This window comes from Pseudomonas gingeri (genome assembly GCF_013386165.1).
In the GTDB taxonomy this organism is placed as follows: Bacteria; Pseudomonadota; Gammaproteobacteria; order Pseudomonadales; family Pseudomonadaceae; genus Aquipseudomonas; species Aquipseudomonas gingeri_C.
Genome location: NZ_JACAOS010000003.1, coordinates 1,156,110 through 1,202,368 on the forward strand (window position 1 = coordinate 1,156,110; position 46,259 = coordinate 1,202,368).

Here is a 46,259-nt window from a genome sequence, read left to right on the forward strand (position 1 = left end):
GGGCCACGTCCAGGCCGGAGACGATCCCACCACCGTGCAGCCCTTCGGTCAGGCTCAGCGCCTTGGTGTAGGCATCGCGGGTTTCACTCAGCAACTGGTTCTGCCAGTCGAGGCCGCGCAGGTGGATGTAGCTGTCCGTCAATTGGGCCTGCAGGCTCAGGCGCACCAGAGCCAGGTCGGCCTGTGACGCCTGGGCTTCACTGACACCGGCCGCGACCGTATCGCGCACGCGGCCCCAGAGGTCAACCTCATAGTCGACCTCGACCCCCAGCGTCGCCGAGTCGTAGACATTCGGCGAGGTGGCCGAACGCAACGGCCGGGTGTCGGACTGACGCAAGCGTTGGCCGCTGCCGATCGCCTCGATCTTGGGAAACAACCCGGACTGGGCCTGGGCGACGTACGCCTGGGCCTGGAGATAATGCGCCAGGGCGGCGCTCAGGTCCGGGTTGCTGGTGAGCAACTGCTGCTGCATGGCATCCAGTTGCGGGTCCTTGTAGATACGCCACCAGCCTTCCCGGCTGGCCTGATCGTCGGGCGTGGCCAACGTCCACGGGCCCTGGGTATGGAATTGCCCGGGCTCGGGGGTCTTCGGGACTTTCAGCTCCGGTGCGAGCGAACAGGCGCCCAGGCCAAGGCTGGCGACCAGGTACAGGCCCGAGGGCCACAGCAGGCTGCGCTTAGCCATGGGGTTTGATCTCCACCCGCACCGCGTCGTTGTCGCCCAGGCCGTCTGGCGGTGTGTCGATCACCCGGTCGCCGGCGTCGAGGCCGCTGCCGATCTCTACCGTGTCACCAAAGTCGCGGGCGATGCTGATGGTCTTGAACAGCACATGATCGTTCTTGTCGAGGGTCGCGACCCGCATGCCGTGCTCGTCGAACACCAGGGCGCTGGCCGGCAAGCGTAGTACATCAGCCTGTACCGGCAAATCGAACTGCACACTGGTATAGCCACCCGGCAGCAGGCGACCGCCGGGATTATCCACCAGCAATTGCACCAGGGTGCTGCCGGAAGCCGCCGTCACCGCATCCGCGGTGGCGATCACCCGGGCGTTGAAGGATTCCTTGCGGTATTCGGGGACGGTGAGCCGGGCCGTGGTGCCGATGCGGATCTGTGGCGAGAAGGTCTGCGGCACTTGAACATAAACCCGCAGGCGGCTGACATCCGAGACGGCGAACAGCTCCCGTCCGGCGCTGCCACCGGCGCTGATCAGCGCACCGACGTCGGTGGAGCGCGCGGTGACCACGCCTTCGAACGGGGCGGTCAGGCGCTGGAAGCCCTTGGTCGCGACCAATTGCTCGACACTGGCCTGGGCCGATTTGACGTTGGCCAGTTTGGCCGCCAGGTCGCCGGTGCGCTCATCGACATCCTGGCGCGACACCGAATCGGACGCCAGCATCGCCTGCCAGCGCTTGGCCGTGGTTTGTGCCAGCGTCGCATTGGCCTGGGCCGAGGCCAGGTTGGCCCGGGCCTGCAGGAGTTGCTGGTCGAGTTCGGGGGTATCAATCTCGGCGAGCAATTGCCCGGCCTTGACGTGGGCACCGATATCGACTTTCCAGGACTTGAGGTAACCATTGACCCGGGCAAAAATCGATGCCCGTGAATAAGCCTCCATCCGCCCCGGCAGGTTGAGGACCGGCCCCTGGGGCTGGACGCCCGGGGTGATCAGATTGACGCTTGGCAGCGCCTGGGCGTTGGTCCAGGTTTTCAGTTCCCGTGATTCGTTGGCCCGCGCAGTGATGCCCAGGGCGACGACGGCGACCAGCAGCGCCAGCCCCACGACAAGAGCGATCAAGCCACGCCGTGAACGAGGGGTCGGGTTGGGTACGATGGTATCGATGGACATGTCAGACCCCTTGAGTCGCGATGGCAGGCAATGCGGCGCGCGCATCGCGCCCATGAACAAGACTGAAAATCAGTGGAACCAGGAACAGCGTGGCGATGGTGGCAAAACCCAGGCCGCCGATCACGGCACGGCCCAAGGGGGCGTTCTGCTCACCACCCTCCCCCAGGCCCAGGGCCATCGGCGCCATGCCGATGATCATCGCGATGGCCGTCATCAACACCGGGCGCAGGCGGGTAAAACCGGCTTCCAGGGCGGCCTTGATGGGGTCGCCGTGTTCCGCCAGGCGTTCCCGGCAGAAACTCACCACCAGGATGGCGTTGGCGGTGGCCACCCCCATGCACATGATCGCCCCGGTCAAGGCCGGCACCGACAGCGGCGTGTGGGTCACGAAGAGCATCCAGACAATCCCCGCCAGCGCCGCCGGCAAGGCGGTGATGATCACGAACGGGTCGCTCCAGGACTGGAAGTTGACCACGATCAGCAGGTAGATCAGTACCACAGCACCGAGCAAGCCGAACAGCAGGCCGCTGAAGGCCGAGTTCATGGTCTGCACCTGGCCCTGCAACTGCACTTTCGAACCGGTGGGAAGGTCGCCGGCGTGGGCCGCGATGATCTTCTGGATGTCCACGGACACCCCACCCAGGTCACGGCCCTGGATCGAGGTGAGGATCTCCACCACCGACTGGATATCCGACTGGGTCACCACCGAGTTGCTGTGGCTGCGCTCGATCGACGCCAGGGCGCCGAGGGTCTGGTCCGCCGCCGCGCCGGCATTACCGGTCAACGGCAGGTTATGCAGGGCCGCCAGGGTATCGAGGCTGTACTGCGGGGTCTGCAGGACGATCGGGTAGGAAACGCCGTTGGCGCTGTTGAGCCAGAAGGTCGGCGCCACCTGGCTGGAACCAGCGAGGTTGACCACCAGGCTGTTGGTGACGTCACGCTCGGTCAGACCCACCAATTGCGCCCGGGTGCGGTCGACATCGATCTTGAAGGTCGGCAGTTGCTGCGACTGCTGGAGACGCGCATCCACCACCCCGGGGACCCGGCGAATATCGCGCAACAGACGGCTGGCATAGGAGAAGTTGGCTGCCAGGTTGTTACCGCTGATCTGCAGGTCGATCGGCGCTGAAGAGCCGAAGTTGAGGATCTGCCCGACAATGTCCGAGGCCGGGAACGAGAACACCGCATTGGGGAACTCACGCGGCAGGGTCTCGCGCAATGTCTTGATGTACTCGGCGGTTGGCCGATGCCCTTCTTTCAGGCTGATCTGGATATCGCTGTCCTGGGAGCCCACGGTCCCGGTGTTGTTGTAGGCGGTGTTGATACCACTGATGGGCAAACCGATATTGTCCACCAGCGCGGCCAGTTGCTCGGGTTCGATCATCGTGTGGATCGACTTCTCGATCTCGGCAATCAACTGCGCGGTACTCTCGACCCGTGTGCCCACCGGGGCCCTGACGTGGAGCAGGATCTGCCCGGAATCGACCTCGGGGAAAAAGTTGCGGCCCAGGAATGGCACCAGGGCGAACGAGGCGACCACAAAGGCGAGCATCGAGATCACCACCAGGCGCCGATGCTCCAGGGCGCCCTCCAGGGCCCCGTGGTAATACCCACGAAAGGTTTCAAAAGCCGACTCGAAGCCACGCTGGAACTTCACCAGCGGATTGTTCGACGGCGCCACATGGGGCTGCCCGTCATCGCCGTGGACGTGGGGTTTGAGCAGGTAGTTGGCGAGGGTCGGGACCAGGGTCCGCGAGAGGATGAACGAGGCGATCATGGCGAAGATCACCGCTTCGGCCATCGGCACGAACAGGAAACGCGCCACGCCGTCGAGGAAGAACATCGGCACGAACACGATACAGATACACAACAGCGAGACGAACGCCGGGGTGACGATCTGCGCCGCGCCATCGAGGATCGCCGTCTCCACCGGCTTACCGTGCTCCAGGTGCCAGTTGATGTTCTCGATGGTCACCGTGGCATCGTCCACCAGGATCCCCACCGCCAGCGCGAGCCCGCCCAGGGTCATGATGTTCAGGGTTTCGCCGAGCATCGACAGGGTGGCAATCGAAGACAGGATCGCCAGGGGAATCGACACCGCGATAATCACCGTCGAGCGCCAACTGCCAAGGAACAGCAGGATCATCAGGCTGGTCAGTGCCGCGGCAATGATCCCCTCACGGGCCACCCCGCTGATCGCCGCACGGACGAACAGCGACTGGTCGCCGATCAGGTCGATATTCAGGTTCGGCGGCAGAGCCGACTTGGATTCGGCCAGCTTGTCCTTGATTCCCGCGATCACCCCCAGGGTCGAGGCCGAGCCGGTCTTGAGCACCGGGATCAGCACCGAGCGGTTGCCGTTGACGTGGACGATGTTGGTCTGCGGCGGGTTGCCGTCGCGCACCGTCGCCACGTCACGAATCAATACCGTGGTGCCGTCGGCGGTCTTGATCGGCAGGTTTTCCAGGTCGCGGAAATCCGAAGGCGCGTTGTTCAATTGCAGCATGTATTCGTAGCTGCCGATCTTTTGCGTGCCCACCGGCGTGATCACGTTCTGTGTCGCCAGGGCGGTGGCCACGTCCTGCGCCGAAAGCCCACGGGCTTGCATCCGCGCCGAATCGAGGTCGATCTGCACCTGGCGGGTTTTACCGCCGAACGGATAAGGCACGGCCGCGCCGGCCACCGAGGTGAGTAACAGGCGCACCGTATTGAGCCCCAGGTCGCCGAGTTTCTGTTCGCTGAGCCCGTTGCCCGACAATGCCAGTTGCACAATAGGCACCGTGGAGGCGCTGTAATTGAGAATCAGCGGCGGTACGGTGCCAGGCGGCAAGTTACGCAGGATCGCCTGGGACACCGAGGTCAGTTGCGCGTTCGCGGTACTGATATTGACCCCCGGCTGGAAGTACACCTTGACGATGCCGAAACCGTTCAGCGACTGCGCCTCGATATGGCGGATGTCGTTGACCGTGGTGGTCAGGACCCGCTCGAAGGGCGAGGTGATGCGACCCGCCATCTGATCCGGTGGCAGCCCGGTGTACTGCCAGATCACGGCAATCACGGGAATGCGGATTTCGGGAAAGATATCGGTCGGCGTGCGCCAGGCGGCCAGCGGCCCGACGATCATGATGAAAATAGCCAACACCAGGAAGGTGTAGGGGCGCCGTAATGCAATGCGCACAAGGCTCAGCATAGGTGTGATCCAGACAGGGGATTGAACACGGAAGAAGGTACGAGACACAGTCGAACGGGACGCTGGCGGCAGCGCCCTGCTCCTGCACCGTCCCCTCCTCAACCCGGGCAAATTGCCCTGACATCCAGGTCATAAAGAGGTATATGCCACGATATAGATTTTAGAGGTATACGCAAGTATATTTGTTGCAGGATGTGTCTTCGGGCCCGGTTTCGTCCCCAAAAGATCTTGTTCTCTATAAGGTCACGGGCATAATTAAGGGATCATTAACGGATACAACTTGCCTCAGAGAGTGATCAGCCCTTGAAATGCGTACCACCCAGTCCTGACAGCCCCCAGGCCAGCAGTTGCGCGAACGGTGCCGTACGCCGCGCATCGCGGCGCCTGGGACAAATCTATGACGAAGCGTTCGCACCCTGCGGCCTGAAGGCGACCCAGTACTCCCTGCTCTCCCATATCGCTCGTGCAGACCAGCCGAAAATGCGTGATCTGGCGCTGTCCCTGGTCATGGACCTTTCGGCCCTGGGCCATACGCTCAAGCCGCTGGTGCGCGACGGGCTGGTGCTGTTGCAGGTGGACGAACTCGACCGCCGCAGCCGCCGCGTGCTGCTGACCGAAGACGGCCGGCGCAAATACGAAGAGGCTCGCCAGGTTTCGCTGCAGATGGCGATTCGATTCGAGCAGGCCTTCGGTGAAGAAGAAACCCTGCAACTGCGCAAGACCCTGGACTTTATCGCCTCGGATGATTTCGCCCAGTCATTGCTGAGTAGCGATTGACGACCAGCAGCGTCAACCGCCATCGCGAGCCAGCGGGCTCTTGCTCCTGCGGGAATAAAGACACTCCTGGGCGATGGTCGCGCGCAACTGCGCCGCCTCCTGCTCCAGTTGCTCACACATGAAATCGACGAATACACGAATCTTGCGCGACAACTGACGGCTCGAAGGCCAGACGATATTCAGGGTGTCCGGCGGGATCAGATAGCCGTGCAGCAGGCAACGCAATGAACCGTCGGCCAGGGCCTCGCGGGCAAGAAAGTCCGGGATGACCCCCAAGCCAAAGCCCTTGATCAGCGCTCCCAGGACCATTTCCATATTGTTGCTGATCATCACCGTGCGGGTCCTTGGCTCTCGTGCACCCTCCTCGCGCAACAGCGGAAAGTCCAGCAACTTGCCATTCTTGAAGTAGCGAAACCGCACCGCCAGGTGATCGTCCAGTTCAGCCGGGGTCTGCGGCGTGCCATGTCGCTCCAGATAGGCCGGCGCGGCGCACAGCACCGGTTGCACGCCCGGCAAGCGTCGGCTCATCAGGCGCGAGTCCGGCAGATCGCCGCTGCGAATAACCACATCCACCCCTTCCTCGATCACGTCCACCAGCTTGTCGCTGAAGTCGAGGTCCAGTTCGATATCCGGATACAGCGCCATAAACGCCGTCAGTACCGACCGGAACAGCTGATAGCTGGCCGCCGGCATGCTGATCCGCAGACGCCCACGGGGGATCTCCGTGGACTGCGACACGGTTGCCTGGGCGTCGTCGAGGTCATCGAGGATCCGCCGGCAACGCTCCTGGAACACCCGGCCCTCGTCGGTCAGGCTGAGGCTGCGGGTCGAACGCTGGAACAGCCGTACGCCCAACTGCTGCTCAAGCCGGGTCACGCCCTTGCCGACGGCCGAAGCCGACAGCCCCAGCGCCCTGCCCGCCGCGACGAAACTGCCCAGCTCAGCTGTGCGGATAAAGGCCATCAAGCCACTCAGTCGATCCACTTGGCGCTCCCATTCGATCCTTTTATTCCGATATAGGCGGAATGTTTACCGCTTTTTGCCAAATTACTCGCTCTTTAAAATCCTTGCATGTTTTGACGGCCTGGACAAACCAACGAATCGCGACCGTCGTCACGCTCACCCAGGGCGGCTACCTCGCCCATTGCAAGGATCTCTCAACATGTCCATTCCACTTTTGCTTCAACAGAGGCTGATTCTGTTGGCCGTGTGCATCACGGCCATCACCATGCCCTTCAACTTCACCGCGGCAGCCGTCGCCCTGCCCGCTATCGGCCGGACCTTCGGTGGTTCACCGATGGAACTGAACTGGGTCACCAACGCGTTCATGCTGACCTTCGGCAGTTGCCTGATGCTGGCCGGCGCACTGGCTGACAACTATGGTCGCAAGAAAGTCTTCATCGGTGGCGTCAGCGCTTTTGCGCTGCTCGCCGCGGCCCTGCCGTTTGCCCCCAACCTGGCGACGTTCGACGTCCTGCGGGGGGCCCAGGGACTGGCGGCCGCTGCGGCCTTCTCCGGCGGCATGTCTGCCCTGGCGCAAGTCTTCGACGGGCCGGAACGCATCCGCGCATTCAGCTTCGTCGGCACCAGCTTTGGGATCGGCCTGGCCTTCGGCCCAGTAGCCGCCGGGGCAATGATCGCTCCCTTTGGCTGGCAGGTGATCTTCCTGCTGATCACCGTACTGGCGGCCGTCTCCCTGATATTGGCTACCCGCCATATGGAGGAGTCACGCAACCCCGAGGCGGCCGGCATCGACTGGCCCGGCGCAATCACTTTCACCTGGGCCCTGGGGATCTTCACTTTTGCCATCCTCCAAGCACCGGAAAGTGGCTGGACCGACCCCCTGGTGCTTGGGCTGTTCGCCGTTGCGCTGCTGTCCTTCAGCGCTTTCGTCATGATCGAACGACGTGTCGCCCAGCCCATGCTCGACCTGACGCTGTTCCGTTTCCCGCGCTTCGTCGGCGTGCAACTGCTGGCAGCCGCGCCGGCCTATTCCTTCGTGGTGTTGTTGATACTGCTGCCGATCCGCTTCGTCGGCATCGAGGGCATGAGCGAGATTGCGGCCGGCTGGTTGCTGGTGGCCTTATCGGCGCCGCTGTTGGTACTGCCGATTGTCGCCGGCTACCTGACCCGCTGGTTGTCGCCCTCCACCTTGTGCGGCACCGGCCTGCTGGTGTGTGCCGCCGGGCTGTTCTGGTTGAGTCATGTGCCGGTGGGCAGCACGGCGAGCGAGTTGGCCTGGCCGATGTTGGTGATCGGTGTCGGCATCAGCCTGCCCTGGGGCCTGATGGATGGCATGGCGGTCAGTGTGGTGCCCAAGGAACGCGCCGGCATGGCCACCGGCATTTTCAGCACCACCCGGGTGGCCGGTGAAGGCGTGGCCATTGCGATTGTCACTGCACTGCTGTCGGCATTCACGGCGGCCCATCTCGGTGGCGCGACAACGCCGGACATCGTCGGCGCCGCACAGCATCTGACCACCGGCGATCTGGCCGGCGCCATGCAATGGCTGCCTGGCGCTGGGCGCGCCGCCTTGGCCGAGGGCTACAGCGCCGCGTTCCGTAGCTTGCTGCTGGTGCTGACGGCGATCACCGTGCTCACCGCGGCCGTGGTGTTTCTGTTCCTCGATCGCGGCTCGGTCGAGGATGATAGCGATACCGAACTGGACGAGCCGGCGCTGGATCAGGCGGCCTGAACCCACGCGGGCGCTCAAGCGTGCCCGAGGCTGCGCAGGTAGGCGCAAAACATATCGGCCATGGCATCCGCGTAGGTTTCGATCTGCGCGGGCGTTCGCGGACTTTCGGAAAACTGCTTGCCCACCGAACTGAACGTCACCTTGATCAAATCACCGGCGATGGCGCGCGTCGCGTCTGTCGCCTCGGGCAGTACCTCGCGCATGAATACCTCGACAACCTGCTTGGCCGCCGCCCTCACCTCCTGCGCCTCGGGTGCATCGCGATAAAACGGCGCGGCGTCGTCCAGGGCTACGCGCAGCTCGGCCTCATCGCATTCGGAGCGGATAAAGGCATGGACGAGCAGGCGCAGCCGTTCCAGGGGCGGGTTGCGCGTGTCTTCAAGAATGCCGCGCAGCATCTCGGAGGTTTCCCGCCACTCATCACTCTGCAGGCGAAAGAGGATCGCCGCCTTGTTCGGGAAGTACTGATATACCGAACCGACGCTGACCCCGGCCCGTTCAGCCACCCGCGTCGTGGTAAAGCGGCGCATGCCCTCCTTCGCCAAAACCTGAATAGCCGCTTGCAGAATCGAATCCACCAGGTCATTGGAGCGGGCCTGCTTGGGGTGTTTGCGCGAGGAAATCCGCGCGCTTGGGCGATCGGTCATGGGTCGGGCTCGCAATGCGAATAGAAAATATGAAGGTTTATTCGCATTATAAACCCTCATTCAGCCCACCGGGAAACCCCATGAAAACCCTGACCCAAGCTCCCCTTGCGCCCCTGCTGGACCGTCTGTTCGCCGAGGCCGCAGAAACCTGGACGACGATCAGCGCCGTCGTCGGTGATATCTCGGCCGAAGAGCGTGAACGCCTGATGCGCAGCAAGACCGAATACGTCGAGTTCTATACGCGTCTGAAGGACTTTCCCCTGGCGGTCTCGCGGGAGACCGGAACACTGCTGTATATGCTGGCCCGCAGTTGCACGGCGCGGACGATTGTCGAATTCGGCACCTCGTTCGGCCTGTCGACCCTGCACCTCGCCGCCGCCCTGCGGGACAATGGCGGCGGCCGCCTGATCACCAGCGAGTTCGAACCCTCCAAGGTGCTGCGAGCGCAGGATAATCTGGTGGCCGGCGGGCTTGACGATCTGGTGGAAATTCGCGTGGGCGATGCCCTGCAAACCCTCAGTGTCGACCTCCCGGAGAGCATCGACCTGGTTCTGCTCGACGGCGCCAAGGCACTCTACCCCGAGATCCTCGGCCTGTTGCAGAGCCGCCTGCGGCCGGGCGCGCTGATCATCGCCGACAATGCCGACCACAGCCCCGAATACCTGGCACGGGTGCGCAACCCCGCCGCGGGCTACCTGTCCACGCCGTTTGCCGAGGATGTCGAACTGTCCATGTGGCAGGGCTGAACCCACCGGGGGCAGCCGGGCGCGCAAAGCCCGGCCTGCCTCTTGTCCCGATCGTCATCCGCTTGAACGATTCCGTGACTATGCTGGTCAAGTTCTTTCAAGCCCCATGAAACCAAAGGTGACGACGCCATGACCAAGACGTATAGCTACGCGGCCCAAAACCCCAAGGATTCACTCAAGCCTTTCACCTTCGAACGTCGCGCCCCCGGTGCCGACGATGTGCAAATCGAGATTCTCTACTGCGGCGTCTGCCACTCCGACCTGCACACCGCACGCAATGAATGGCATAACACGCTGTACCCTTCGGTACCGGGGCATGAAATCGTCGGCCGGGTCATGGCCATCGGTGCCAATGTCAGCAAATTCAAGGTCGGCGACCTGGCCGGTGTCGGCTGCATGGTCGACAGCTGCCAGCACTGTGCGTCCTGCGCCGAAGGCGAAGAGCAATACTGCGAGAAAGGCTTCACCGGCACCTACAACGGCCCGGTGTTTGGTGGTGAAAACACCTTTGGTGGTTATTCGGACAATATCGTCGTCAAGGAAAAGTTCGTCCTGCGCATCTCCCATGGCGACGCCAACCTGGCCGCGGTTGCACCCTTGCTGTGTGCCGGCATCACCACCTATTCGCCGCTGCACCACTGGAAGGTCGGCCCGGGGAAAAAGGTCGGCGTGGTCGGTCTTGGCGGCCTCGGGCACATGGCGGTAAAAATCGCCCATGCCATGGGCGCGCACGTGGTGCTGTTCACCACCTCGCCGAACAAGCGCGAAGATGGCCTGCGCCTGGGCGCCGATGAAGTCGTGGTGTCGAAGAACCCGGATGAAATGGCCAAGTTCGCCAACACCCTGGACTTTATCCTCAACACCGTGGCCGCGCCCCACAATCTGGACGCCTTCCTCGCCCTGCTCAAACGCGACGGCACCATGACCCTGGTGGGTGCTCCTGACAGCCCGCACCCTTCGCCTTCGGTGTTCAACCTGATCTTCAAGCGCCGCAGCCTCGCCGGCTCCTTGATCGGCGGTATCCAGGAAACCCAGGACATGCTGGATTTCTGTGCCAAGCACGGGCTGGTCTCGGATATCGAGATGATCGACATCCAGGATATCAACGAAGCCTATGGCCGCATGCTCAAGGGCGACGTCAAATACCGCTTCGTGATTGACATGAACAGCCTGAAGAAAGAAGCCAACGCGGCCTGATCGCCCCCTCCCTCCAGGTCCGTGGGATCGCGCCAGGCGCGCGGTCTTCACGGGCCTCGGCCCTGCGACTATCCACTCCTGAACCTGCTGAGGTACTGTAGGTCATATCCGCGTGACCCATTGGCGGCTGCAGCTTGCCGATGGCTAAGCAATACCGGGCTGAACCGCGAGGTAAAGCCCTACATTCAAGATGAGATCAGAATGCTCAAAAAAGCTATTTTTTGCCTGTCGCTCCTGGCAACGGCCAGTTCCGCCTACGCCAACGAAGCCATTGCCTACAAAGACGAGTTCGAGGGCCAATACGTTCAGTGTATTGAAGACAAACTGGACTCGGACTGCTGGAACAAGGTTTTTTCCGGGCACTTTGACAACTGGCAATTGAAAGAAAAAGATCTGATCTCCAAAAGCCAGACTGCACTGTCAACCTGGATAGGCAAGCACGACATCTACAAAGTTCATCTTTCGCCCAAGGAAACCAAAGGTGAAGTGTTTGAAAACCGGGCTTATCTGATTGAGCGTGACGACGGACAGTTGATGGGCCTGCATATCGGTTTCCGGCAGATAAAAGGTCAGTGGTACGTCTACGAACTCATGACCGACACGGATGACGCTTTCATCAGAGCCATACTGAACATGCCCAAGATCAAATAAGGCTGGAAAGACAGGACTGCGCATGACCCTGAGCTTCGTGAAGATGCATGCCCACGGCGACGATTTCGTTATTGTCGACCTGCGCGGCAAAGTCGATCCCATCACCCCTGAAGTCGCCCGTCGCCTGGGTGATCGAAATCGAGGCATCGGCTTCAATCAACTGGCGGTGGTACTGGACTGTGAAGATGCCGCGGCCCGCCTGCTGTTCTGGAACCCGGACGGTTCCAGGCTCGACACCTGCGGCAGCGCGACCCGTGGTGTGGCGGACAGGTTGATGCGTGAGGCGAACAGCACTTCAGTGGTGCTCAGGACCCAGCGCGGCTTGCTGACCTGTCTGCGCGAGTCGGATCAGCAGGTGTCGGTGGATATGGGCAAGCCGCTGCTGGGTTGGCAGGAGATCCCGCTGGCCGAAGAGATGGACAGCAATGACTTGCCTCTACCGGGAAACCCCACGGCTTGCAGCATGGGCAATCCGCATTGCACGTTTTTTGTCGAGGATCTGGCAGCCGTTGATATCGCGGCTGTCGGGCCGCTGATCGAAACCGATCCGCTCTTCCCCAAAAAGACTAATGTGCATTTCGTCCAGGTCATCGATCGCGGCCATATCCGCCTGCGGATCTGGGAGCGTGGCGGCGGCATCGCGCTGGGCTCGGGCTCCTGCTGTTGCGGGGCCGTCGTCGGCGGGATTCGCCGTGGCCTGCTGGACGACACCGTCGAGGTCGAATGTGACGGTGGAACGGTGCAGGTGAAATGGGATGGCGTCGGCGGCGTTATCCTGACCGGGTCGGTGGAACTGATCTGGTCAGGAACCATTGCCAGCCATTTTCTGGAGGGCCAGGCCCTGCTACCGACTACCGGAGCCGTGGTCTGACCCCTTCATCTGCCCAGGCGTTTCTTGACCATTCGCAGCAGGTGTTCCGCCACATCACTCACACCGTTGTTCTGGGCCACGACCTGGGCGCCTTCGAGCAGGAAGGTCAGTTCCCGGGCAGTCTCCTGCGCATCCTGTAACCGCGCCTCGCGGCAGAGGTCAGCCAGCCGCTGGAACTGGCGTTGCTTGTGCGCCTCGATCAGCTGTCGCGCCGGGTGCCCCGGGTCAGCCAGTTCGGCCAGGCTGTTGGTGAACGGACAACCCCGGTAGCCCGACTGGGTCAGATCCTGCGCAATGAATTGCGTAAAACCGAGCAACTGCCGAATCGGCTCCCCTGGGCATTGCGCCGCCAGTTCGTCCAGCACTTCGCTGTAATGCTCAGTCAACAAGCGCAACCACTCCAGCACCAGCACATCCTTGGTCTCGAAATGTCGGTACAGGGTCATCTTGGTCGAACCGGCCTGGGCGGCGATGGCGTCCACTGTCACCCGGGCGATGCCCTGTTCGGCGAACAATGCTTGTGCAGCGTCAAGGATCCGTTCACGCGGCGGCAACTGCGCAACGCGCTCAGGGCGGACAGGCTTTTCCACGGGGCAAAGGTCTCCAGGCAATTTCACATTCTGCTTGACATCAATACTACAGAGTATCGCATGATACTAACAAGTATCGTTCGATACCCATGAGTATTGATTGCCTGCTATTGGAGATAACCATGACCCCTTTTGAATACGCCGAACAGGATGCTGTCGGCCTTGCCCAGTTGCTCGACCAGCGTCAGGTCAGCCACGCCGAGGTGCGGAGCGCCGCGTTGTCGGCCATCAGCGCCGTCAATCCGCAGATCAACGCGGTGATCGAGGTCTGGGAAGATGAACCACCAGCCCTGCCGGGACCTTTTCAAGGCGTGCCGATACTGCTCAAGGACCTGGGCCTGAGCGCACGTCATCGTCGTAATGAACTGGGCAGTCGCCTGGCGCAAGGCTGCATCGCCGACGCCGACTCCGAGTTGATGACCCGCTTGCGCCACGCTGGCCTGCTGCCCCTGGGGCGCACCACGACACCGGAACTGGCCGCCAGCACCACCACCGAAAACCGTGTCGACGGCCCTACCCGCAACCCCTGGAACCTGGATCGCAGCGCGGGTGGCTCCAGTGGCGGGTCGGCGGCTGCGGTTGCCGCTGGCCTGGTGCCCGTCGCCCATGCTACGGATGGCGGTGGCTCCATTCGCGTACCTGCCGCCTCGTGCGGCCTGTTTGGTCTCAAGCCCAGCCGTGGGCGCTTGCCCATGGGCCCGGCCGTGGACGAGGTGTGGGCGGGACTGGCGGTGCACGGCGTGCTGAGCCGCACGGTGCGCGACACAGCGGCCTTGCTGGACTGCCTGCACGGACCCGCCGCAGGCGACCCCTTCCATATCGCCGCACCGCTCGGTGCCTATGGGTCTTTACTCGGCAGCGAGCCGGGTCGCCTGCGTATCGCCGTGCAACACCAGGCCTTGAACGGCCAATTGATCGCGCCGGCGGTGAGCATCGCCTTGAACCAGGTGTGCAAGGTCCTGGAAAACCTCGGCCATCAGGTCGACCCCGTGGCGGCCGATATCGGCCTGAGCTGGGAGGCCTTCGTCGAACTCAACGCACGCTTCTGGTCCAGCAACACCGCCGCCTGGATCGACGCCATTGCCAGCGCGACCGGTCGCCCTATCGACGGCAGTACCCTGGAGCCCGCCACCCTGGCACTGTACCGCATGGGGCAGGAGTTGAGCGCGACGCAACTGCTCGGCGCCATGCATGAACGCAACCTGGTCACTCGACAGATGGGCCGGCTGTTCAACGACTACGACGTGCTGCTGACACCCACCTTGCCGCAGGTCGCGCCCTTGATTGGCGACTACAACGCAGGCGAAGAAGCACTGGATGGCCGCCAGTGGATGGCGCGGGTGTTCAACCACTCGCCGTTCACCGCCGTGTTCAACGTCAGCGGCGGCCCCGCCATGTCCCTGCCCCTGGCCCATGACCCGGCAAGCGGCCTGCCCATTGGCCTGCAGTTCGGAGCGGATTACGGCCGCGAAGATCGGCTGTTGCAGTTGGCGGCACAACTGGAGCGCGAGCTGCCTTGGCAAGGCCGACGGCCGGCTGTGTGGGCGGGCAACCGCTAAGCGCCCGCACCTTGCGGCTCGCTGAGAACGACGATGGACTGGCCGCCCAAAACAAAAAAAGCACACGATGCAACGCCAGTCAGTTGGCCCCTTGTAGGAGCGAGCTTGCTCGCGATGGATCTGAGAGCGCCGCATTCACCCAGCAAACGCGGCGTTATCGTTAACGTCCATCGCGAGCAAGCTCGCTCCTACAAGAGTCGCATTCGCCTAACTGACTGGCATTACCTGAGGTGCTTATTTTGTGAGAGCTATTAACGGGTTGAAGCCACCAGATTGGCCCGCGCAGCGTGCAGTTTCTTATAGCTGTCGATCAGCCGCTGATGCCTGTCGAGTCCTTCCAGCTTCATGCTCGTAGGCGTCAGGCCATAGAACCGCACACTACCCTCAACGGAGCCAATGACGGCATCCATCCGCGGATTGCCAAACATCCGGCGGAAATTGACCTCGTAATCGCCCAGATCCAGGTCCTCGTCCAGTTGCACCTCCAGTACCACATTCAACGCCTGGTAGAACAATCCGCGCTCAACCGTGTTGTCGTTGTACTGCAGGAAGGCCTCCACCAGATCCTTCGCCTCTTCGAACTTCTTCAAGGCGACATAAATCAGCAGCTTCAACTCCAGGATCGTCAACTGACCCCAGGCGGTGTTGTCGTCAAATTCGATGCCGATCAAGGTGGTGATGTCGGTGTAATCATCCAGCTCGCTTTCTTCCAGACGCTTGACCAGCGCTTTCAGGCCCTTATTGTCCAGGCTGTGCAGGTTCAGGATATCGGCGCGGAAAAACAGGGCCTTGTTGGTGTTGTCCCAGATCAGGTCGTCCACCGGATAGATTTCCGAGTAGTCCGGCACCAGGATGCGACAGGCCGTGGCACCGATATGCTCGTACACAGCCATGTACACTTCCTTGCCCATGCCTTCGAGAATGCCGAACAAGGTGGCGGCTTCCTCGGCATTGGAGTTCTCACCCTGGCCGGAGAAATCCCACTCGACAAATTCGAAGTCCGATTTCGCACTGAAGAAACGCCACGACACCACACCGCTGGAGTCGATGAAGTGCTCGACAAAGTTGTTCGGTTCCATCACCGCGTGACCTTCAAAGGTCGGCGCAGGCAGATCGTTGAGGCCTTCGAAACTGCGGCCCTGGAGCAACTCCGTGAGGCTGCGTTCCAGCGCCACCTCAAGGCTTGGGTGCGCGCCGAACGACGCAAACACGCCACCGGTACGCGGGTTCATCAAGGTGACGCACATCACCGGGAACTCCCCGCCCAGCGACGCGTCCTTCACCAGCACCGGAAAGCCCTGCTCTTCCAGGCCCTGGATACCGGCCAGGATGCCGGGGTATTTCGCCAGCACGGCCTGGGGCACATCCGGCAGGGCCATTTCGCCTTCGAGGATTTCGCGTTTTACCGCACGTTCGAAGATTTCCGACAGGCACTGCACCTGCGCCTCGGCCAGCGTATTACCGGCGCTCATGCCGTTGCTGAGGAACAGGTTCTCGATCAGGTTGGACGGGAAATACACCACCTCGCCGTCCGACTGGCGCACGTAGGGCAGCGAGCAGATGCCGCGCTCTTCGTTGCCGGAGTTGGTGTCGTAGAGGTGCGAGCCGCGCAGCTCGCCATCGCGGTTGTAGATCGCCAGGCAGTGCTCGTCGAGAATCTCGCTTGGCAGCTCATCCTTGTCGCCAGGCTGGAACCAGCGCTCGTCCGGGTAGTGCACGAACGTCGCGTTGGCGAGGTCTTCGCCCCAGAACTGATCGTTGTAGAAAAAATTGCAGTTCAGCCGTTCGATAAACTCGCCCAGCGCCGAGGCCAGCGCGCCCTCTTTGGTCGATCCCTTGCCATTGGTAAAACACATCGGCGAATGGGCATCGCGGATATGCAGCGACCACACATTGGGAACGATATTGCGCCACGAAGCGATTTCGATCTTCATGCCCAGGCCGGCCAAAATGCCTGACATATTGGCGATGGTTTGTTCCAGCGGCAGGTCCTTGCCCGCAATGTAGGTGGCCGCGTCCGCAGCCGAACTCGGCATCAGCAACGCCTGGGCATCGGCATCCAGGTTTTCCACTTCCTCGATGACAAACTCCGGCCCCGCCTGCACCACCTTCTTGACCGTGCAACGGTCGATGGAACGCAAGATACCTTGGCGGTCTTTGGCGGAGATATCCGCCGGCAACTCGACCTGAATCTTGAAAATCTGGTTGTAGCGGTTTTCCGGATCAACAATATTATTCTGTGACAGGCGAATATTGTCAGTGGGAATATTACGAGTTTCGCAGTACAACTTTACAAAGTAAGCCGCACACAAAGCCGACGAAGCCAGGAAGTAATCGAACGGACCCGGTGCCGAACCATCGCCTTTATAGCGGATCGGTTGGTCGGCCACCACCGTGAAGTCATCGAACTTGGCTTCAAGCCGAAGGTTGTCGAGAAAATTAACCTTGATTTCCATGCGGGATTACCAGAATAAAGAGCCAAACGAATGGCCGCCATTATCCGGTTTTTCAGCCGGAAGTCTTGTGCTTTCAGCCTTCGCGGCTGACCGGTCCCAGGCTATCTGTGCGCCGCAACCCATGCTCCTGGCGGCTGCCCGGCAGCGAACCCCGTGTTTAGGCGGGTTTCAGGCCATAAAAATCCAGCGCCATGGGTGGATAAACCTCACGCCAGGCAGAAGTAGCCCCCGGGTTGCCCATATCAGCTATAGCCCAAGGGCCGCCTCCCCCGGCAAAAAATATTGATTCTCCAAGTTGGGCTGATAACATCCGACGCACATGGATTCAAGCCAGAATAGTTCAAGCAAGGAAAGACGTTCCAATGAAAACATTCAGCATTCGCAAACTCGAAAACACTGACATTGAAGCGTTACTGGCATTCGAAATCCATAACCGTGAATGGTTCGAATCTCACATTGATGCGCGTGCCGCTTCCTTCTACTCATTACAGGGCGTGGCCGAACATATCGAAGGCTATTTGTCAGACTTCGCTATCGGGGCCTGGCACCCCTTTGTTATCGAAGACTCCAGCGCGGGAATAGTCGGCCGGGCAAACTTGAAGAGCATCAACTCTCCGCTGGGAGCTGCAGAAGTCGGTTATCGGATTGATCAGCGCTTTTGCGGCCAGGGACTCGCTACGCTGGCCGTCAGGCATCTCATCCAGGAAGCCCGGGCACACTGGGGCCTTACAGAACTGTTTGCCCATGTCTACAAGAGCAATACCGGATCAAGAAAAGTGCTTGATCGCTGTGGGTTCCTGGCTGAGCAGGAGTCCTTGACGGACGAAACGAAGGACGAATGTCGATTCGTCCTTTCACTCTAGAAAGAGGCTTTGGCGTGGGCATGGCTACGTCAGCAAAACGGCCTTCGCACCCTCGAGAGATTCGTAAGCCATCGCCAGTTCGACCTGATCGAGTCGAAACTCCTTACCCATTCGGGTCCTGAACATGGGGTCGTGAATCACGCCCTCGAGGGTTTTGAGAGCCGACACGAGCCGGTCAGGATCCTTCACCGTCCGGCTCTCGAAATTACTGAACCGCTTCAAGGTCAGGTTCTTCATCATGAAGAGCACGGACGGAAGGGAAACCGGGGCGGCACCGCCCAAAAAGCCGTAGAAATAGACGGTGGAGTTCATCGGCAGGCCCGGCGCAATCCTGCTCAGCAAGTCGCCACCGACACCATCAAATACCGCCGTCGTCCCCAGTTTTGCGGACAATGCGCTGAGCGCATCGGTGAAGCCTTCATCGGTGACAATGACATGCTCCGCACCCAGGCGGCATAACGCATCACGCGCCTGCTCGGTGCGCACGAGGAAAATCACCGGCAGTTTTCTGCTACGGGCAAGGGCGGCAAACGCTTGTCCGGTTGCCGAATTCCCGGCCGTGACGATGACCCCTTTATGACCCGCTTCGGTGATTTCTTCGAGAAAGGCGTGGGCGGTCATCACGTTGACGAGCGAGCCGCAATAGTCCCGCACACAAACCTGCTCTGGCAGGATCAAACACGTCGTATAAGGTACGTGTGCCCGCTCGCTCCAAAGCCCGATACTCTCCGCAGTCCTGCCGAGCGACCGATAGATTGCCACCTGCCGGCCCTGGTATTCCACGGGGACGCCCGCGCCAACCGCAATCACCCGCCCGGCTCCCGACGCGCCCCAGACATCGTGTTTGCCCAGCGAGAGCGCGTTACCCGCGGCGGTTGGCATGCGCAGGAAGGTCTTGTCACCATGATTGATCGCCGCGGCCTCCACATCGATCAGCACATGGCCCGGAGCGGCGTCGGTTGGCGTCGGAAGGTCACGCACCTCAAGCTCACGGCCAGGGGTTACACAAATCGCTTTCATCGTTCAGTTCCTTGTTTCGGCGTTGTTGTTTACACAGCCCCTAACATAAGCACCTTCATCCATTGCCGAAACACAGTGTCGGCGCATACCATCAATTCCATTTTGGAATTGATCTGGACCCCTGTATGGATAGAGTGAGTGCGATTCGTCTGTTTGTACGTCTTGTCGAATGCGGGAGTTTTTCCGCCGTGGGGCGCGCGGAAGGGATCGGACAGCCCGCCGTCAGCAAACAGATTGGCGCGCTGGAACGGCACCTTGGCGCACAACTGGTCATGCGGACCTCACGCCAGGTGGTGATCACCGAAGCAGGACAGACCTTTTACGAGTCGGCGCGAAAACTGGTGGATGACTTCGACGCGCTCGAGTCCTCGGTAGGCGATCGCCAGAAGTCGCCGGAAGGCCTGATCAGGGTCAATACCGCACCGGCTCACGGTCGACTGTGTATTACACCGCTGCTCCCTGAGTTCTTTCGGCAGTTCCCCAACATCGCCATCGAGGTGTCGGTATCGGAACGGCATGTCGACCTGGTCGGCGACGGCATCGACCTGGCGATCCGGCATGGGCGACTCGTAGACTCCACGCTCACGGCCAGAAAGCTGTCCGAAACAGACTTCGTGCTCGTGGCCAGCCCTGCCTATCTGGCCCTGATGGGTGTGCCAACCCGGCTTGCAGACCTCGATCAGCACCGCTGCATCGTTTTTACGAAAAACCGTGACCACTATCCTTGGTCACTCAAAGTTGGGCAGGAGACCGTCTCCTATGTTCCCCACGGCGCGCTGCTGACCGGTGATGCCGAGCACATTCGCGCCGCAGTACTGAGCGGCCTTGGGATTGCCCAGGCACCGTTCTGGCTATTGGCACAAGAGATCCGCAGCGGCCAGGTCCAGGTCCTGCTGCCGGCGTTACAGCCCGAGCGCTTGCCCATCCATCTGGTTTATCCAGCGGGCCGTCGAGTACCGATGAGGGTGCGGATGTTCATCGAGTACCTGGTGTCGGCGTTCGAGAATCCGGAACCTTGACACCCCGTTGAGCGAGGGCATGCATGCCTGCAGATCCGTACTCAATCGACAATGAACAACTTCGCCCCGTTCGTGGTGAACGAGCGATGCCCCTCGTTATTGTTGCCGACCTGATAACTCATCCCCGCAGACAAGGTAAACCGGCGGCCATCTTCCAGTTCCGTGTCCAACGCGCCTTCCAGGCACAGCAGGATATGCCCTCTCCAACACCAGTGGTCGGCGAGGTATCCGGGGCTGTATTCGACCATTCGCACACGGACACTGCCGAACTGGCAAGTCCGCCAATAAGCCGTACCCGTCTGGCCCGGATGGGCCACAGGCTCGATAGTCGACCAGTCAGTCGTACCGAAGGGGATCGCCGTAAGCTCCATGGAGTTGGTCCTTGCCGAAAAAGAGCCGCAGACCGTATCAAGCCGCTGCAAGGCTGAATAGATACAGATGAGCAGGATTGATGGCATACGCTTGCACGTAGGATTTTTGCACCCTGACCTCACATCACCTGGAAAAGGACCGCAACGCCCATCAAAACGCGTCTTGAGCAAACCCGGCTAGGCGCGTGCACCCGGCTATGGCCGACTCTATTGCAGACCGTACTTCCAGGAGCCTTTGCCCAGTGTCTGACATTCCGAACCACTTCGCTTACACAAAACGGTTCAACGCCGTACTTGCCTACATCGATGCCAATCTCGAAGGTGACCTGTCGGTGAAGACGTTGAGCCAGGTGGCGAACTTTTCGGTGTTTCACTTCCATCGACAATTCACCGCGTTCGTCGGTGTGCCGGTCTCACGTTATGTACAACTGATGCGGCTACGACGCGCGGCGCATAGCCTGGCCGCCCTCTCGGATCTCTCGGTACTGGAGGCCGCACTCAGTGCCGGCTTCGAAAGTCCCGAGGCTTTTTCCAGGGCGTTCAGGCGAGCATTCGGCATGACGCCCAGTGCGTTCAGGATGGAACCGAACTGGCAGGTCTGGAATGCGGTGTTCGCCATCCCTCATTTTTCCAGGAGTATCATCATGCAAGTTCGAATCGTGGAGTTCCCTGAGGTCAGGGTCGCAGCGCTTGAGCACTGCGGGGCACCCGGGCTCGTCAACGAGAGCGTGCGCAGGTTCATCGAGTGGCGTATCCAGAGCGGACAGTCGCCAGTGGCGTCGAGTCGTACCTTCGGCATTCCCTACGGCAACCCCGATACCACACCCGCGGAGGAATTTCGCTTCGCCATCTGTGGCGAGATTGCCGAGGTCGTGGCGCCGAATGAGTTTGGCGTGCGCGAGATCGTCATTCCCGGCGGGCGCTGCGTCGTGGTAAGACACCTTGGCTCACCGGATCATATCGGCGAAACGATTTATCCGATTTACCGCGATTGGCTTCCCACCAGTGGCGAGGAAATTCGTGACCAGCCGTTGTTCTTCGAATACCTGAGCGTCTTTCCCGAGACACCGCAGGATCAATGGCAAACCGATGTCTATGTGCCGTTGCAATAGCGGGGATTGCGCCAGCCCCTCACCGCTGGCGCTTCTTTCCAGGCCCCCTACACCGTCAAAAACAACGCCGAAGTCCAGACCCGGGACTGATCCCGCTGGCGGGCACAGATAAACAAGGGATGCTCACGCCCCGGCTCCAGCTTCAAAGCCGCCAGCGCGATCTGCCCTTGCACCTCACGGGGCAGTAACGCATCCGTGGTCCGCTCCAGGGACACCTTCAACTCCGCCCCCGGCAACGCCTCGATCAGTTGCCCCTGCTCCAGCAACTGCTCACCGGACAACGCCATCAACACCGACGGCGCATGCACATAAGGCTGTGGCTCGGACGGGTCGCCGACCTTGATGTAATTGTCAATGCGGCTTTGAATCTGCAAGGTCGCTCCGGCCAGTTGTGACAGATCGATTTCGATGCTATCGGTATCGCCGTTGGTATCGGTACGAAACGCCAGTGTCGTCGCATCCTTGCGCCACACGGTCTGCTCGGGATGGTCGAGACCCAGGGCCCGGAAACCCTTGATCACCGCGCCCGTCACGCGGATCTCGCCGGTCCAGTAGGCACCGCGATAACGGTCCTTGATCCGGGCACCGCCCAGACGCAGGCGAATGCCGTGGCCGGAAAAGCCCAGTTCCTCATGCAGGTTGCGCGACCAGACCAACTGCTCGCCGTCGAACAGATCGACCTGCTCCCAACCCGCCTCCCCCAGCAACCGATAATCCAGCGTCGCATCGGCCCGCGCAGTGAACACTTCACCCATGAAGTGCGCCCCCTGGCGCAAGCTGGCGAAAGAGCGCTCGCCGGTGGTGGCAAAGGTGCGACGGGCCCGCAGTGCCTTGCCGACACTGGCACGGTCAAAGCTGTCGGCGACCACCCCGGTCAGCCCACCCCGCGAGCCGAACACCGCCGTGGCCGGCACGCCGCCGCCGCAACGGCCCTGGTGTTCATCGCTGTTGGCGGCAGCCCCGACTCGATACCCACGTTGCAGGGCCTCGGCGTAAACCCAGTGGAATTGCCCCCAGGCCGAACCCACTTCGATCAGGCGCTCCAGCTCCGGATGGTGCCAGTCCAGGTTGCAACGGCGTCCACCGACGTGAGGCATCATCAGATGGCCCTCGGGGTCCTTGGCATAGGCTGCGTACAACTCGTCTACCGGCCACGCACCTGGCTTGATGGTGCCGGCAGTAAATTCATTCCACTCGAAGGAACGCACCAACCGGCCTTGGTTGTCGAAAGGAAACTCCGGCTTTCTACCGTGCAGGAACACCACATTGCGGTCCCCACCGGCACAGGAATTGCCACACCATTCGGTGCCGGGATAACAGACGAAGCGACCGGGCTCGTTGAGTTCGTGAATCAGCGCGACCGCCTGGTCCCAGCGCTGCTCGGTGATATTGAAGTCGTTGGCGGTATAACCCAGCACATCAAGCCCGGCGACATCCCGGCCATAACTGAGGTTGTACAAGGTGTCATTGGTGCCCACGGTGTCATCGGAATGCACATGCAGGTCCGCATAAAGCGGGCGCAATGCCGTACCCGCCGGGTCGACCGTGACAAAGGCCTGGGCTCCACGGACAAACGGTCCCTGCACCTCGGCCGACAAGCGCCACTCGCCCACCGCACCGAACTTCAAACCCTCAAGCCGGGCAATCGCCCAACCTTCGGCCGCCAGGCGAAACGGCTGTTGCCGCTGCTCGCCCTCAGGACCGGTAAAGGTCAACAGGCCCTCAAGCGGCAGCTGCCGACAAGTATTGCCCCAGGCATCGTCGACCCGCAGCAGCACGTCGAACGCCTCCCCGGCGCTGACCAGCCGCGGCACGATCAGTTGAACGCTTTGCGCCGGTCCCGGGACGATATCCAGCAGCGGATCGCCCGGCACCTCGGCAAACTTAGAGCTGCCCAGTGGGTCGATAAACAAACGGAAGCGGAAGTCCTTCTCGACAAAACTCTGCACCCGTGTCCCCGAGCCGCCCTGACGCCGGTCACCCAGGCGGATGATGATGCGGTCGCCAGGATTGAGGTAGCCATCGACAATATCGATGATCACGGCTTTCTGGAACGGCCGCTCATGGCCCTTCTGGTCGAAACGCACCTTCAGGTGCTGCACCGTGGCCTGGCTCTGACCCGGCACCAACGCCCCAGCCTGATACTCGGCACTGACGTAGTTGGGGCCCGCCGGATTCGAGGTCTGGAACAAGGCCCAATCGGAGTAGAACTTGAACGCCAGCTTCAACCAGGCACCATCGGCCAGCCCGCTACCACCGACCTCGTAGACCAGGGTGATCTCGTCCCATTGACCGGCCACCAGGGTCTGGCGATCACAGCTGATCGCTCCCAGGAACGGACGTTGCTTGTTGCGTTCATACAGGCCTTGCGGGGCAATATAGTGCCCGGCTTCGCGGGGATCGAACTGCTGACTCACATGACACCTCATACAGGTTCATTGAAGGTTTGAAGGGATTGGAAGCGACTTACTGCTCGCGCCACTGCTGGTAGTGACGCTCGATGCGCCGGAACACAAAACTCTCCATCAACCAGGCAATCAGCCCGATCAGGACGATGCCCAGCAGCACCTGGCTGCTGTTACCGATCTGACCGCCGGTGGCAACCATCCAGCCGATGCCCCGGGAAGCACCGATCATTTCCGCCGCCACCAGCGCCCGCCAACCCTGGCTGAAGCCGATGCGCAGGGCCGCGGTGACAAAGGGCAGCGACGCCGGCAGGTAGACGTGGGCCAGCAACTGCCAGGAACTGGCCCCCAGCGTGCGGGCCGCGCGCACTTCGCCACCGCGAATGCCCTGCACGCCTTCCTGGATCGTCACCGCCATGGGGAACACTGCGGCAATGAAGATCACCAGCACGATCGACACATAACCCAGGCCGAAAATGATCATGATCAGCGGCGCCCAGGCGATCGGCGGAATGGCCATGAACAGGCTGTTGAGCGGTGCGATAAAGTCACGAAAACGCGAGGACAATCCGCCCGCAGCCCCCAGCAACACAGCGACGATGACTGCCGAGCAGAACCCACCGAGTTCTTCCAGGACGCTGGCTTGCAGGTGCTGCCAGAGCGAGCCGTCGGCCAACCAGCGCAGCGCCTCGCGGGCGACGTCCCAGGGTTGCGGCAGGATGTAGGTGGGAAAACGGCTGGCCAGGGCCACCCAGATCAACAGCAGGAAGGGCAACGAGGCCCATCCCCAATTCGGTTTTGGCAAGGACATGGGCAGACTCAGCGCGAAGCTTTTTCCAGGTAGGAGGTGTCGACGATCTGCTCGGTCTTGAGCGTGGTGTCGATAAAGCCCAGGTCATGGGAGTAGTTCATCAGGCGCTGGATAAACTCGATGTCCGCGGTCTCCAGGTCCGCCGACCAACCCAGTCGGGTACGGGCCTGGGCGACGATGGTTTGCGGGGCGATGGTCTTGCCGTCAGGTCCTTGCACCGCTTCGAGCTTGAACGCCTCGGCGATGATCCGATTCGACTCCTCAGGGTGCTCGTTGAGAAAGGCGATGGCCTTGCGATGCGCACGCAGCAGTTTCACCACATCGTCCGGGCGCTCCTGCAAGGTTTTTGGCAGGGCGATCACCACGTACCAGGGATACTGGGGCAAGGCCTGGTTGACATCGAACAGCACCCGGCTCGAACCACGCAGCAAGGATTGGCTGACAAAGGGCTCCCAGGAGAACGCCGCATCGACGATGCCACGGTCCAGGGCGGCATTCATATTGCCCGGGGGCATGTCGATGATGTCGAGGTCATGGTCGGGGTTGAGCCCGGCCTTTTCCTTGAGCACATAACCGCGCAACAGCACGTCCATGCCACTGCCCTTCTTCACCCCGGCCAGTTTTTTACCCTTGAGGTCGGCCAGGGAATTGATCGGGCTTTTGCTGTCGACGATCACCGCCGCCTGACCGTAATTGACCTTGGCCAGAATCCGGCTCTGCAAGCCTCGGGAAAACCACTGGTACACCGGCGGCGTACCAACATAGGCCACGTCCAGCTCACCGGCAGCCAACGCCTGCTGGATCACCGGCCCATCGCCCAACGCCCTGAGGTCCACGTTCAGGCCTTCGTCACGGTAGTAGCCCTGCTTGTCCGCGATCAGCGCCGGAGCATTGGCCATGGCAAAGACGTACCCCACCCTTAGCGGCTTGGCGTCCTCCGCGACGGCCAAGGAACTGCCGGCCACGGCGGCAACCGATAATGACAGGGCAAGTAACGTACGTTTGATCATTGGACCGACTCGGTTTCAAGGGAGAGAGAGGGAGAGGAAATGCGCGCCTCGGACAGCGCCATGACCTGGGAAATACGCTCCATCAGTTCATTGCGGTAGTCGAGGAAAGCCGGCAGCCGGCGGGTTTTCAGATGGGAGCGCGGACGTGGCAGCTGGATCTTCAGTTCGCTGTGAATACCGCCCGGGGCGATATTGAGAACGATGACCCGGTCCGCCAGGAACACCGCCTCGTCGATATCGTGGGTAATGAACAATACGGTCTGACCCAGCTCGGCCCAGATCCGCAGGGTTTCTTCGTTCATATGATTGCGGCTGATGGCGTCCAGTGCGGCGAACGGCTCGTCCATCAGCAACACTTCGGGCTCCAGCGCCAGTGTGCGAGCCAGGGAAACACGCTGCTGCATCCCGCCGGAAAGCTGATGGGGCAAGCGCTGCGCGGCCTGCTCCAGGCCGACCAGGCGCAGGTACTGCAGGGCCCGCTCACGCTGCTGCGACTCGCTGAGATCCGCCGCCATGCGCAGGCCGAAACGAACGTTTTCCAGGGCCGTCAACCAGGGAAACAGCTGCGCAGACTGAAACACATAACCCAACTCCGAACGTTCAGGGCTGACTGTGGTCTGGTTCAAGCGGATCTGCCCCGCCTGCGGTTGAACGAAACCCGACAACAGGTTCAACAAGGTGGTCTTGCCACAGCCGGACGGCCCGAGGATCGCGACAAACTCACCGGCGGCGGCACTCAAGCTGAAGGAGGAAAACACCCGATGCCCATTGGGGTAGCTGAAGCTGATCTGCTCGACGCTCAGCGCAGCGGTCGGTGGCGGCACACGAAGAAAGGTTTCTGGCATGGCAAGTGTCGTCAGGTCGTCTACAATGGGATTGCTCGACATAATACGTATTAATACAAGTAGTCCCAATAACCTATTTTTATAACCTTAGAAGTGAAGGCTCCGCCGTGAGCCCCGCACTTCTCAGATCACGGAACCCCGCAGTGTCCACGCCCATTCTTCGTGACAGCACCACCTCGCTCTATGAACAGATCGCTCACCAGTTGCTGGAAGAGATTCAGCGCGGCGCCTACGAGCCCAGCGGCAAGCTGCCGTCCGAGGCCGAGCTGGGCCAACGCTTTGCGGTGAGCCGCGTGACCATTCGCCTGGCCGTGGGCAAGCTCAGCGACGATGGGGTGGTGGAACGCAAGCAAGGCAAAGGCACCTTCGTCGCGGCCAAGCAGGTCCGCCATGGCCTCGATGCCCTGCGCAGTTTTCATGAGGCGCTGCGGTTGCAAGGTCTCGAGCCAAGCATGCGGGTCCTCGATCATCAACTGCAGCCGGTTCCAGAAGCATTGGGCGCTCTGTTTGCCGAGGCCGAGCAGTGTCTGCTCCTGGAGCGCCTGCACGTTGTCGACGACGAACCCATTGCCCTGGGCCGTAGCCATCTGCCGGCCGAACTGGCCAGTGTGGTCTGGACGGCCGTCGAGAATCGCCCCATCTACTCGATCCTGGAGTCGATCACCGGCTCCGCGGTCACCCGCGCCGACATGGCGATTCGCGCCCAGGAAGCCGACAAGCACTTGGCCAATAGCCTGAATGTCAAACGTGGCGCGGCGCTGCTGGTGATGGAGCGCACCTCGTATTTTGCCGATGGCCGCTGCTGTGACCGGACCACCTTCTTTATCCGCCCGGAGCGCTATGCGTTTGTCCTCAGCGGTGTCTTCACGTCGAGCCCCAATTCTTGAAATCACGCGGCTTCCGGGCCCGTTGCAGGCCACCACTCCAGGGAAACTTAGCCAAGACTGAGGGCCACGGATTGCCCTCTTAACGGGCCCTTAATAATCAAAAAAAACTGACCGCTCGGCCCAGTGAACGAGGGAGCAAAGCGTCAAAAATAAGTGATTTAATGGCCCTTGTGTCAAAATATGTTTTCTATTTGACACATATTGAAATGGTTTTCGGGCGGTGCTATAAGTCAGGACATACCCCATTTGGATCCATATAGCAGAGCACATCCAGCCAACCGGAGCCCGCTTGTCATGCCTAAACTCCGCACAATCAAACATACGTTTGACTTGGTTAGAGAAGTTGAAAATAACATTCCTGGGGCCAGCACAAAAACCTATGTCGACGTCTTGACCTGGGTATTCTACAAACTGGAAATAACACGATTTGCCTACGTCTACGCCGACTCGCACTTAATTGATAATGGTGATATCTCCATCCACAGCAGCTACCCGACCGAGTGGGTTGAGAGCTATCGTCGGCAGGCGCTCTACAAGTCCGATCCCGTGATGGCCAATGCCGCCATCACTTCGCGTCCGTTTTTCTGGACGGCGCTAAATGATCGTTCTCACGCGCCCAACAAAGTATTTGAACAATCGGCCAGTTACGGCATTGATCAAGGCTTCAGCATCCCCATTCATGACCCGGGCAGCGCTTTCGGCTCCCTGCACTTGCCGTGCGTCGAAGGCGATCCTGATTTTGACCGCATCATCCAGTCAAATATGTTCCTGATCAAGGCCATCGGCACCATCGCCCATCAATATCGCCCGATTGAGGTCAGCCAGGAAGAATTATTGTCGCTGAGCCCAAGGGAAATTGAATTCCTCCACTGGCTGGCCCTCGGGAAGAATTATCAGGAAATCGGCCTGATCATGAATATCACGGAAAGAACGGTGAAATTCTACGCCAAGAAAATCACCGAAAAAATGGGTTGCACCAATGTCAAGCAGGCCATGGTCAAGGCCATTCGCCACAATATCTTTTAACCTTTACCCTCGAGTCAACCTCACTCATCCCCTCACAGGCTTGTCACTTGTGAGGCTGACTCACGTGCGCCACTCAGGCAAATATTACTTTCGAGGCCAAGTTATACAACGCCATACTGGCAAACAGCCCAATGACCAATGAAACAAATCTATTGACCCGATTACCGGATATTATCGATGGAAGATTTCGTCCAAAGACAGCACCCAAGCCGACCCAAACAATACTCACAGGAAGAATCACCAGGGAAAAAATGGCCATGAAGGAAAGATAACTATCCAGGTGCGTAAAGGTTCCGGCAGGTGCAACGAATGAGGCGAAAAACAACCCTTTCGGATTGTTCAGAGTCGCCAGGAACAACGCCGAAATTGAGATGGCTGAGGGCTTTCCAGTGGTATCCGCCTGCACCGAGAACCACAATTTCAGGGAAATATAGAACAGGAAAATCACCGCCAGGACCTTCGTCGCCACCACCACCCAGGCGTAATTGGCCATCAGCGCCTCAATGGAAAGACCCCAGGCGGTAATCTGGATCAGGTAAGCCGCCCATTCGGCAAGAATCAACTTCAGCGAATAACCGCTGAGGCCTCGACTGACCCCCGACTGCAGCAGCAGCGAGTTGGTCGGCCCTGGCACCAGCAATACCGTGAGCATTGCAACTGCAACATAATACATGACCAGCCCTCAAAAAATTCCAGGATAGAATTATTGTCCCATCGACTTATTTTCCAGATTGGAAAATCCGTTTTCTTATTAAGCGCGAGAACACCCTTGCTTTTGTTGCAGCCTGATGAAATACCGCTCAGCCTCTTCAATTTAAAAATCAAGCGTGATCGGTATCACATCTTTCGACATCGACATGCTTTAATTTTCGCATGCACCAACGTTATCGTACAACCTTCTTGATGCCGACAAAGAGCCACGTCCGAGAAAATCTCACATCGACAATTAAACAGTAGTTTGCCCTCGCCAGCCACCTGCACTTAAGTACAGTTGCCGGACTTATAAAGGATCATTATAAATAAGCACCTCCTCCCTGTCCGCGACGTACTTATGATTGGCTACTTCCCTCACTCGTACACTTTCTCCGACCACTCGTACACCTTCTCCGACGTGCATGTCGCCATCGCCAGTTATTCCGAACTCCCAACCCCTGCTTTAGAGCAAATACTCAGCATCCGCAAAGCCGCTTTTATTGATCGGCGGAAATGGGATATTGAAAGCTATGCGGGCAGCGAGTATGAATTTGATGAATATGACAATGACGATGCCCTCTATATCTATACCCACAAAGGCTCCCAGGTCACCGGCTGCGTCAGACTTCGCCCCTCCTATAAACCCACTCTGATTTGCGGCGCCCTGAGCTTCATGCTCACTGATGGGCTGTCCAGGCCCAATCCAATGGAGTGCTGGGAAGCCACCCGATTTGCTCTATTGAGCAGCGACACCTCGGGCAGTGATTTCACCAAAACCAAAGTTGACTTCCGCACCGCAGCCCTTTTTCTGGCCATGTTGCAGTTTGCCAGTACTCAAGAGGTCGATACTTACGAAGTTATTGTCGACGCCATGATGGAAAAAGTTCTAAAGCGCTCAGGCTGGTTGCTCAATCGACGAAATGTCGCCCACGGTAGCAAAGGCGAAAAAGTCATCTACGGGACACTCGATTGCACGACAAAAATCTACAACAACATGCTCAAGATAAACCACATGCAACACCTGACTGACGACTTGCTGCCCATCATGGCACTGCCGGCTACCGACTACAGCGTGACCCATTCAATAGCCTCGACTCACCCGATGACCCAAATCAACTGATACGTACCAAAAACCTTATGGAACCGTGGGCGGCGCCAGCCGTAGTGCCCAGAATAAAAAATGGAGAGCGGATGAACTTGCAAAGACTTTTCCCATCTGTCGGCAAAGTAATCGCCAACACCGGCAACCGTAATTTTCCGCGCGTGCTGCATGACTTGATCGTTGCACAATTGCCCGTTGACGCCACACACATCACCGAGCTGCGGCTCGATGCCACAAATGCCGCACAGTCGATCACCTCGAGTATCGGCGGCGTGGGTATCAGCCCGATCTGTACCGACACCCTCATGAACGCCTCTTCCGTCAAGCAGCCTGCCCTGCCGAACGAAGATGGACTCTGGCCCGCACCACAAACCGAACTGGCGTGCTGCCAGCGAGCTTCTTCGTTGCACACCTCACCCAATCACCTGCACCTGATCTACAGAACGAAAAGCCGCTGCTACGCGCTGTCCGTTTACCGTTCCAACCCTTCCCAGGGATTTTCCCAACAGGAATGCGTTTTCCTCCAGGAGTTCTCCTGCCTGTTGCTCCCGATGATCGGCGAACATATCGAGGCGTTGATGCCAGCGCCGATTCGCCAGGAAGCCTTCTCCATCAGCCAGGAACTGGAAAACGGTGGCATGGACGCCTTGCGCCAACGTTTTATCGAACGCCTGGAAATGTCCGGACTGAACCTCTCCTCGCGGGAAACCGAAGTCTGCGTCGGCCTGCTGGCCGGGCGCACGGCACCGGAACTGGCCGAGCAGCTGGCGCTGCGGGTCAATACCGTGGAAAGCTACCTCAAGCGTGCCTCCATCAAAATGGGTATCGGCGGTCGTCGCTCGCTGATCCGCTGGATGCACTCGGCGGACGCCAGGACAGGTCAGGAAAACACCGCCATCCTGCAAAATGCCCTCTGATACCTCCCTTGCCTGAATAACACCTCGATAGCGGCTTATCCCGCTATCGAGGTGTGCGCAATATCCTCTTGAAACCTTGGAGCCCGTCATCGACATAGGTGAAGATCACCGGCACTACCAACAGGCTCAGCACCGTTGAAGCCAGCAGGCCACCGATCACCACCACCGCCATCGGCTGGCGAAAGCTCGGCTCCCCACCCAATCCCAACGCCGTCGGCAACATGCCCGCGCCCATTGCAATGGTCGTCATCAGAATCGGCTGGGCACGCTTGTGACAGGCATCGATCAGCGCCTCATAGCGGCTCATGCCCTGGTCACGACGAGCCATGATCGCGTACTCCACCAGCAGAATCGAATTCTTGGTGACGATCCCCATCAGCATCAGCAAGCCGATGACCGAGGCCACGGAAAAGCTCATCCCGCCGATAAGAAGCGCCAACAAGGCCCCGCCCAGCGACAGGGGCAAGGCTGAAAGAATGGTCAGCGGTTGCATGAAGTCATGGAACAGCAACACCAGCACCGAATAGATACAGAACACGCCAACCGCCATGGCCAGGCTGAAATTGCCAAACAGCTCGCTCATCAACTGCAACTCGCCCTGCTCCACCAGCTTCACTTGCGGCGGCAGATGCTGCATCACCGGCAGTTGCCTGGCTTCGTCCATCACCTCGCCGAGGTTGCGGCCATTGAGCTCGATGGACAAGGTGATATTGCGCAGGCGATCCAGCCGATCGATCTGCGCCGGTCCACTGCCCATGCTGATCTCTCCCAGGGAAGCCAGCGCGACCTGACCATCACGTCCCTTGACCCGTAACTGGGCAATGCTGTCCAGATCGGTGCGTACTTGCGGTTGCATGCGTACCCGCACATCCACCTGGCGCTGGGACAGATTGATCTTGCCCAGGGACGATGAAAAATCGCCGTAGGTGGCCATGCGCAAGGTGTCGGCAATGTCCTGGCTGCTGATACCTTGCTCGGCGGCCAAGGCAAAATTCGGACGCATCTGGATCTCCGGCCGCTGCGCCGAGGTGCTCGAGGTCACGTTGCCAATCCCCTTGAGCTGCCGCAGTTGCGGTTCGAGGGCCGTGGCGGTGCGCTCGAGCAGATCACCGTCGTCGCTGGCAAGGACGATTTCCAGGCGCTCACCGCTGCGGTCGCCACCGACATTGACCCGCACCCCGGGCAAGCCGCGCAGCGCTTCACGCATTTTCTCCTCGACCGCGGACTGCTTGAGCGTGCGCTCGTCACGGGGCAGCAGGTCGACGGTCAGAACGGCCTTGCGATTGCCACCACCGGAGACATCACCACTGCCCACCGCGACGAACACATGGGCCACTTCAGCAATGGCGCGCAGGCGGGTATCGGCTTGCAAGGCGATCGCGCCGGTCTGCGCCAGGCTGCTGCCAGGCGCCAGCTCCAGGGTGATGGTACTGAGCGCATTGTCCTGGGCCGGAAGAAAACTGGTGGGCAGCAGCGGAATCAGCGCCAGGGAACCAAGAAACAACACACCGACCAGGGCCATAGTGGTCTTGCGCCGGGTCAGGCTGGTGTGAATCCAGCGCAGATAACGGGTCATCAAACGGCTGTCGTGCTCGACATGGGGCCGAGCCTTGAGCACATAAGCCGCCATCATCGGCGTCAGCAAGCGCGCCACCAGCAGGGAAAATATCAGTGCCGCACTGGCAGTCACGCCGAATTGCCGGAACAGCTTTCCAGTAATGCCGCCCATGAAGGCCGTGGGCAAAAACACCGCCACCAGGGTCACGGTGGTCGCCAGCACGGCCAGGCCAATTTCGTCGGACGCCTCGATCGCCGCCTGGCGCGGGGTTTTGCCCATGCGCAGGTGTCGTGCGATGTTCTCCACCTCGACGATGGCATCGTCCACCAGGATGCCGATCACCAGGGCCAGTGCCAGCAGGGAAATGCTGTTGAGGGTGAACCCGGCAAAATACATCACTCCGAAGGTGGGGATGATCGACAGCGGCAGTGCCGTCGCAACAACGATGGTTGCCCGCCAGTCGCGCAGGAACCACCAGACCACCAACACTGCAAGCAACATGCCCTCGTACAGCAACTCCATGGAACCGCGATAATTGTCCAACACCGGCGCGACGGTATTACTCGCCTCGATGACATGGATATCGGCGTGTTGCGGGGCAAACTGCGCCATCGCCCGGCGTACATCCGTCGTCACTCCGACATCGGAAAAGCCCAGGGAACGGATTACCTGGAAACCGATAACCGGCTTGCCGTCGCGATAAGCCCGGGTACTGCGCTCGGCATGGGTATCACGTACCGTGGCCAATTGCTGCAATGCCAACATGCGCCCATCACTGACAGGGATCTGGATGGCCCCGAGTGCCGCCGGATCGTCGATCGCACCAAGGATGCGCAGCGCCTGCTGCCCGCTGCCCAAGTCGCCCTGGCCACCGGAGTTGTCTTTCTGCATCGCCCGCAGGCGACCGGCCACGTCCGTCACACTCAGGCCCAGACCGGCCATCATGGCCGGGTCGAGGTCGACCTGGATTTCCCGGTCCACGCCACCGACCCGGACGATCTTGGCGACACCGCGAACCGCCAGCAGTTGCTTGCTCAGCTCATTGTCGACGAACCAGGACAAGGCCTCTTCGTCCATCCGTGGCGCATCGACGACATAGGTCAACAGCGCCGACGTATTGGTGGTCAAACGCGACACCGACGGCGTATCGAGGCTCGCCGGTAATTCCGCCCTGGCGCTGTCCACCGCATTGCGCACTTCGTTGAGGGCCTCGTTGCCGTCCTTGTCGATGGCAAAGCTCACATTGATGCTCACGCTACCGTCGGCAATCAGTGTGGTGACATGTTGCAGCAAGCGTAGCGAAGTCAGTTTGTCTTCGAGCTTGCGCGCCACTTCGGTTTCCAACTGCTCGGGTGCCGCGCCCTCCAGGGAGGCGCTGATGACCACGGTAGGCAGGTCGGTGTCCGGAAAGTCCTGGATACCGAGGCGATTCAGGCCAAACACGCCGAACAGGGCCAGCAGCACGAACAGCATGACCGCCGGAACCGGATAACGAATCGACAAGGCGGAAATATTCATCGGGCACCCGCCTCGGCGTGAACCAGGGTCACACTCGCCCCGTCACTGAGGAAGGCCCCGCCGCTACGGACGATCTGTGCCTGCTCCGCCAAGCCGGCGACAATCTCGACCGCCGCCCCGCTTCGCCGCCCGACTTCCACGCCCTGTTGGCTGACGTGCATGTCCTGACCCAGCACAAAGACGTAGGAGCGGCCATCGCGCAACACCACCGCGGTGTCCGGAACGGTCAGCGCCAGGCTCGGCGCCAGTTCGATACGGCCACTGGCGTACATGCCCGCACGCAGTCCGGAGTCGACCGGCAAGGACACATAGACCAGCCCGCGACTGGTCTTGCTGTCGAGTACCGGCGAAACCAGACGCACCCGCCCTTCGACCGGTGCACCACCCGGCAGCTCCAGACGCGCGATCTGACCGACCCGGACCCGCGACAATTGTCGTGCATCGAGTTCCGCCTGCCATTCGATACGGCCCTCGCGAATCATCCGGAACAGTTCGCTGCCGGCTGCCACCACATCGCCGAGCAAGGCCTTGCGCCCGGAGATAAGCCCGTCGTCCACGGCAACGATGCGGGTCTGCGTGAGCTTGATCCGGGTGCTGCGCAGGTCGGCGTTCGACGATGCCAGGTTGGCCTCGGCGGTCTGCACCTTGACCCGATATTCTTCCAGTTGCTGCTCCGACAAGGCTCCGCTCTGTCCCACGACTGCCGCCCGCCGGGCATTGGAGCGAGCTTCCTGCAACTGTGCCGCTGCCTGGGCGACCGCCGCCTTCTGCTTGTTTTCTTCGGCCTGTACGCTGTCATCGGCCAAGGTTGCCAGGACCTGGCCCTTCTTCACCCGGTCGCCGATATCGGCTTTCAGGCTGGCGATGCGCAAACTGCCGGTTTCGGCACTGATCACAGCCTCCTGCCAGGGCGCCAGCGCACCGCTGGCGACCAGCACTTGCGGCCACTCTTCGTGGCGTGGCTGAACCGTCTCGACACTCAGGCTGGTGGCCGCGACGGGCGCTGCGGCCGGTGCCGGCGCGGCGCGGCCGAAAAGCAGCCAGCCCGACAGTGCCAGCGCGGCAAGCCCCAGCAAGCCATGACCCAGGGTTGGTTTCATGCTCGGCCTCGCTTCGCTGCGTCGCTGGCCAGTCCGTCCTGACCGTCCTGCCAGCCACCGCCGAGGGCCTTGTACAGCGCGATCCAGTAACGCACCTGATTCTGTTGCAGGGTGATCAGCTCGATTTGCGCTGACAGTGCCGAACGCCGTGCCAGCTCACGGTCCAGCAAGCTGGCATTGCCGGCATGCCAATTGCGATCGACGGCCTGGAAATACGCCTCGTAGCCGTCGGTGGCGCGCTGCGCATCGGCCTCCGAACGCCGGGCGGCATCGAGGCGCACCAGTGATTGTTCGACTTCCATGACCGCTGTGCGCAGAGTCTGCCGGTAAGTGGCCAGCGCCGAGTCATAGCCGGCTCGGGCGGAGTCCACCGCGGCCTTGCGCTTGCCGCCATCGAACAACGGAACATTCAATTGCGGGCCAAGGCTCCAGCTCCGGCTGTATTGGCCTGTGGTGGTGCCGACCGCAAAAGAACCAACCAAACCCAAGCTGGGCAGGCGATCGGCCTGGGCGGCACCGATCTGGGCATTCGCGGCCGCCAGCTCGCGCTCGCTGGAAGCCAGGTCCGGGCGTTGGCGCACCAGGTTGGCGGGAATTTCCCGCACGTCCAGCAAGGCCGGCTCAGGCAACCGCGCCGGCGTATGGGCGAGCACTTCGCGCACCTGTTCTTCGCCGCTGCCGGTCAGGGCCACCAGGCTCTTGAGCAACACATCACACTCGCTTTGCTGATTGGTCAGGGTCGCGCTGCTGGCGGCGGCGCTGGCATCGGTCAGCGCGGCATCGGCGGCGGCGGTGAAACCGGCCTGGAACGACAGCCGGGTCAGGCGTGCTGTCTGGTCCTGGGATTGCGCCTGGTCGCGATAAGCGTTCACCAGCATCTGGCAGCCACGGTACTGCACAAAGTCATCACCGACCTCGGCAGCCAAGGACACCCGTGCCTCATGCCAGTCATCGACACGGGCCTCAAGCAGGTTGCGCGAGGCCTCGTCGGTGCGCCGCAGCTTGCCGAACAGATCCAGCTCCCAAGCCGCATCGAGGGTTACCCCGGAAGTGGTGCCGGTCTTGTTCAGCCCGGGCTGGCTGACACCCGCCCGGGCCTTGGTCAAGCCACCGTTGAGTTGCGGCCGGGTGTCAGCGATGTTGCCGTCCAGGGTCGCCCGGGCCTGGGCAATACGGGCCAAGGCCTGATCGAGGGATGGGCTGTCCGCCTCCGCCAGGTGCAGCAGGGTCGCCAACGCCGGGTCATTGAACTGTTGCCACCAATCGTTCAATCCCACCATCGAGGCGCCATGGGGCAACGGCGCATGCCACTGGCTGGCCACTGCCACCACCGGCAACTGGTAATCCGGACCCAGCGTGCAGCCGCCCAGCAGCGTCGCCAACAAGGTCGACAGCAGGAAATGGGCAGCAGGTTTGGCGATAGGCATAACGCTCTCGAAGACACCTGAACACAGGCGCCCTGGGAAATGGGAAAACAGGCAATGGCAAAGATGGCGACGGGACCTGCGGCGACGCTTTCTTCCCGCGCCACAAAGTCCTTTCCTGACATGCATTTAACCCCAGGAGCGGCGGCCCGTCTGGCGTGGAAAACGGGGACATCCCAGGCGCGATAAAGTGGCGATCGCCACAGGGCTCTTACAGAATCGGGCCCAGCTCGAAATGAGCAGCCAATGAATCCGTACCTGTGCCAATGAGTGATCGACTATGGAAGAGTTAAGCAGTCTCAAGAAATTGGAGTCGAACGCGCGCACCTACGCGGCGACGTTTCAGCGCCTGTTCGTCAGCGGCAAGGGCATGCGGGTCAAGGATGCCAACGGTCAGGAATACCTCGACTGCCTGTCGAATGCCGGCACCCTGGCGCTGGGCCACAACCCCGCCGTGGTGCGCGATGCGGTGATCGAATTCCTCAACAGCGATCACCTGCAACAAGCCCTGGACCTGGCCACCCCGGCCAAGCACGCGTTCGTCCAGGAACTGTTCGCGACGCTGCCGGCCGGCATGCGTGACAACAGCAAGATCCTCTTCTGCGGCCCCAGCGGTTCGGACGCCATCGAAGCGGCGATCAAACTGGCCCGCCATTACACCCAACGCTCCCCGTTGATGGCTTTCCACGGCGGCTACCATGGCATGACCGCCGGCGCGCTGTCGGCCATGGGCAACCTCAATCCCAAAGCCGGCCTGGTGGCCCAGGGCACCCACTTCCTGCCGTTCCCCTACCGTTTCCGCTGCCCGTTCGGCACCGACGGCGAACACACCGACCGTCTCTCCATCGACTACATCCGCACCGTGCTCTGTGACCCGGAGAGCGGTGTGTCGAAGCCGGCGGCGGTGGTGGTCGAAGTGGTCCAGGGCGAAGGCGGCTGCATTGCGGCCTCGGCCGAGTGGCTGCGGGCTCTGCGCGAAATCACCCGGGAACAGGGAATCCTGCTGATCATCGACGAAGTACAAACCGGACTGGGGCGTACCGGCAGCCTGTTCGCCATCGAACACTCCGGGATCACCCCGGATATCCTGGTGCTGTCCAAGGCGATCGGCGGTGGCTACCCGATGTCGGTGATCATTTATGCCGAGCACCTGGACACCTGGGGCCCGGGCATGCACGCCGGGACCTTCCGTGGCAACCAGGTGGCCATGGTCGCCGGGGCGGCGACCATGCGCTACATCAAGGAGCACGACCTGGTGGGCAATGCCGCGCGTCGCGGCGAGCAGTTGCAGAGCGGGCTGGAAGATATTGCCCGGCACTTCCCGTTTATCGGCGATGTGCGCGGTCGCGGCCTGATGCTCGGGGTGGAAATCGTCAAGCCGGGCAGCGCTTCGCGTCCAGGGCTGGGTGATGGTGCACGGGCACGGGCGATCAAGCTGGAGTGCTTCGACAACGGCATGATGATCGAGACCGGTGGACGCCATAGCGCGGTCCTGCGCTTCCTGCCGCCACTGAACATTACCGAGTCGGAAGTGGGCACTGTCCTCGATCGCTTCGAACAGGCCCTCAAGAGCAGCAGCGCAGCACGGGTTTCCAGCGTCAGCGCAGTCGGCTGAGGCAGGATACGACTTGCTGGCGATAGCGATGCAAGCCGCACCGTCGCTATCGTCAGCAAACCAGCGCCTACAGGTTCTTGTTTAACGCAACACCGCTTCGTTATCCAGGCCTAAAAAAAGGGCCCGTCGCCACCCAGGCGACGGGCCCTTTCTTGTCTTAGTCCCGCGCCAGTGCCTCGATCGGATCAAGCCGGGCGGCATTACGAGCCGGCACGAAGCCGAAGACGATACCGATCAGCGTCGAACAGATGAACGCAGTGACAATCGAGCCCACCGAGAACACCATCTTCCATTCCTTGACCAACAGCGAAAACACATAGCCGATGCCGAACGACAGGCTGATACCGATCACCCCGCCGATCAGGCAGACCATTACCGCCTCCACCAGGAACTGCTGGCGAATGTCTGACTGACGGGCCCCCACGGCCATGCGGATGCCAATCTCACGGGTACGTTCGGTCACCGACACCAGCATGATATTCATCACCCCGATGCCACCGACCGCCAACGAGATCACCGCAATCAACGACAACAGCAAGGCCAGCGACTGACTGGTCTTCTGCACCGTCTGCATCACGCTGTCGAGGTTGTAGGTGAAGAAGTCCTTGGTCCCGTGGCGCTTTTCCATCAGCTTGTTGATGTTGTCCTCGACCACCTTGCTTGGCTGGCCGTCCTTCATCCGCACGGTGATGCTGTCCAGGTAACGCTGGCCCAGCACCCGACCCGCCGCAGTTTCGTAAGGCATCCAGATATTCAGGTTCTTGCTGGTGTCGAAAATGTTCTTCTTGTCCTCGGTCACGCCGATCACCGTACACGGCAGATTATCCACCAGGATCACCTGACCCAGCGGGTCAACCGTCGGGCCGAACAGGCGGAGCCGGGTGTTGTAGTCGATCACCACCACCTGGGCCTGGCGCCTGGCGTCGTCCTTGCTGAACGATACCCCCGAGCCCATCTTGGTGCCGCGCACCTGGAAGTAACTCGGGCTGACCCCACTGACAGCGGCCGTGACATCGAGGTTGCGATAGCGCACCAGGAGGTTGCGCCCGATGTTCGGCGTGGCACTGTCGATGTAGTACTGGGTGCTCAAGGCCGCGACATCGGACAGTGCCAGGGTCTCGATGGACCCCGCCTTGTTGTCGCCAAAGTCGCTACCAGGGAAGATCTCGATGGTGTTGCTGCCAATGGCCTGGATGTCCTTGAGCACATAGCGCTTGGCCCCTTCGCCAATGGCCACGATCGACACCACCGAGGTGATACCGATAATGATCCCGAGCATGGTCAGCAAGGTGCGCATACGGTGCGAGATCAGCGCCACCCAGGCCATCACGAAGGCTTCCTGGAACAGCGCCAGACCGGCCATCAGCCGATTGCCCTGCTTGGGCTTGGACGGCAGGCGCTCGGTGGCTTTTTCATTGACCACCGGGCGATGGGTGTTGACCCGATCGGCGACGATCTCGCCGTCACTCATCTCGATGACCCGCTCGGCATGGGCCGCGACCTTTTCATCGTGGGTCACCAGGATCACCGTGTGCCCGGCACTGTTGAGCTCCAGCAGGATCTTCATCACCTCCTTGCCACTGACGCTGTCCAGGGCCCCGGTGGGTTCGTCGGCGAGAATGATCTCACCGCCGTTCATCAACGCCCGGGCGATACTGACCCGCTGTTGCTGACCGCCCGACAACTGGTTTGGCCGATGCTCCAGGTGCCCCGCCAGGCCCAGACGCACCAGCAGGTCCTGGGCGCGGCTGTAGCGCTTGGTCTCGCCGGTGCCGGCATAGACCGCCGGCATTTCCACGTTGTGGGTCGCCCCCAGGTGCGGCAACAGGTGATAGCGCTGGAAAATGAAGCCGAAGTGATCGCGGCGCAACTCCGCCAGCTCATCGTCGCTCAGGGTGCTGGTTTCCCGCCCGTCGACCTTGTAGCTGCCACTGTTGGCGTGATCCAGGCAACCCAGCACGTTCATCAGGGTCGACTTACCGGAGCCCGAGGCGCCGGTAATCGCCACCAGCTCGCCGGCATTGATCGTCAGGTTGATGTCATTGAGCGCGATGAAATCCTTCTCACCGGCGACGAAACGACGGGTAATACCCTTGAGTTCCAGCAGGGGTCGGCTCATGGTCAGGCTCCCGCTACCACAGGTGTCGCCGACGGCTCGCCGATCACCACCTTGTCACCCTCGGCCAGGCCGCTCTTGATCTCGACCCGTACGTTGTTGTTGATACCGGTCTGCACGTTGCGGATCTGCGCCTGGCCCTTATCATCCACTACCCGTACCGGGAAGGTGCCGTCCTGATTCTTGTCGCCCAGCGCCGCGACCGGCACCGTCAGCACGGTCTTGGCCTGGTCACGGACAATATGCACCTGGGCGGTCATGGAAATGCGCAGGCGGTGATCCGGGTTCGGCACATCGAACAAGGCGTTGTAGAAGACCGCAGTGTTCTGCTTGCTGGCGCTGGTGGCCTGGGCATCCAGGAAGTTCTGCGGCGCCGGCTCGGTGCCGCGCAGCTTGGCGTAATAACGTTTGTCGGCGTCACCGAGAATGGTGAAATACACCTCCTGGCCCGGAACGATGTGAATCACGTCGGCCTCGGAGACCTGGGCCTTGATGGTCATGGTGTCCAGGTCAGCGAGCTTGAGGATCACCGGCGTCAGTTGGCTGGCGATCACGGTCTGGCCTTCCTGGGTCACGATACCCACGACATCACCGTTGATCGGCGCAACGATGCGGGTGTAGCCCAGGTTGATCCGGGCGGTCTCGACCTGGATCCGCGCGTCCCTGACCTGCGCTTCCAGCGACAGCAGGTTGGCGCCCTTGACCTCGAAGTTCGACTGCGCGGTCTCGAAGTCCTGCTTGGAGATCGCGTCGTCCTCACGCAGCAGCTTGTAGCGCTCGTAAGTGGCCTTGGCATCCTTGAGTTGCGAGGCGGCCGCCTGCTTCTGCGCGATGAGGTTTTCTTCATTGACCTGGGCCTGGCGCAAGGCATTCTGCAGCACCACCGGATCGATTTCCGCCAGCCACTGGCCCTGTTTGACCTTGTCGCCCAGATTGACCTTCAGCGACTTGAGCTGACCCGAGACCTGTGCACCGACATCGACCTGCTTGATACCTTCCAGTACCCCGCTGGCCAGCACGGAATTCTCGATATCGGTACGTTCGACCTTGGCGGTCAGATATTCCGGCGGTGTTGCCGGAGCCTGGACGCTATAGAAAATGACCGCCACCACAACCAGCAGCACGACCACGATGAGCACTTTGCGAAACTTCAACTTTTTCATAGAAAGCCACGAATGTGTTGAGGGTTGACCCGGCGACCCCGCCGCCGGGCTTGAAGAAACTGCCTTATTGATGGGTTTGCCACCATCTCGCCAGATGCTGCACATGTGGCGCCTTGAGAATGGTGAAATGGTTGCCTGGCCCGCGCCAGACGGTGAGATCCGGTGCACAGCGGCGCCAGCCGCTGACCATCGACTGTTGCTCGCGCTGGTTGCCCGCCGCGTCCAACACCGGATCGTCCGCCAGCACCAGACGAACCGGCCCGGTGTAGATCGATGAAGGTTGATAATCCGTACGTAAAGCCGTACCGAAGGCCCGCGCAGGTCCGCGCATCGAGTCTGCCGCCGAACGCTGCGGCAACAACCCGGCCCGAACCATCCCGGCATGCAACAAGCGCATCTGGCCGACATCGTCCTGCGCCTGAAAGGCGACGTGATCGATCTCCATCGACTTGCCCGCAGCCAGTTGCATGGTCTCGATCAGACGTTCCAGCACACCTATCGCCGTATAGGGTTTGCCGACCACGCCGTTGCCCCCCGGCGACTCGCTGTCGATCAATGTCAGCGAAGCCACTTCTCGCCCACGTGCCGTCAGGCGCTGGGCCATTTCAAAGACCACCCAGCCACCGAAAGAGTGCCCCAGCAGATGCACCGGCCCCTCGGGACACACACTGTCGATCGCCAACAAGTAGGCCTCGGCGGCGGTTTCGACCAGGCTGTACGGAACCGTATGTCCATCCAGCCCGCGCGGTTGCAAGCCATGGATCGGCCAGTGCGGACCAAACGCATCGGTCAGGCCGATAAACCCCGTCACACTGTCACCCGCCCCCGGCACGCAAAACACCGGTGTGTGATCGCCGCGCCCGCCCTGGATCGTGAGCAGCGGCTGGTGGGCACTGCGGGCCACCGGCGGACGGTCGGCCAGGTCGGCCAACGCCGTATTGATCGCCCGTCCCAAGCCCTCGATATGTGGCGCCTGCATCAGACTCAGGTGATCGCCCGAAACCTTGATGCTGCGCAACTGGCTCAGCGGCAGTACTGCGTCCCAACCCAGGTAACCGCTGTGTGGCAGCACGCCGCGCTCCATCTCGGTGGCAGTGAACAGATGCACCGGCACGCTGTTGGGATAGATCGTGTAATGGGCCTGGGCGTGACCGTGGGCGACCTCACGATCAAGGTAGCGCCAAAGATCGTCGCTCTCATACACCTTGAGTTCCGGTGGCAGCGCGCCCTGATCGCGGCAGTGTTGCAAGAGCCCTTCGAAATCGAAGGACTGCTGCGTTGCCCGCACGCCTTCCAGTATCGCCAGGACATCCGCGCACTCCCCTCGAGCCTTCCAGAACTGCTCGCAGTGCTCCAGCAGGTGCTGTTTATGCGCGCTTTGCAGATTCCAGCGAGCCGTGCCATGGTCCACCAAGCGCGGCATGTAAGTGTCGATCAGGCCGACAAACTCCACTTCCTCGTCCATGCCCACCAACTGGATAGCGATCTCGTAGGCCAACAGCCCACCGAACGACCAGCCGGCCAGACGATAAGGACCTTGCGGCTGTACTTTGCGCATGACCTTCAACAAACGGGTCGCCAGACATTCCATGGTCTGCAGTTGCGGCTCTCCGAGGGCTACGCCGGGCAGGCCATAGACCGGGATGTCGCTGTCGATATGCATGCCCAGCGTGGGGAAGTACAGGTCCAGGCCGGTGAACTCGTGGACCAGGAACAGAGGACGCTGGCTGCCGGTCGTGCGCACCGGCACCACCTGCTCATCCTTGGCCGTCTCGACCTCACCTGTACGACTCTCCAACAGAGCGGCCAACGCCGCCACACTGGCGTGCTGGAACACCTCGGCAAGCGACACCGACATCCCGGCCTGGACCAGTTGACTGACCAGCCGCACCGCCAGCAGTGAATGACCGCCGAGGCTGAAAAAGCTCTCATGACGTCCGACTTGCTCCAGTTCGAGCACCTCGGCCCAAAGCTGCGCCAGGCGAATTTCCAGATCCCCTTCCGGAGCCTCGAAGACCCGGGTCGCGAACTGATCCGCTGCGGGTGCAGGCAGCGCCCGGACGTCCACTTTGCCGTTGAGCGTCAGCGGCAAGCTATCCAGACGAATGAAGAGGCTCGGGACCATATATTCCGGCAAGCCGGCGCCCAGTTGTGCACGCAGGGCCCCAGGTTCCGGAGCTTCAGCACCGGCATGAACGGTGTAATAAGCCACCAGATACTTGTCGCCCGGACTGTCCTCCCGTGCCACTACCACGGAGTTACGCACACCGTCGCACTGATGCAGGTTGGTTTCTATTTCCCCGAGTTCCACACGGAAACCGCGGATCTTCACCTGCCCATCGTTACGCGCCAAGTATTCGAGATTACCGTCCGGCAACCAGCGCGCCAGGTCACCGGTGCGATAGAGTCGCGCACCGACCTGCTCGCTGAACGGATCGTCGCTGAATCGTTCGAGCGTCAGTTGCGGCCGGTTCAGGTAGCCGAGCGCCACTCCGGCTCCGCCGATGTAAATCTCGCCAACCACACCCACAGGTACCGGCTCGCGCCAAGCGTCAAGCACATAGATGCGCACGTTGGCGTTTGGCTTGCCGATTGGCAGGTTCAGGATGCCAGGCGGGACGTCGGATACCGCATAGGAACTGGCACAGGTCGTGGCCTCGGTAGGGCCATAGCCATTGATCAGTTGCACGTCGCCGGACAGCTCACGCAAGCGCCGGAACGAAACCGGATCCGCCCGCTCACCGCCACACATCACCACGCGCAACCGAGCGAGCGCCTCGGGAATCAGCCCGACATACAGGTTGAACAGAGCCGTGGCCATGAACAGCGCCGTCACCTCGCAACGTGTCAGCAGTTCAGCGAAGGCCGGCGGGTCGAGCAGCACCTGATGATCGACGATTACCGACTGCCCGCCGTTGAGCAAGGCTCCCCAGATCTCCTGGCTGCTGGCATCGAACGCCGGGTTGGACGCGAAGACGACACGATCATGCGAGCGGAAGTGATAGTAACCGTTGTCCTGGACCAAACGAATGATGCCGTTGTGGGTCACGATCACGCCCTTGGGCTGGCCGGTGGAACCGGAGGTGTAGATGATACAGGCCGGTGTATCTCCCGCCGTATCGCCTTCGAGTGCCACCGGTACCCCGTTCAGCGCCGGCGTCGACAGGTCCAGGGCGTCCAGGTCCAGCCGTGGCGTGTCCTCTGGGGCCGACAGATCGCTGTGGGTCAGCAACACCAACGCCTCGCTGTCCTCGAGCATGAAGCGCAAGCGCTCCTCGGGCGCCAGGCGGTCCAACGCCAGGTAAGCGGCCCCGCACTTGAGGGTTGCCAACAGGCTCGTCAGCAGGTCCACCGAGCGATCCAGCAAGATCGCCACCCGGGTCCCAGGCACCACGCCCCGCTCACGCAGATGGAGGGCCAGGGCATCGGCGCGCTGGTCGAGTTCGGCGTAGGTCAGCGCCCGCTCGCCCTGACGGGCCGCGATCGCTTGTGGCTGTTGCGCCGCGTGGGCCTCGAACAACCGATGCATCAACTGCCCCTGCGGATAGGCGCGGTCGGTGGCATTGAGATCAGTCAGCAGGTATTCACGCTCGGCGCTGCCAAGCAACGGCACCTGCTCCAGCACCTGCTGCTCATCGGCGACCATCGCTTCCAGCACGCGCTGGAAGTACCCCAGGTAACGCTGCATGGTGCTTTCGTCGAACAGCGCCGTGGCGTATTCCAGGGAACCGAACAGGCAGTCGCCCACTTCAACCATGTCCAACACCAGGTCAAACTTGGCCGCGTAACTAGTCACCGCCAGCCCTTGCAGGGCCATGTCACCGAGCGCCAGATCACCCTCTTCATTGTTCTGCCAGGACAGCATCGCCTGGAATACCGGGCTGTGGGACAGGCTGCGCTGCGGACGCACCACCTCCACCACCTGCTCGAACGGCAGGTCCTGGTTGGCCTGGGCCGCCAGGGTCTGGCGCTTGACTTGCTGCAGCAAGGCTTTGGCGCTCGGCGCGGCCGAGAGGTCAACGCGTACCGCCAGGGTGTTGACGAAGAACCCGATCAGGTCCTCCACCTCGGCATGCATGCGGTTGGCCACCGGTGTACCGATCACCACGTCGTCCTGACCGGACAGACGTCCCAGCAACGCGGCCCAAGCGGCCATGACCGTCATGAACAAGGTGCTGCCATGGCGTTGGCTCAGGGCCTTGAGGCCACGGGTCAGGTCAGCATCGAGCACCAGCGTCACCATATGCCCACTGTAGTCCTGCTGCGTCGGACGCGGCCGGTCAGTCGGCAAGGCCAGCAAGGCTGGCGCGCCAGCCAGCGTCTGCTGCCAGTACTGCCGTTGCTGCTGCAAGACATCACCGGTCAACCAGTTGCGCTGCCACAGCGCATAGTCCGCGTACTGCACCGGCAACGCCGGCAACGGATCTTCAGCGCCTTGGCGGAACGCCTCGTAGAGCGCGC

Annotated in this window: 35 protein-coding genes (1 of these 35 only partly in view); 15 read left to right on the forward strand and 20 right to left on the reverse strand. The window is 61.1% G+C overall.

Annotation, left to right across the window (positions count from 1 at the left end; genetic code table 11):
- The 3 genes in view from HX866_RS09670 to HX866_RS09680 are tightly spaced (at most 1 nt apart) and all read right to left on the reverse strand, a layout consistent with a single transcriptional unit that may run on beyond the window.
- Positions 1 to 685, reverse strand: the start of a protein-coding gene (locus HX866_RS09670) for an efflux transporter outer membrane subunit (RefSeq protein WP_177139210.1). Its footprint begins 803 nt before the window's first position; 685 of the gene's 1,488 nt are visible here — the first part of the coding sequence; it begins with the start codon at positions 683 to 685; its stop codon lies off the left edge, out of view.
- Positions 678 to 1,844, reverse strand: a complete 1,167-nt coding sequence (locus tag HX866_RS09675; protein ID WP_177098098.1) for an efflux RND transporter periplasmic adaptor subunit — start codon at positions 1,842 to 1,844, stop codon at positions 678 to 680. Before HX866_RS09675 ends, HX866_RS09670 begins: the two co-directional genes overlap by 8 nt.
- 1 nt (position 1,845) lies before the next feature.
- Positions 1,846 to 5,034 carry an efflux RND transporter permease subunit gene (locus tag HX866_RS09680; protein WP_177139212.1) on the reverse strand — a complete coding sequence of 1,063 codons (3,189 nt, stop codon included), beginning with the start codon at positions 5,032 to 5,034 and terminating at the stop codon, positions 1,846 to 1,848.
- A 303-nt stretch (positions 5,035 to 5,337) separates the two neighbouring features.
- Between HX866_RS09680 and HX866_RS09685 the strand changes: the two genes are divergently transcribed.
- Positions 5,338 to 5,811, forward strand: coding sequence for a MarR family winged helix-turn-helix transcriptional regulator (locus HX866_RS09685; RefSeq protein WP_256344861.1), 474 nt, complete (start codon positions 5,338 to 5,340; stop codon positions 5,809 to 5,811).
- Between the two features lie 12 nt (positions 5,812 to 5,823).
- On the opposite strand, the gene HX866_RS09690 is transcribed toward HX866_RS09685, so the two are convergent.
- Positions 5,824 to 6,795 (reverse strand): LysR family transcriptional regulator, encoded by a 972-nt coding sequence (locus HX866_RS09690; protein WP_177098100.1) that lies wholly within the window; start codon positions 6,793 to 6,795, stop codon positions 5,824 to 5,826.
- A 178-nt stretch (positions 6,796 to 6,973) separates the two neighbouring features.
- On the opposite strand from HX866_RS09690, the gene HX866_RS09695 reads away from it, so the two are divergent.
- Positions 6,974 to 8,506, forward strand: coding sequence for an MFS transporter (locus HX866_RS09695; protein ID WP_177124974.1), 1,533 nt, complete (start codon positions 6,974 to 6,976; stop codon positions 8,504 to 8,506).
- A 14-nt stretch (positions 8,507 to 8,520) separates the two neighbouring features.
- On the opposite strand, the gene HX866_RS09700 is transcribed toward HX866_RS09695, so the two are convergent.
- The gene (locus tag HX866_RS09700) at positions 8,521 to 9,153 is read right to left on the reverse strand and encodes a TetR family transcriptional regulator (RefSeq protein ID WP_177124975.1); all 633 of its coding nucleotides are present in this window, start codon (positions 9,151 to 9,153) and stop codon (positions 8,521 to 8,523) included.
- 80 nt (positions 9,154 to 9,233) lie between these two features.
- Here HX866_RS09700 and HX866_RS09705 point away from each other — a divergent pair, with 80 nt between their 5' ends.
- The 4 genes from HX866_RS09705 (at position 9,234) to dapF (ending at position 12,618) form a co-directional block, all read left to right on the forward strand.
- Complete coding sequence (locus HX866_RS09705; protein ID WP_177098103.1) at positions 9,234 to 9,899, forward strand: O-methyltransferase; 666 nt, start codon at positions 9,234 to 9,236, stop codon at positions 9,897 to 9,899.
- Between the two features lie 129 nt (positions 9,900 to 10,028).
- Entirely contained in the window at positions 10,029 to 11,096 is a 1,068-nt protein-coding gene (locus tag HX866_RS09710; RefSeq protein ID WP_177098104.1) for an NAD(P)-dependent alcohol dehydrogenase, read from the forward strand.
- Positions 11,097 to 11,297: 201 nt separating this feature from the next.
- Positions 11,298 to 11,747 (forward strand): hypothetical protein, encoded by a 450-nt coding sequence (locus HX866_RS09715; protein WP_177098105.1) that lies wholly within the window; start codon positions 11,298 to 11,300, stop codon positions 11,745 to 11,747.
- Positions 11,748 to 11,769: 22 nt separating this feature from the next.
- The gene (gene dapF / locus HX866_RS09720) at positions 11,770 to 12,618 is read left to right on the forward strand and encodes a diaminopimelate epimerase (RefSeq protein ID WP_177098106.1); all 849 of its coding nucleotides are present in this window, start codon (positions 11,770 to 11,772) and stop codon (positions 12,616 to 12,618) included.
- A gap of 5 nt (positions 12,619 to 12,623) precedes the next feature.
- Here the strand turns inward: dapF and HX866_RS09725 are convergent, their stop codons facing one another.
- Positions 12,624 to 13,208: a TetR/AcrR family transcriptional regulator gene (locus tag HX866_RS09725; RefSeq protein WP_177098107.1), complete on the reverse strand. Its 585-nt coding sequence runs from the start codon at positions 13,206 to 13,208 to the stop codon at positions 12,624 to 12,626.
- 122 nt (positions 13,209 to 13,330) lie between these two features.
- On the opposite strand from HX866_RS09725, the gene HX866_RS09730 reads away from it, so the two are divergent.
- Entirely contained in the window at positions 13,331 to 14,767 is a 1,437-nt protein-coding gene (locus tag HX866_RS09730) for an amidase (RefSeq protein WP_177139214.1), read from the forward strand.
- Between the two features lie 251 nt (positions 14,768 to 15,018).
- On the opposite strand, the gene HX866_RS09735 is transcribed toward HX866_RS09730, so the two are convergent.
- Positions 15,019 to 17,223: an OsmC domain/YcaO domain-containing protein gene (locus tag HX866_RS09735; protein ID WP_177139216.1), complete on the reverse strand. Its 2,205-nt coding sequence runs from the start codon at positions 17,221 to 17,223 to the stop codon at positions 15,019 to 15,021.
- Positions 17,224 to 17,585: 362 nt separating this feature from the next.
- On the opposite strand from HX866_RS09735, the gene HX866_RS09740 reads away from it, so the two are divergent.
- A complete protein-coding gene (locus HX866_RS09740; protein WP_177139218.1) occupies positions 17,586 to 18,086 on the forward strand; it encodes a GNAT family N-acetyltransferase in 501 nt (166 codons plus the stop codon).
- 24 nt (positions 18,087 to 18,110) lie between these two features.
- Here the strand turns inward: HX866_RS09740 and HX866_RS09745 are convergent, their stop codons facing one another.
- Entirely contained in the window at positions 18,111 to 19,106 is a 996-nt protein-coding gene (locus HX866_RS09745) for a zinc-binding dehydrogenase (RefSeq protein ID WP_177139220.1), read from the reverse strand.
- A 125-nt stretch (positions 19,107 to 19,231) separates the two neighbouring features.
- Between HX866_RS09745 and HX866_RS09750 the strand changes: the two genes are divergently transcribed.
- Positions 19,232 to 20,125: a LysR family transcriptional regulator gene (locus HX866_RS09750; protein WP_177139222.1), complete on the forward strand. Its 894-nt coding sequence runs from the start codon at positions 19,232 to 19,234 to the stop codon at positions 20,123 to 20,125.
- Positions 20,126 to 20,166: 41 nt separating this feature from the next.
- Here the strand turns inward: HX866_RS09750 and HX866_RS09755 are convergent, their stop codons facing one another.
- Positions 20,167 to 20,496, reverse strand: coding sequence for a DHCW motif cupin fold protein (locus HX866_RS09755; RefSeq protein ID WP_177139325.1), 330 nt, complete (start codon positions 20,494 to 20,496; stop codon positions 20,167 to 20,169).
- 197 nt (positions 20,497 to 20,693) lie between these two features.
- On the opposite strand from HX866_RS09755, the gene HX866_RS09760 reads away from it, so the two are divergent.
- On the forward strand, positions 20,694 to 21,608 hold the full coding sequence (locus HX866_RS09760; RefSeq protein WP_218179159.1) for an AraC family transcriptional regulator: 915 nt from the start codon (positions 20,694 to 20,696) through the stop codon (positions 21,606 to 21,608).
- A 47-nt stretch (positions 21,609 to 21,655) separates the two neighbouring features.
- On the opposite strand, the gene HX866_RS09765 is transcribed toward HX866_RS09760, so the two are convergent.
- The 4 genes from HX866_RS09765 to HX866_RS09780 are packed head-to-tail and all read right to left on the reverse strand — an operon-like array spanning position 21,656 to position 26,679.
- Entirely contained in the window at positions 21,656 to 24,025 is a 2,370-nt protein-coding gene (locus HX866_RS09765; protein ID WP_177124981.1) for a hypothetical protein, read from the reverse strand.
- A 49-nt stretch (positions 24,026 to 24,074) separates the two neighbouring features.
- On the reverse strand, positions 24,075 to 24,824 hold the full coding sequence (locus HX866_RS09770; protein ID WP_177098116.1) for an ABC transporter permease: 750 nt from the start codon (positions 24,822 to 24,824) through the stop codon (positions 24,075 to 24,077).
- 8 nt (positions 24,825 to 24,832) lie between these two features.
- A complete protein-coding gene (locus HX866_RS09775) occupies positions 24,833 to 25,834 on the reverse strand; it encodes an ABC transporter substrate-binding protein (protein ID WP_177124982.1) in 1,002 nt (333 codons plus the stop codon).
- Positions 25,831 to 26,679: an ABC transporter ATP-binding protein gene (locus tag HX866_RS09780; RefSeq protein WP_256344862.1), complete on the reverse strand. Its 849-nt coding sequence runs from the start codon at positions 26,677 to 26,679 to the stop codon at positions 25,831 to 25,833. The genes HX866_RS09775 and HX866_RS09780 overlap by 4 nt, the downstream gene beginning before the upstream one ends.
- Positions 26,680 to 26,822: 143 nt before the next feature.
- On the opposite strand from HX866_RS09780, the gene HX866_RS09785 reads away from it, so the two are divergent.
- Both HX866_RS09785 and HX866_RS09790 read left to right on the forward strand, forming a co-directional pair.
- Positions 26,823 to 27,566 (forward strand): GntR family transcriptional regulator, encoded by a 744-nt coding sequence (locus HX866_RS09785; protein ID WP_177098119.1) that lies wholly within the window; start codon positions 26,823 to 26,825, stop codon positions 27,564 to 27,566.
- A gap of 294 nt (positions 27,567 to 27,860) precedes the next feature.
- Positions 27,861 to 28,592, forward strand: a complete 732-nt coding sequence (locus HX866_RS09790; protein ID WP_177098120.1) for a helix-turn-helix transcriptional regulator — start codon at positions 27,861 to 27,863, stop codon at positions 28,590 to 28,592.
- 73 nt (positions 28,593 to 28,665) lie between these two features.
- Here HX866_RS09790 and HX866_RS09795 read toward each other — a convergent pair whose 3' ends face one another.
- Positions 28,666 to 29,271, reverse strand: coding sequence for a LysE family translocator (locus HX866_RS09795; protein WP_177098159.1), 606 nt, complete (start codon positions 29,269 to 29,271; stop codon positions 28,666 to 28,668).
- A 372-nt stretch (positions 29,272 to 29,643) separates the two neighbouring features.
- Between HX866_RS09795 and HX866_RS09800 the strand changes: the two genes are divergently transcribed.
- A complete protein-coding gene (locus tag HX866_RS09800) occupies positions 29,644 to 30,405 on the forward strand; it encodes an acyl-homoserine-lactone synthase (protein ID WP_177098121.1) in 762 nt (253 codons plus the stop codon).
- Between the two features lie 71 nt (positions 30,406 to 30,476).
- On the forward strand, positions 30,477 to 31,304 hold the full coding sequence (locus HX866_RS09805) for a helix-turn-helix transcriptional regulator (RefSeq protein ID WP_177139226.1): 828 nt from the start codon (positions 30,477 to 30,479) through the stop codon (positions 31,302 to 31,304).
- Positions 31,305 to 31,347: 43 nt separating this feature from the next.
- Here the strand turns inward: HX866_RS09805 and HX866_RS09810 are convergent, their stop codons facing one another.
- The 3 genes from HX866_RS09810 to HX866_RS09820 are packed head-to-tail and all read right to left on the reverse strand — an operon-like array spanning position 31,348 to position 36,907.
- Positions 31,348 to 34,380, reverse strand: coding sequence for an efflux RND transporter permease subunit (locus HX866_RS09810; RefSeq protein ID WP_177139228.1), 3,033 nt, complete (start codon positions 34,378 to 34,380; stop codon positions 31,348 to 31,350).
- Positions 34,377 to 35,480, reverse strand: coding sequence for an efflux RND transporter periplasmic adaptor subunit (locus tag HX866_RS09815; RefSeq protein WP_177139231.1), 1,104 nt, complete (start codon positions 35,478 to 35,480; stop codon positions 34,377 to 34,379). Before HX866_RS09815 ends, HX866_RS09810 begins: the two co-directional genes overlap by 4 nt.
- The gene (locus HX866_RS09820; protein WP_177098125.1) at positions 35,477 to 36,907 is read right to left on the reverse strand and encodes an efflux transporter outer membrane subunit; all 1,431 of its coding nucleotides are present in this window, start codon (positions 36,905 to 36,907) and stop codon (positions 35,477 to 35,479) included. The genes HX866_RS09815 and HX866_RS09820 overlap by 4 nt, the downstream gene beginning before the upstream one ends.
- Before the next feature lie 277 nt (positions 36,908 to 37,184).
- Between HX866_RS09820 and HX866_RS09825 the strand changes: the two genes are divergently transcribed.
- Complete coding sequence (locus tag HX866_RS09825) at positions 37,185 to 38,519, forward strand: diaminobutyrate--2-oxoglutarate transaminase family protein (RefSeq protein WP_177098126.1); 1,335 nt, start codon at positions 37,185 to 37,187, stop codon at positions 38,517 to 38,519.
- A 157-nt stretch (positions 38,520 to 38,676) separates the two neighbouring features.
- Here the strand turns inward: HX866_RS09825 and HX866_RS09830 are convergent, their stop codons facing one another.
- The 3 genes from HX866_RS09830 to HX866_RS09840 form a co-directional block, all read right to left on the reverse strand.
- A complete protein-coding gene (locus HX866_RS09830; RefSeq protein ID WP_177098127.1) occupies positions 38,677 to 40,638 on the reverse strand; it encodes a MacB family efflux pump subunit in 1,962 nt (653 codons plus the stop codon).
- Positions 40,639 to 40,640: 2 nt separating this feature from the next.
- The gene (gene macA, locus HX866_RS09835) at positions 40,641 to 41,798 is read right to left on the reverse strand and encodes a macrolide transporter subunit MacA (protein WP_177098128.1); all 1,158 of its coding nucleotides are present in this window, start codon (positions 41,796 to 41,798) and stop codon (positions 40,641 to 40,643) included.
- A 64-nt stretch (positions 41,799 to 41,862) separates the two neighbouring features.
- Positions 41,863 to 46,259 (reverse strand): non-ribosomal peptide synthetase (locus tag HX866_RS09840; RefSeq protein ID WP_177139233.1); only part of this gene is annotated, 4,397 nt, incomplete at its 5' end.

Coding starts and splice junctions, on each gene's coding strand:
- HX866_RS09745 (WP_177139220.1), bottom strand. CDS start 19,106: ATGAAAGCGATTTGTGTAACCCCTGGCCGTGAGCTTGAGGTGCGTGAC.
- HX866_RS09825 (WP_177098126.1), top strand. CDS start 37,185: ATGGAAGAGTTAAGCAGTCTCAAGAAATTGGAGTCGAACGCGCGCACC.
- HX866_RS09675 (WP_177098098.1), bottom strand. CDS start 1,844: ATGTCCATCGATACCATCGTACCCAACCCGACCCCTCGTTCACGGCGT.
- HX866_RS09760 (WP_218179159.1), top strand. CDS start 20,694: ATGGCCGACTCTATTGCAGACCGTACTTCCAGGAGCCTTTGCCCAGTG.
- HX866_RS09820 (WP_177098125.1), bottom strand. CDS start 36,907: ATGCCTATCGCCAAACCTGCTGCCCATTTCCTGCTGTCGACCTTGTTG.
- macA (WP_177098128.1), bottom strand. CDS start 41,798: ATGAAAAAGTTGAAGTTTCGCAAAGTGCTCATCGTGGTCGTGCTGCTG.
- HX866_RS09830 (WP_177098127.1), bottom strand. CDS start 40,638: ATGAGCCGACCCCTGCTGGAACTCAAGGGTATTACCCGTCGTTTCGTC.
- HX866_RS09780 (WP_256344862.1), bottom strand. CDS start 26,679: ATGCCAGAAACCTTTCTTCGTGTGCCGCCACCGACCGCTGCGCTGAGC.
- HX866_RS09680 (WP_177139212.1), bottom strand. CDS start 5,034: ATGCTGAGCCTTGTGCGCATTGCATTACGGCGCCCCTACACCTTCCTG.
- HX866_RS09750 (WP_177139222.1), top strand. CDS start 19,232: ATGGATAGAGTGAGTGCGATTCGTCTGTTTGTACGTCTTGTCGAATGC.
- HX866_RS09740 (WP_177139218.1), top strand. CDS start 17,586: ATGAAAACATTCAGCATTCGCAAACTCGAAAACACTGACATTGAAGCG.
- HX866_RS09710 (WP_177098104.1), top strand. CDS start 10,029: ATGACCAAGACGTATAGCTACGCGGCCCAAAACCCCAAGGATTCACTC.
- dapF (WP_177098106.1), top strand. CDS start 11,770: ATGACCCTGAGCTTCGTGAAGATGCATGCCCACGGCGACGATTTCGTT.
- HX866_RS09715 (WP_177098105.1), top strand. CDS start 11,298: ATGCTCAAAAAAGCTATTTTTTGCCTGTCGCTCCTGGCAACGGCCAGT.
- HX866_RS09790 (WP_177098120.1), top strand. CDS start 27,861: ATGCCTAAACTCCGCACAATCAAACATACGTTTGACTTGGTTAGAGAA.
- HX866_RS09810 (WP_177139228.1), bottom strand. CDS start 34,380: ATGAATATTTCCGCCTTGTCGATTCGTTATCCGGTTCCGGCGGTCATG.
- HX866_RS09705 (WP_177098103.1), top strand. CDS start 9,234: ATGAAAACCCTGACCCAAGCTCCCCTTGCGCCCCTGCTGGACCGTCTG.
- HX866_RS09815 (WP_177139231.1), bottom strand. CDS start 35,480: ATGAAACCAACCCTGGGTCATGGCTTGCTGGGGCTTGCCGCGCTGGCA.
- HX866_RS09805 (WP_177139226.1), top strand. CDS start 30,477: ATGAACTTGCAAAGACTTTTCCCATCTGTCGGCAAAGTAATCGCCAAC.
- HX866_RS09730 (WP_177139214.1), top strand. CDS start 13,331: ATGACCCCTTTTGAATACGCCGAACAGGATGCTGTCGGCCTTGCCCAG.
- HX866_RS09775 (WP_177124982.1), bottom strand. CDS start 25,834: ATGATCAAACGTACGTTACTTGCCCTGTCATTATCGGTTGCCGCCGTG.
- HX866_RS09695 (WP_177124974.1), top strand. CDS start 6,974: ATGTCCATTCCACTTTTGCTTCAACAGAGGCTGATTCTGTTGGCCGTG.
- HX866_RS09800 (WP_177098121.1), top strand. CDS start 29,644: ATGATTGGCTACTTCCCTCACTCGTACACTTTCTCCGACCACTCGTAC.
- HX866_RS09735 (WP_177139216.1), bottom strand. CDS start 17,223: ATGGAAATCAAGGTTAATTTTCTCGACAACCTTCGGCTTGAAGCCAAG.
- HX866_RS09700 (WP_177124975.1), bottom strand. CDS start 9,153: ATGACCGATCGCCCAAGCGCGCGGATTTCCTCGCGCAAACACCCCAAG.
- HX866_RS09770 (WP_177098116.1), bottom strand. CDS start 24,824: ATGTCCTTGCCAAAACCGAATTGGGGATGGGCCTCGTTGCCCTTCCTG.
- HX866_RS09755 (WP_177139325.1), bottom strand. CDS start 20,496: ATGGAGCTTACGGCGATCCCCTTCGGTACGACTGACTGGTCGACTATC.